This window comes from uncultured Litoreibacter sp. (genome assembly GCF_947501785.1).
GTDB lineage: Bacteria > Pseudomonadota > Alphaproteobacteria > Rhodobacterales > Rhodobacteraceae > Litoreibacter.
This window is the reverse complement of the sequence record NZ_CANMXB010000001.1, coordinates 1128491-1185871: the sequence shown is the minus strand read 5'-3', so window position 1 is coordinate 1185871 and position 57381 is coordinate 1128491. Positions and strand designations below refer to the sequence as shown.

The 57381-nt window shown below is 61.1% G+C and carries 52 protein-coding genes (1 of these 52 running past the window's edge); 23 read left to right on the top strand and 29 right to left on the bottom strand.

Translation table 11 applies throughout. The features are described from left to right. From Q0899_RS05795 to mdoH, 5 genes are all read left to right on the top strand, one after another. Nucleotides 1-259, top strand: partial view of an SGNH/GDSL hydrolase family protein gene (locus Q0899_RS05795; RefSeq protein WP_299191481.1) — the 3' portion only. Its footprint begins 509 nt before the window's first position; 259 of the gene's 768 nt are visible here — the last part of the coding sequence; the start codon falls outside the window, past its left edge; it ends in the stop codon at nucleotides 257-259. A 177-nt stretch (nucleotides 260-436) separates the two neighbouring features. Continuing rightward, nucleotides 437-1810: a tetratricopeptide repeat protein gene (locus Q0899_RS05790; RefSeq protein ID WP_298290327.1), complete on the top strand. Its 1374-nt coding sequence runs from the start codon at nucleotides 437-439 to the stop codon at nucleotides 1808-1810. A 30-nt stretch (nucleotides 1811-1840) separates the two neighbouring features. Then, entirely contained in the window at nucleotides 1841-3133 is a 1293-nt protein-coding gene (locus Q0899_RS05785) for an OpgC family protein (protein ID WP_298357053.1), read from the top strand. Next, nucleotides 3130-4662 carry a glucan biosynthesis protein gene (locus Q0899_RS05780; protein WP_299191479.1) on the top strand — a complete coding sequence of 511 codons (1533 nt, stop codon included), beginning with the start codon at nucleotides 3130-3132 and terminating at the stop codon, nucleotides 4660-4662. The genes Q0899_RS05785 and Q0899_RS05780 overlap by 4 nt, the downstream gene beginning before the upstream one ends. Next, the gene (mdoH, locus tag Q0899_RS05775; protein WP_299191477.1) at nucleotides 4659-6524 is read left to right on the top strand and encodes a glucans biosynthesis glucosyltransferase MdoH; all 1866 of its coding nucleotides are present in this window, start codon (nucleotides 4659-4661) and stop codon (nucleotides 6522-6524) included. Before Q0899_RS05780 ends, mdoH begins: the two co-directional genes overlap by 4 nt. 113 nt (nucleotides 6525-6637) lie before the next feature. On the opposite strand, the gene Q0899_RS05770 is transcribed toward mdoH, so the two are convergent. From Q0899_RS05770 to Q0899_RS05745, 6 genes are all read right to left on the bottom strand, one after another. Beyond that, complete coding sequence (locus Q0899_RS05770) at nucleotides 6638-7456, bottom strand: alpha/beta fold hydrolase (protein ID WP_299191475.1); 819 nt, start codon at nucleotides 7454-7456, stop codon at nucleotides 6638-6640. A 1-nt stretch (nucleotide 7457) separates the two neighbouring features. Further along, nucleotides 7458-7931, bottom strand: coding sequence for a rhodanese-like domain-containing protein (locus tag Q0899_RS05765; RefSeq protein ID WP_298290341.1), 474 nt, complete (start codon nucleotides 7929-7931; stop codon nucleotides 7458-7460). Next, nucleotides 7931-8515, bottom strand: coding sequence for an SCO family protein (locus tag Q0899_RS05760; protein ID WP_299191472.1), 585 nt, complete (start codon nucleotides 8513-8515; stop codon nucleotides 7931-7933). The genes Q0899_RS05765 and Q0899_RS05760 overlap by 1 nt, the downstream gene beginning before the upstream one ends. After that, on the bottom strand, nucleotides 8499-9059 hold the full coding sequence (locus tag Q0899_RS05755) for a hypothetical protein (protein WP_298357068.1): 561 nt from the start codon (nucleotides 9057-9059) through the stop codon (nucleotides 8499-8501). Before Q0899_RS05755 ends, Q0899_RS05760 begins: the two co-directional genes overlap by 17 nt. Nucleotides 9060-9062: 3 nt before the next feature. After that, on the bottom strand, nucleotides 9063-9521 hold the full coding sequence (locus Q0899_RS05750; protein ID WP_298290350.1) for a hypothetical protein: 459 nt from the start codon (nucleotides 9519-9521) through the stop codon (nucleotides 9063-9065). 77 nt (nucleotides 9522-9598) lie between these two features. Further along, nucleotides 9599-10159 (bottom strand): TIGR00730 family Rossman fold protein, encoded by a 561-nt coding sequence (locus Q0899_RS05745; protein WP_298290352.1) that lies wholly within the window; start codon nucleotides 10157-10159, stop codon nucleotides 9599-9601. Nucleotides 10160-10293: 134 nt separating this feature from the next. On the opposite strand from Q0899_RS05745, the gene Q0899_RS05740 reads away from it, so the two are divergent. Both Q0899_RS05740 and Q0899_RS05735 read left to right on the top strand, forming a co-directional pair. Beyond that, complete coding sequence (locus Q0899_RS05740) at nucleotides 10294-11748, top strand: LysM peptidoglycan-binding domain-containing protein (protein WP_299191470.1); 1455 nt, start codon at nucleotides 10294-10296, stop codon at nucleotides 11746-11748. A 122-nt stretch (nucleotides 11749-11870) separates the two neighbouring features. Further along, nucleotides 11871-13697 carry an ABC transporter ATP-binding protein/permease gene (locus Q0899_RS05735; protein ID WP_299191468.1) on the top strand — a complete coding sequence of 609 codons (1827 nt, stop codon included), beginning with the start codon at nucleotides 11871-11873 and terminating at the stop codon, nucleotides 13695-13697. 55 nt (nucleotides 13698-13752) lie between these two features. Here Q0899_RS05735 and Q0899_RS05730 read toward each other — a convergent pair whose 3' ends face one another. Genes Q0899_RS05730 through Q0899_RS05720 form a run of 3 tightly spaced genes read right to left on the bottom strand, consistent with a single transcriptional unit; the run spans nucleotide 13753 to nucleotide 15995 of the window. Continuing rightward, nucleotides 13753-14874, bottom strand: a complete 1122-nt coding sequence (locus tag Q0899_RS05730) for an aminotransferase (protein WP_298290361.1) — start codon at nucleotides 14872-14874, stop codon at nucleotides 13753-13755. 12 nt (nucleotides 14875-14886) lie between these two features. Beyond that, on the bottom strand, nucleotides 14887-15543 hold the full coding sequence (locus tag Q0899_RS05725) for an SDR family oxidoreductase (RefSeq protein WP_298290364.1): 657 nt from the start codon (nucleotides 15541-15543) through the stop codon (nucleotides 14887-14889). Beyond that, the gene (locus tag Q0899_RS05720; protein ID WP_299191465.1) at nucleotides 15540-15995 is read right to left on the bottom strand and encodes a DUF1284 domain-containing protein; all 456 of its coding nucleotides are present in this window, start codon (nucleotides 15993-15995) and stop codon (nucleotides 15540-15542) included. Before Q0899_RS05720 ends, Q0899_RS05725 begins: the two co-directional genes overlap by 4 nt. 103 nt (nucleotides 15996-16098) lie before the next feature. Between Q0899_RS05720 and Q0899_RS05715 the strand changes: the two genes are divergently transcribed. Further along, nucleotides 16099-16677 (top strand): biotin transporter BioY, encoded by a 579-nt coding sequence (locus Q0899_RS05715; RefSeq protein WP_298357080.1) that lies wholly within the window; start codon nucleotides 16099-16101, stop codon nucleotides 16675-16677. Between the two features lie 571 nt (nucleotides 16678-17248). On the opposite strand, the gene purF is transcribed toward Q0899_RS05715, so the two are convergent. After that, the gene (purF, locus tag Q0899_RS05710; RefSeq protein ID WP_298290377.1) at nucleotides 17249-18841 is read right to left on the bottom strand and encodes an amidophosphoribosyltransferase; all 1593 of its coding nucleotides are present in this window, start codon (nucleotides 18839-18841) and stop codon (nucleotides 17249-17251) included. Between the two features lie 38 nt (nucleotides 18842-18879). Here purF and Q0899_RS05705 point away from each other — a divergent pair, with 38 nt between their 5' ends. Then, nucleotides 18880-19428 (top strand): pseudouridine synthase, encoded by a 549-nt coding sequence (locus Q0899_RS05705; protein WP_299191462.1) that lies wholly within the window; start codon nucleotides 18880-18882, stop codon nucleotides 19426-19428. A gap of 94 nt (nucleotides 19429-19522) precedes the next feature. After that, a complete protein-coding gene (locus Q0899_RS05700; protein ID WP_298290383.1) occupies nucleotides 19523-20314 on the top strand; it encodes a hypothetical protein in 792 nt (263 codons plus the stop codon). On the opposite strand, the gene Q0899_RS05695 is transcribed toward Q0899_RS05700, so the two are convergent. The 12 genes from Q0899_RS05695 to Q0899_RS05640 form a co-directional block, all read right to left on the bottom strand. Beyond that, complete coding sequence (locus Q0899_RS05695; RefSeq protein WP_298290386.1) at nucleotides 20311-20907, bottom strand: CvpA family protein; 597 nt, start codon at nucleotides 20905-20907, stop codon at nucleotides 20311-20313. The two genes, Q0899_RS05700 and Q0899_RS05695, sit on opposite strands and share 4 nt — an antisense overlap. 54 nt (nucleotides 20908-20961) lie before the next feature. Next, complete coding sequence (gene radA, locus Q0899_RS05690) at nucleotides 20962-22329, bottom strand: DNA repair protein RadA (RefSeq protein WP_299191459.1); 1368 nt, start codon at nucleotides 22327-22329, stop codon at nucleotides 20962-20964. 30 nt (nucleotides 22330-22359) lie between these two features. Further along, entirely contained in the window at nucleotides 22360-22707 is a 348-nt protein-coding gene (locus tag Q0899_RS05685; protein WP_298290391.1) for a hypothetical protein, read from the bottom strand. A 20-nt stretch (nucleotides 22708-22727) separates the two neighbouring features. Further along, nucleotides 22728-23054: a hypothetical protein gene (locus Q0899_RS05680; RefSeq protein WP_299191457.1), complete on the bottom strand. Its 327-nt coding sequence runs from the start codon at nucleotides 23052-23054 to the stop codon at nucleotides 22728-22730. A 14-nt stretch (nucleotides 23055-23068) separates the two neighbouring features. Continuing rightward, complete coding sequence (locus tag Q0899_RS05675; RefSeq protein ID WP_298290394.1) at nucleotides 23069-23530, bottom strand: paraquat-inducible protein A; 462 nt, start codon at nucleotides 23528-23530, stop codon at nucleotides 23069-23071. 70 nt (nucleotides 23531-23600) lie between these two features. Then, nucleotides 23601-24431 (bottom strand): DNA repair protein, encoded by an 831-nt coding sequence (locus tag Q0899_RS05670; RefSeq protein WP_298290397.1) that lies wholly within the window; start codon nucleotides 24429-24431, stop codon nucleotides 23601-23603. A gap of 220 nt (nucleotides 24432-24651) precedes the next feature. Further along, the gene (locus Q0899_RS05665) at nucleotides 24652-25398 is read right to left on the bottom strand and encodes an ATP-binding cassette domain-containing protein (RefSeq protein WP_299191454.1); all 747 of its coding nucleotides are present in this window, start codon (nucleotides 25396-25398) and stop codon (nucleotides 24652-24654) included. After that, entirely contained in the window at nucleotides 25395-26168 is a 774-nt protein-coding gene (locus tag Q0899_RS05660) for an ABC transporter permease (RefSeq protein WP_299191452.1), read from the bottom strand. The genes Q0899_RS05665 and Q0899_RS05660 overlap by 4 nt, the downstream gene beginning before the upstream one ends. After that, nucleotides 26165-27184 (bottom strand): alanine racemase, encoded by a 1020-nt coding sequence (gene alr, locus Q0899_RS05655; RefSeq protein ID WP_299191450.1) that lies wholly within the window; start codon nucleotides 27182-27184, stop codon nucleotides 26165-26167. The genes Q0899_RS05660 and alr overlap by 4 nt, the downstream gene beginning before the upstream one ends. A gap of 151 nt (nucleotides 27185-27335) precedes the next feature. Next, nucleotides 27336-28406: an agmatine/peptidylarginine deiminase gene (locus Q0899_RS05650; RefSeq protein ID WP_299191448.1), complete on the bottom strand. Its 1071-nt coding sequence runs from the start codon at nucleotides 28404-28406 to the stop codon at nucleotides 27336-27338. Between the two features lie 76 nt (nucleotides 28407-28482). Beyond that, nucleotides 28483-32265, bottom strand: a complete 3783-nt coding sequence (locus Q0899_RS05645) for an efflux RND transporter permease subunit (RefSeq protein WP_299191446.1) — start codon at nucleotides 32263-32265, stop codon at nucleotides 28483-28485. Continuing rightward, complete coding sequence (locus Q0899_RS05640) at nucleotides 32262-33548, bottom strand: efflux RND transporter periplasmic adaptor subunit (protein WP_299191444.1); 1287 nt, start codon at nucleotides 33546-33548, stop codon at nucleotides 32262-32264. Before Q0899_RS05640 ends, Q0899_RS05645 begins: the two co-directional genes overlap by 4 nt. Before the next feature lie 260 nt (nucleotides 33549-33808). On the opposite strand from Q0899_RS05640, the gene Q0899_RS05635 reads away from it, so the two are divergent. The 3 genes from Q0899_RS05635 to der all read left to right on the top strand — a co-directional run bounded on the left by Q0899_RS05635 (nucleotide 33809) and on the right by der (nucleotide 37388). After that, nucleotides 33809-34462, top strand: a complete 654-nt coding sequence (locus Q0899_RS05635) for a hypothetical protein (RefSeq protein WP_299191443.1) — start codon at nucleotides 33809-33811, stop codon at nucleotides 34460-34462. A 79-nt stretch (nucleotides 34463-34541) separates the two neighbouring features. After that, nucleotides 34542-35876, top strand: a complete 1335-nt coding sequence (locus Q0899_RS05630) for a PQQ-binding-like beta-propeller repeat protein (protein ID WP_298290421.1) — start codon at nucleotides 34542-34544, stop codon at nucleotides 35874-35876. Nucleotides 35877-35924: 48 nt separating this feature from the next. Further along, entirely contained in the window at nucleotides 35925-37388 is a 1464-nt protein-coding gene (gene der, locus Q0899_RS05625) for a ribosome biogenesis GTPase Der (protein WP_298290424.1), read from the top strand. 228 nt (nucleotides 37389-37616) lie between these two features. Here der and Q0899_RS05620 read toward each other — a convergent pair whose 3' ends face one another. From Q0899_RS05620 to pyrC, 3 genes are all read right to left on the bottom strand, one after another. Then, the gene (locus tag Q0899_RS05620) at nucleotides 37617-39116 is read right to left on the bottom strand and encodes a replicative DNA helicase (protein WP_298357117.1); all 1500 of its coding nucleotides are present in this window, start codon (nucleotides 39114-39116) and stop codon (nucleotides 37617-37619) included. A 276-nt stretch (nucleotides 39117-39392) separates the two neighbouring features. Beyond that, a complete protein-coding gene (locus Q0899_RS05615) occupies nucleotides 39393-40082 on the bottom strand; it encodes an orotate phosphoribosyltransferase (protein ID WP_298290430.1) in 690 nt (229 codons plus the stop codon). Between the two features lie 56 nt (nucleotides 40083-40138). Continuing rightward, on the bottom strand, nucleotides 40139-41170 hold the full coding sequence (pyrC, locus tag Q0899_RS05610) for a dihydroorotase (RefSeq protein WP_299191441.1): 1032 nt from the start codon (nucleotides 41168-41170) through the stop codon (nucleotides 40139-40141). Between the two features lie 169 nt (nucleotides 41171-41339). Here pyrC and Q0899_RS05605 point away from each other — a divergent pair, with 169 nt between their 5' ends. Then, entirely contained in the window at nucleotides 41340-41636 is a 297-nt protein-coding gene (locus Q0899_RS05605; RefSeq protein WP_298290437.1) for a hypothetical protein, read from the top strand. A gap of 87 nt (nucleotides 41637-41723) precedes the next feature. Here Q0899_RS05605 and Q0899_RS05600 read toward each other — a convergent pair whose 3' ends face one another. Together Q0899_RS05600 and Q0899_RS05595 are read right to left on the bottom strand one after the other, a co-directional pair. Continuing rightward, complete coding sequence (locus tag Q0899_RS05600) at nucleotides 41724-42668, bottom strand: phosphoadenosine phosphosulfate reductase (protein WP_298290440.1); 945 nt, start codon at nucleotides 42666-42668, stop codon at nucleotides 41724-41726. A gap of 8 nt (nucleotides 42669-42676) precedes the next feature. After that, entirely contained in the window at nucleotides 42677-44236 is a 1560-nt protein-coding gene (locus tag Q0899_RS05595) for a hypothetical protein (RefSeq protein WP_299191438.1), read from the bottom strand. 158 nt (nucleotides 44237-44394) lie between these two features. Between Q0899_RS05595 and Q0899_RS05590 the strand changes: the two genes are divergently transcribed. The 3 genes from Q0899_RS05590 (at nucleotide 44395) to Q0899_RS05580 (ending at nucleotide 49608) form a co-directional block, all read left to right on the top strand. Next, nucleotides 44395-45426 (top strand): glycosyltransferase family 2 protein, encoded by a 1032-nt coding sequence (locus Q0899_RS05590; RefSeq protein WP_299191436.1) that lies wholly within the window; start codon nucleotides 44395-44397, stop codon nucleotides 45424-45426. Next, nucleotides 45413-47686, top strand: a complete 2274-nt coding sequence (locus tag Q0899_RS05585; RefSeq protein WP_299191434.1) for a glycosyltransferase family 2 protein — start codon at nucleotides 45413-45415, stop codon at nucleotides 47684-47686. The genes Q0899_RS05590 and Q0899_RS05585 overlap by 14 nt, the downstream gene beginning before the upstream one ends. Before the next feature lie 212 nt (nucleotides 47687-47898). Beyond that, a complete protein-coding gene (locus Q0899_RS05580) occupies nucleotides 47899-49608 on the top strand; it encodes a hypothetical protein (RefSeq protein WP_298290453.1) in 1710 nt (569 codons plus the stop codon). A 7-nt stretch (nucleotides 49609-49615) separates the two neighbouring features. Here Q0899_RS05580 and Q0899_RS05575 read toward each other — a convergent pair whose 3' ends face one another. Then, on the bottom strand, nucleotides 49616-50836 hold the full coding sequence (locus tag Q0899_RS05575) for an acyl-CoA dehydrogenase (RefSeq protein WP_299191432.1): 1221 nt from the start codon (nucleotides 50834-50836) through the stop codon (nucleotides 49616-49618). A 112-nt stretch (nucleotides 50837-50948) separates the two neighbouring features. Here Q0899_RS05575 and Q0899_RS05570 point away from each other — a divergent pair, with 112 nt between their 5' ends. The 5 genes from Q0899_RS05570 (at nucleotide 50949) to Q0899_RS05550 (ending at nucleotide 55679) form a co-directional block, all read left to right on the top strand. Further along, nucleotides 50949-51860 carry a MoxR family ATPase gene (locus tag Q0899_RS05570; RefSeq protein ID WP_298290459.1) on the top strand — a complete coding sequence of 304 codons (912 nt, stop codon included), beginning with the start codon at nucleotides 50949-50951 and terminating at the stop codon, nucleotides 51858-51860. A 55-nt stretch (nucleotides 51861-51915) separates the two neighbouring features. Beyond that, nucleotides 51916-53166 (top strand): VWA domain-containing protein, encoded by a 1251-nt coding sequence (locus Q0899_RS05565; RefSeq protein ID WP_299191430.1) that lies wholly within the window; start codon nucleotides 51916-51918, stop codon nucleotides 53164-53166. Between the two features lie 80 nt (nucleotides 53167-53246). Next, nucleotides 53247-53717, top strand: a complete 471-nt coding sequence (locus Q0899_RS05560; protein WP_299191428.1) for a DUF1203 domain-containing protein — start codon at nucleotides 53247-53249, stop codon at nucleotides 53715-53717. Further along, nucleotides 53701-54684 (top strand): XdhC family protein, encoded by a 984-nt coding sequence (locus tag Q0899_RS05555; protein ID WP_299191426.1) that lies wholly within the window; start codon nucleotides 53701-53703, stop codon nucleotides 54682-54684. Before Q0899_RS05560 ends, Q0899_RS05555 begins: the two co-directional genes overlap by 17 nt. 17 nt (nucleotides 54685-54701) lie before the next feature. Then, a complete protein-coding gene (locus Q0899_RS05550; RefSeq protein ID WP_366942096.1) occupies nucleotides 54702-55679 on the top strand; it encodes a molybdopterin-binding protein in 978 nt (325 codons plus the stop codon). Nucleotides 55680-55738: 59 nt separating this feature from the next. Here Q0899_RS05550 and infC read toward each other — a convergent pair whose 3' ends face one another. Beyond that, nucleotides 55739-56254, bottom strand: coding sequence for a translation initiation factor IF-3 (gene infC / locus Q0899_RS05545; RefSeq protein WP_298290472.1), 516 nt, complete (start codon nucleotides 56252-56254; stop codon nucleotides 55739-55741). 228 nt (nucleotides 56255-56482) lie between these two features. On the opposite strand from infC, the gene Q0899_RS05540 reads away from it, so the two are divergent. Then, nucleotides 56483-57352, top strand: a complete 870-nt coding sequence (locus Q0899_RS05540; RefSeq protein WP_299191422.1) for a hypothetical protein — start codon at nucleotides 56483-56485, stop codon at nucleotides 57350-57352. Nucleotides 57353-57381 lie beyond the last annotated feature (29 nt).

Here is a 57381-nt window from a genome sequence, read left to right as displayed (position 1 = left end):
CCCGCTGCTGCCGCCCACATTGCGCTGGATACTCGGCAAGCAGGGGCTGCGCTATGACGCGGGTCTGTCTGACATGGTCCAACGGCGCGACAACACATTCCATATCCCCGCCGATTTGCCGCTCGACGGGCTGATGTCCAAAGACGGGTTCCACCCCGGGCCGGTGGTCTACGCGGAATGGGCCAAGCGGCTGGCCGACCAGATATTGCACAATTTCCCGGCAGCACCGCCTGCTGAGGTGCAGGTGGTCAAAAACTGAGACCCGACCGGCGGGGAATTGCCTGTTTGCACGCCGTTTCTCATGTTCTTGTTCACTGTTTGCCCGCTTACCCTCACATGTCCGTTATTGAGGCCTCACAGACGTTTACCGGACGCGGTGCGCATAGGTATTCACTCGTAGCGGCTTCAGTCGCGGCACAGCAGAATCGGAAGACACATGTATCAGGACGTATTTGGGCAGGACACCAGCCTCAAAACCCGCGCAGCAGGCGAGAGCTGGGATCAGACGCTTAAGGCGTTCATGGCGCATGGGGCGGCGACACCGACCCATCTTGTGGCCACATTGGAGGCAGAGCCGGACTTCGCGCTGGGCTACGCCGTCAAAGGCATGTTCTATCTGCTGCTCGGCCGCTCCGAGCTGGTCCAAACCGCGCGTGAGGCGCTGGGGCTGGCAGAGGCGTCCGCAATGGCTTCGCCCGTGACCGCGCGGGAGCAATCCTTCATCTCTGCGCTGAAAGCCTTCCTGAACGGCAAACCCTCCGTGGCGGTCGACCATCTGGAAGACGTGTTGAAGGTTCACCCCGGCGACACATTGGCGATGAAGCTGAGCCACGCGATCCGTTTTGTCCTCGGCGACGGCGTCGGCATGCGCAAATCCATCGAAAACGTCATGTCCGCCTATGGCCCCGATCACGCGGGTCGCGGCTACCTGATGGGGTGCCACGCCTTCACGCTGGAGGAAACCGGCGAATATGGCCGCGCCGAAACGGTGGGCCGCATGGGGCTGGCGATTTCCCCCGATGACGCGTGGGGGCTGCACGCCGTGGCCCACGTTTATGACATGACGGCCAATGCCAGAGGCGGGGTCGACTGGCTCACAGGCCGCGAACAGGCCTGGGCGCATTGCAACAACTTCCGCTATCATGTCTGGTGGCACAAGGCGCTGATGCATCTTGATCTGGGGGAGGCGGACACGGTTCTGGCCCTCTATGACACCGAGATCCGTCAGGACAAGACGGATGATTACCGTGATATTTCTAACGCCACTTCGCTTCTGTCGCGGCTGGAACTCGACGGTTTCGACGTGGGAGACCGCTGGGAAGAGCTGGCAGAGCTATCGGCGAACCGCACTGAGGACGGCCAGCTGATTTTTGCCGACCTGCACTACCTGCTGGCCCTGATCGGCGGGGAGCGTAAAGACGCGATCGCCCAGATGATGGGTCGGATGCACCGCGATGCGAAAGCCAAGTCGCGCGAAATGGATGCGATGATGGAAACGCCGGGTCTGTCTGCGGCAGCCGGGCTTGAGGCCTTTGGCGAAAGCGACTTCAAAACCGCCTTCCTGAACCTCGCCCGCGCGCGGCGTACCATGCAACTGGCCGGCGGGTCCCACGCGCAGCGCGACGTGTTTGAGCGCTTGACGATTGACGCCGGCATTCGCGCTGGTTTCCTGGATGAGGCCGAGGGGTTCTTGCTGGAGCGCACCGCCAAACGGGCTGGCAAAGAAGACGGCTACGCCGCTGCCCGGATGAATTTGATTGCTGAAGGCCGCGACGCTGCGGGTTGCGCGGACCGCGTGCCTGCTGAATAAGCGGCACATCAGTAAGCTGCCGAGATGACCATGGCCGTCACAGATAACACCTATTCAGCCGCCCCCGTGGCGGCGAACGCGTCGGGCACATCCGGCGTGACCACGCGCGACCCGCGTCTCGATTTCTATCGCGGCATTGCGATGTTCATTATCCTGTTCGCACATACGCCCGGCAACTTCTTCACCTCGTGGATTCCGGCGCGGTGGGGCTTCTCGGATGCCACCGAGATATTTGTGTTCTGCTCCGGCATGGCCTCCGCCATTGCCTTTGGCCGCACCTTTGACCGCGCCGGTTGGGCGTTGGGCACCTCGCGTGTGGCCTACCGTGTCTGGCAGGTCTACTGGGCCCATATCGGCATGTTCTTCTTCATCGCCATGATGCTGGCCTTCTGGGACAGCTTCGGCATTTTCGAGAAGAAATACATCGGCACGCTGAACCTTGTGCCGTTTTTCGAGGGCGTCACCCGCGCAGGGGAGGTCGTGTCGACCACCGCCGACCAATTGGTTGGTATCTTCACGCTGACCTATGTGCCGAACTATTTCGACATCCTGCCGATGTATATGGTCATCCTCGTAATGATGCCGGCGGTCATGGCGCTGAGCCGGGTGAACATCTACCTGATGTTTGCGGTGATCGCCGTGGTCTGGCTTTTCGCGCAGGAGGGCGTGCTGGCGTGGTTCGGGGCGGATGCCTCGGCCATCAACTTCCCGGCAGAGCCGTGGTCCAAGCGCGAATGGTTCTTCAACCCGTTCGGCTGGCAGCTGGTCTTTTTCACCGGCTTTGCCTTCATGCGTGGCTGGATTCCGGCGCCGCCCGTCAAGATGTGGCTGATCATCCTTGCCGCCGTCATCGTCATCGCCAATATCCCGCTGTCCAATATCGGGGTGCGCGCGGTCAACCGCGAATGGTTCGGGCTGGTCTTCGACGGCAATCCGGTCATTGAAAGCCGCGTCGCGCTGAAGCCGCTGATCTCCAAATCCGACTTTGGGCTGCTGCGCTACGTGCACTTCCTGTCGGTCGCCTATCTGGCATGGGTCGCGGCGGGCGTCGGCGGGCACCGCCTGATCGCCAAAGGGGCAGGCGGCTTGTCCAAAGCATGGGACTGGATCGTCACCATCATTATGAAGGTGGGCCAGCAGTCCTTGGCCGTGTTCGTCTTCTCCATGGTCTTCGCCCGGGTGCTGGGTTTTGCCTATGACCAGCTGGAACGCTCCACCTTGAAAGTGACCATCGGCAATCTGATCGGCTGTGCTATGTTGGTCCTCGTGGCCTATTTCGTGGCCTACATCAAAAAGCAACCTTGGAGGGCGAAGCCCAAATGAGCCTGTCGCGCCGCGCCTTTCTGACGATGCTCGGGGCCGCCGCCATGGCGGGGCAGGCGGATGCGTTGCCGGTGTTCAAGGGCAAGCCGCAGCCGTTCAGCCGGGCGTGGCTGAAGGACAAGGCGCGGGAGATGGCGTCGGTGCCATATGCGCCCATGAAGGAGGTTCCGCAGGCTTGGCGCGACCTCAGCTATGACCAATACAAATCGCTGTGGTTCAACACCAAAAAGGCGCTGTGGTCCGACACCAAACGCCCGTTCCAGATGGATTTCTTCCACCCCGGCCTGTACTTCCCCCGCGCGGTGGAAATCAACGTGGTCGAGGGTGGCATCGCCAAGACGCTCGGGTTTGACCTGACGCTCTTTGACAAAACCGACCGGTTTCCCATGGACCTGCCGGTCGATGACACGATGGGCTATTCCGGCTTCCGCCTACGGGCCGAGCTGAAAACGCCGGGTATTTTCGAAGAGTTTCTGGTCTTCCAGGGCGCCTCCTACTTCCGCGCGATTGGCACGGGGCAAAACTACGGGTTGTCAGCACGTGGATTGGCGCTGAACACAGGCGACAGTGCTGGCGAAGAATTCCCCGAATTCACCCATTTCTACGTCGAAGCTGCCGACCCCGGCGAGCGGATGACCAAGGTGCATGCGCTCTTGAACAGCCCCTCTGTCACCGGGGCCTATACGTTCGAAATCACCCCGGGTCTGCCTGCGCAAATGAAGGTGGAAGCGACGCTCTTCCCGCGCGAAGACCTGCCGCATGTGGGCATCGCGCCGCTGACGTCTATGTTCCTGTTCGACCAGACCAACCGCGCCAAGTTCGACGACTTCCGCTCTGCCGTGCATGACAGCGAGGGGCTGATGGTGTGGAATGGGGCAGGGGAATTGCTGTGGCGTCCGCTCGCCAACCCGCGCGAGCTGGAAATCTCCAGCTTCGTTGATGACGGGCCACGCGGCTTTGGCTTGATGCAACGCGCCCGCGATGTGGAAGACTTCGCCGACCTTGAGGCGTTTTACCACAACCGACCCTCACTTTGGATCAAGCCCAGCGAGGATTGGGGCAAGGGCGCGGTGACGCTGGTCGAAATCCCGTCCGACAAGGAAATCTACGACAATATCGTGGCCTATTGGCGGCCGCGCGAGCCGATGGCTGCGGGCAGCGAGCAAAGTTTCAGCTACGTCATGGAATGGGGCGGGGAGCCGCCGCGCCCACGCGACGTCGCTCAAGTGCTCAACACGCGCATCGGCAAGGGCTACGACAAGAAAGTGCCCTACCAGATCGTGACGGTGGATTTTGAGGACCACCCCGATTTCGGCACCGATAAAGAGCTGGACGACATTACCCGCTTCATTTCCTCCAACCGCGGCACGGTCTCAGACGGCGTGTTGCAGCGCAATCCGGGAACCGGCGGGCTGCGCTTGGCGTTTAAGTTTGACCCGGGCGAGGCCACGGGGGCGGAGCTAAGGGTGCAACTGGTCAAAGACGGCACGTCGCTGACCGAAGTCTGGCTCTACAGGTGGACGGCATGACCCGGCTCATGCCGCCAGAGCAGCCGCTTGCCCACCCCAAGCAAGATTTGGGCCGCAAATATCATGACGGGCAGGCCCCTGATCTGGCCACGACCAAGGGTACCGGTATCTGGCGTTTGGCGACCTTCCTGCCCGCAATGCTGACGACTGCGGGGCTCATCGCCGTCTTTACCGATTTCTTCGCAATGGACGGGTTGACCTGGTTCGAGGGCGGTTTGATCGCTTTGATCGCAGTGACGTTCTTCTGGATTTCGTTGTCCGTCAGCACGGTAACCGTGGGCGTGTTCAACCTGATGCGCCGCCCCTCCAAAGCCGCGCAGGCGGCAGTCTCGCCGATGAAAACCGCGCTTCTGGTGCCAGTCTATAACGAGGACCCGGTGGACGTGTTCGGCAACGCCGCCGCCATGTTGGGGGCCTTGGCAGACGCCGATCATCCGCATTGCTACACGCTGTTCATCCTGTCGGACACCCGCGACGAGGCGATTGCCGAGCACGAGTTGGAGGCGTTCGCGAACCTGCAAGCCCGCATGGGCGACCGCGTCAAACTGCATTACCGCCGCCGGCCCGACAATATCGACCGCAAGGTCGGCAATCTGGCCGATTGGGTGGAGCGCTGGGGCGGCGGATACGCCGCGATGCTGGTGCTGGACGCCGACAGCCTGATGAGCGCGGAGGCGATCGTGGCCCTGACCGACGAGCTGTCTGCGGACCCGTCCGCCGGCCTGATCCAATCGGTGCCGCAGCTTTTTGGGGCGGACACGTTGTTTGGGCGGGTGCAGCAGTTCTCCAACACGATCTACGGTGCGGCCTTGGCCGAAGGCTTGGCCAAATGGGCCGACCGCGAGGGCAATTACTGGGGCCATAACGCCATCATCCGCACCGCCGCGTTCGCGGCCTCTGCTGGTATCCCGAAGCTCGACACCTTCCGGTCCAAAGGCGCGCTGATCCTCAGCCACGACTTTGTTGAGGCCGGGTTGCTGCGCCGCGCGGGCTGGGGTGTGCGCTTCGTGCCGCGTGTCAAAGGCAGCTATGAAGAGGTGCCGGCCAACCTCATTGACTACGTGCGCCGCGACCGGCGCTGGTGTCAGGGCAATCTGCAGCACCTCAATATTCTGGGCTCCAAAGGGTTCCACACCGTGACGCGGTTCCACCTGTTCCATGGCGCGATGAGCTACCTGCTGTCACCGGCATGGTTCGCGCTGCTCACCGTCTGGGCGGTGATGGGCGTGAATGCCGAAGAAAACGTGATCAGCTACTTCACCGGCAACAACCCGCAGGTGGCGTGGCCCGAGATGGGGCATGTGAACAACATCTTCATCCTGCTCTTCATGTACGGCATGCTTCTGGCTCCCAAATTCCTGGGCGCAACAGCCATTGGCCGCACCGGATTGTCGATGCGCGACCTTGGCGGGCCGGTGCAATTTGTGGTCAGCTTCGTGACCGAGATCATCACCTCGGTGCTCTACGCGCCGATCCTGATGGTGCAGCAAACCATTGCCGTGGCGCGGACCTATATCGGGTTCAAGGAAAAGTGGACCCCGCAGACGCGCAGCGGCGGCAAGTACGCGCTGCTGACCCACGTCAAATTCCACGCGGTCGAAACGCTGGTTGGCGCGGCTTTGGTCTTTGGCATGTATGAGGGGATCATCACGCTCTGGCTGGCCCCAATTGCGCTGAGCCTTGCAGGTGCGGTGCCGCTGTCGATGCTGTCAGGCGTCAAGCTGACCGACTACAAATGGGCCGCCCGCCAAATGGGCACGTCGGAAGTGTTCAACGCACCGCAGATCATCCGCAGCGCCAAGTTGGAGCGTCAACGGCTGCGGCAGGTGCTGGAAGAGGCCGACCGGATCGCGGCGGAGTAAGCGCTGTAGAGCGACGCGTTGTCATCCCCGCGAAAGCGGGGACCTCGAAGAATTAAGCGAGCACATCACAACATCGGGGTTCCCGCTTTCGCGGGAATGACACACTGAAAATCTCACTCCAGCCCTTCGAACCAATCCAGCGCCATATCGGTCCAGCCCCGCGGGATGCCATGCGCGCCTTGGTGCATCACGAATTCCAGCGCGCCCGCGTCGCAGGTGTCCCATTTACGGTGCCAAAAATCGCCTGACGTGTCGAACGTGTCCGCGCGCATGCCCGCGCAGCCATTGGTTTCGCGCCAGATTTGCATCGCGTAGAACACATCGCCTTGTTTGATGGTCGAGATGGAGCGCAACGGACGGCCCTCCAGCGGCACGGTTTTGTCCTTCCAGCCGTGGGTGTGCAGCAGCTTCACCGGGGCTTGGCAGGCGTCCATTTCGGGGTGGGGCCGCCAGAAGCTGCCAGCAACCGGCGCGTAGGCCGCCGCCAGATCGGGCGCGTCGCAGGCCATGTAGCTGACCATCGAGCCGCCGATGGAAAACCCACCCAGCAGCACCTTGTCGGGGTTCACCCCGTGCTTTTCCGCCGCGTCCGCGATCACTTCGCGGATGAAAGGTATCTCGTCACGTACCTTGGGGCGGTCGGGGTGGAAGGACCAGCCGGGGCCGAAGCGCGAATTGGGGCGTTTCAAACCGTTCGGGCCAATCACCGCGTAGCCGCGATCCAAGGCGGCTTTCATCCTGAGCGCACCTTTGCCGTTGCCCCCTGCGCCGTGCAAAAACAGCAGGGCAGGCGGGTTTTCGACGCCGTCTGGCAGGACAATGTGGTACTCGCCCATGTCAGTTTTGCAGGTCTCCTCAGAGCCCGCACAGCCGGCATGGGCCGCGCCGCCAAGACCGGCCGCGATAGCGGCGCTCGCAAGGATGTGCTTCATCTCAGGGGGCCTTGTTCAGCGGCAACCCGCGGTTGATCCAGCCGGGGCCTTTGGAGTTGCCCAGCATCCCTTCGGGCACGTCGATCACATTGGTAAAGCCCGCTTCGATCAGCTTGTTATTCTCCCGTGCCGAACGCACGCCGCGTGCACATATCAGCGCCAGCGGGGCGGAGCGGTCACCAGCAACCAGCTTGTCCAGCTCGGCAATGAAATCGTCGCGCCGAAGGTCGAGCCGCACGGCATGTTCCCCCGACCCGGTCTTGGCCCATTCGTCGGGGCGACGGATATCGACCAGTGTGATAGCGCCTTCAGCGGCCAGCCGATGGGCTGTCTCAGGGTCCAGAGCTTCGGCCGCAGAGGCCTCGGTGATCAGGTCGTAGAACAGAAATTGCCCGCCTGCGGCGTAGAATACGCCAGCACCCACGGCAAGAACGCCGCCGCCGATAAAGGCGCGGCGGGTCAGTTTGGAAGCCATCAGCTGAGATCCTTGGTGTATTTTGCGACGATATCAGCCGCTTGCTGCGGCGTGACGATCGGCGGCACGAGGGTCAGAAACTTGCCCTCTGCATCCAGCAGGTAGACGAAGCTGCCATGCGCGTAGACGGGGCCGAATTCGGGGTCAACGAACACCTCCTCCTTCTCGATGGAGTAGGCGTCATAGGCCACCTGCAACTCGGCTTCCGTGCCGGTCAGGCCCACGAAATCGGGATGGTGTTCCGCCAGCTTCGGCCCCATTGTGTCCACCGTGTCGCGCACTGGGTCGACGGTGATCATCACGGGCGTGATGTCCATGCCCTGGGCATCGATTTCGTTGACTACCTCAGCCATCATCGGAAACACCGCAGAGCAGATTTCCTGACAATTGACGTAGCCGAAAAACAGTAGCTGCGGTTTGCCGTCAGGGTCGGCTTGGGTGTAGCGCTCCCCATGTTGGTTGGTCAGCGTGTATGCCCCGCCCAGATCAAAGGGCAGGGGCGTCTCAGCCACGGCGGGGGTTGCCATGGCCAGCGACAGAAGGGCCGTGCGGATCATCATGGCGGGCCTAACGGGTGATCTCATAGGCTTCTTCGGGCGAGAGGCCCTGACCCAGATGCCCGGTTGCGGCAATGATCGCATTGACGCGCGGGTCGCGGCGGAACCATGGGCCTTTGCCCTTCGCCTCAGGATACAGCTTGGCCCAGTTTTTGGACCATGTGTTGGCCTTGATCCAGTCTTCCGCACCAGCCTCCTTGAGCTTTTGCACCTGATAGATGTTGGTGGCACCTGCGATGTCTTCATCCTCGATCAGCAGCCCGTCCACATCGACCATCTTGCCGCAATAGGGGTGCAGGTCGACAGCCGCGCCTTGAAAACCAGCTTGGGTGTTCTTGTTGGGGTAAACCAGCACATTGTCGGCGGTCCGTTCCAAGCCTAGCTGACGCCCCACGGCGCATTCATTGGCGCAATCGCCTGCAACGGTGCACAGGATGTCGACCACTTTGGCCTCGAACATGGCGGGGCTTTCGGCATAGAGGTTCCATGATTTGGCGGTTGAGCCCTCAGAGAAGTCCTGCGCCGCAAGCGGGGTTGCCATCAGGGCAAACAGAAATGCGAGTTTCTTCATGATTTACCCTTTCGGCTTGGGAATGGCGAAGCCGGGCACGACCCCGTAATCTTCGTGGTTCAGTTTGGTGATGCCTTTGTCCTCGACCACCTTTTCAACCACCAGGTAGTTCAGCCCGTCACGCTTGTAGAGCATGCCGTCGGCCACGATTTCGTGGCTGGCCAGCTTCAGTTGGGTGTCGCCCGATGCGGATTGGTCGTCACCCTCGATCTTCAGGACCATGTAGACCGTGCCGTCTTCGGCCAGCAGCCCCACGGGGATGCCACCTGCCGAGCACCACAGCGCGCAGGTGTGGTGCGCCGATCCGGTCACCGCGTCGGGGCCGCCCATGACGCCCGAGAAGTAGCACCATGTGTCGATGATTTCGCCGGTGACGGTGACGCGTTCGCCTTCGGCGGCGGCGGCGGGCAGGGCGGCTGACATAGCGACCCCAGCAGCCGCCAAAGCGGTTCTGATGGACATGGGAGACTCCTGTTGGTTTGATTCTTGCGGTTAAGGTAGCAAGAATCTTAGCAAACCCGGCATCACATAATGGTTAATCAGCGCCAGAGGTCTTGCAGATCGGCCGCGATGTCTTGCGGTTTGTCCACCACGCGCATGAAGTCGAGCATCGAGGCATCGGCAAACCCCTCATCCACCACATGCTGCGTCAGCGCCACCAGCTTGTCCCAGTAGCCATCCGTGTTGAGCAGATAGATGGGTTTGTCATGCAGGCCCAATTGCCGCCAGGTGAGCACCTCGAAGAACTCATCGAGCGAGCCCGCGCCGCCGGGCAGCACCACGATGGCGTCGCAATTCATGAACATCACCTTCTTACGCTCATGCATGTTCTCGGTGATGATGAAGGAACTGAGGTCGCGCTTGCCAACCTCACGCTCAAACAGATGCACGGGGATCACCCCGAACACTTCGCCGCCTGCGGCTTGGGTGGCATTGGCAACCTCGCCCATCAGCCCCACATCGCCCGCCCCGTACACCAAGCGCCAGCCGTTTTGGGCAATCGCAGTCCCCGTCTCATGCGCTGCCGCCTTGTAGGCGGGGTTGGTGCCAAAGCGTGAACCGCAGAAAACGCAGACGGATTTGGGATGTGCGGTTGTCATTTGACGCTCCGATTGAGGGAATGTGACTTGTTTTGCCTTGTGATAGAGGGCTTGATAGGGTCGTACAAGCTGACATGCCCGCGGGTATGGGATGCCCCATGGGGGATGGGGTGGCGGGGAAAAAGGACTGAACGATGGCCAACACGCCGCGTTTTCAAGGCAAAGGGTCGACGGCACTTATTGGCGCCGGCGTTTTTGCAATTGGTGCAATCATTTACGGCACGGTGTTCATCCCGCGGGATGATGCGGAGGTGACTGAAACGCCCGTCGTCGAAGCCCCGGCTGAGACCACGGCGGAGGTCACGCCAGAGCCTCAGCTTGCAGCGCCCGAACCTGCTGTGTCCGAACCCGCTGCGTCCGAAGAGGTCGCCGCAACAGACGACACGCCAGAACCGCAAGCCGAACCAGAGCCTGTTGCCGCTGATGAGGTGGCCGAACCTGAGCAGGATGACGCACCGCAATTGGCTGAAACCGCAGAGGAGCCCGCGCCCGTACCGCTGGAAGGCCCAAAATTTGACGTTGTGCGCATCGACCCGCAGGGGGCCGCCGTCATCGCGGGCTCCGCCGCGCCGGGGGCCACGGTCACTTTGCTGGCGGATGGGGAACAGGTGGCCGAGGCGCTTGCCGACAAGAACGGCAAATACGTGGCGCTGTTTCACCTGCCAGCGTCATCTGACCCGCGCAGCTTGTCGGCCGAGATGGTCACCGCGGACGGTCAGACCGTGCCCTCCGGCGGCACGGTTTTGATAGCGCCGACCAAGCCGATTGAGGTGGTGCAAGCCGCGCCAGAGCCTGACCCGGTTCCCGAGACCGAAACGGCGGCTGTTGAAACACCAGACATCACCGAAGACGCGCCTGCAGAGGTTGAACAGACACCCGCACCCGCTGACGTGGCTGAGGCCGCGCCGCAAAACCCTGCCGCGCCGGAACCGGAAGAGACCACGCTGACCGCGGCAGAAGAAACGGAGCCAGTGTCGGCTGAAGCCGTCGAGGCCACGGCCTCGTCCGAGCCTGCACCGCAACCAGCCAGCCCCGCCATCGTGCTGGCAGATGAAAGCGGTGTGACCGTGCTGCAGCCCGCCCCCCAACCGGCAGTCCCCGCGCAGGACCCGGTTTCGGATGTGGCGCCCGAGATTGTGGCCAACCTGGTGATCGACACGATCACCTATGACACGGACGGCGATGTGGCTCTGTCCGGCCGCGGGCAGGGCACTGGCTTTGCGCGGGTTTACCTCAACGACCGGGCAATCAAGACGGTGAAGATCGAACCGGACGGCACGTGGCGCACCCCGTTGCCCGACATTGATGCGGGCGTTTACCGGCTGCGCATCGACGAGATCACCAGCGCGGGCGACGTGACCAGCCGGGTGGAAACCCCGTTCCAACGCGAGGAGCCTGAAGTCGTGGCGGAAGCTGCGCAGCGGCCCAACGCGGTAACGGTGCAGGAAGGCTTCACCCTGTGGGCCATTGCGCGGGACCGGTTTGGCGACGGCACCGAATATGTGCGGGTTTACGAGGCCAATCGCGACCTGATCCGTGATCCCGACTTGATATATCCGGGGCAGATTTTCGAGCTGCCGGAGGGTTAGGGCGCGCATGTGCGGCTCCCTGATCGGATGACGTTCTCCTAAAAAGCGCGCGCTCGGCTGGCAACTTGCCCCGACGCGCACTAACTAGGGAACTGCACACAGATTTCTGGACGAAATTCCCAATGCCCACCGAAGTTTCAGACGCCCGCCTCAACCAGGATTTGCGCAAAGACGGCTGGCGGGTTGTCAAACGCGTGATCCCTTATCTTTGGCCCGATGGCGAGGCCTGGGTGAAACGCCGTGTGGTGATCGCGCTTGGCTTCTTGCTGCTGTCCAAGGTGGTGGCCGTGCTGGCCGCGCCTTTGTTCGGGGCGGCGACCGACGCTTTGGCCGGCGAAGGGGCCGGGCCGGGATGGATGCTGGGCGCGGGCGCCGTCGGGCTGACGCTGGCTTACGGCGTGTCGCGGCTGATCAATGTAGGCTTCCAGCAGATGCGCGACGTGGTCTTCGCGCTGGTGGGGCAACGCGCGCTGCGGATGCTGGCGCTGGAGACCTTCACCCATATTCACCGCTTGTCGATGCGCTATCACATTACGCGCAAGACCGGCGGGTTGAGCCGGATCATTGAGCGCGGGGTGAAGGGCGTCGAGTTCCTGCTGCGCTTCCTGCTATTCTCCATCGGGCCGCTGATCCTTGAGCTGCTGATGATCGCCGTCATTTTGGCATTTGTGTTTGATATCTGGTACTTGGTCGTCGTTCTTGTCACGCTTGTGCTTTATACGTGGTTCACCTTCGCGGTCACCGAATGGCGCGTGAAAATGCGCAAGGAAATGAACGACCAGGACACCGACGCCAATCAGAAGGCGATCGACAGCCTGCTGAATTTCGAAACGGTCAAATATTTCGGCGCGGAGAAGCGCGAGGCGGAGCGCTATGACAGCGCGATGGAGAAATACGTCGCGGCGGCGTTGAAGACCAGCTACTCGCTGGCCTTCCTGAATTTCGGGCAATCCGTGTTGATCACCGGCGGCTTGGTGGCCGTGATGGTGATGGCGGCCATGGGGGTGCAGGATGGCACCCTGACCGTGGGCGATTTCGTCATGGTCAACGCCTACATGATCCAGATCGTGACGCCTTTGAACTTCCTTGGCACCGTGTACCGCGAGATCCGTCAGGCGTTGGTCGACATGGGCGAGATGTTTGAACTGTTGGGCCAGCCGGCCGAGGTGCAGGACAAGCTAAATGCCGACGAACTGACGGTGTCACAGGGCGAGGTTGAATTGCATGACGTCTTTTTCGGCTACGACGCGGCGCGGCCCATTTTGAAGGGCGTGTCGTTGAAGGTCAAAGCCGGTGAGACGGTTGCCATTGTGGGGCCGTCGGGCTCGGGCAAATCCACCATCGGGCGGCTGCTGTTTCGGTTCTACGATGTCAGCGGCGGCGGCCTGTCGATTGATGGGCAAGACGTGCGCGACGTGACGCAAGACAGCCTGCATGCCCAGATCGGCGTGGTGCCGCAGGACACGGTGCTGTTCAACGACACCATTCTGTACAACATCGCATATGGGCGGCCAGAGGCGTCGCGCGCCGAGATCGAACAAGCCGCACGGGACGCCAAGATCCACGACTTCATCATGGACCTGCCGGACGGGTTTGAAACCACCGTGGGGGAACGTGGGCTGAAGCTGTCGGGCGGCGAAAAGCAGCGCGTGGGCATCGCGCGCACCTTGTTGAAAAACCCGCCAATTCTGTTGCTGGACGAGGCGACTTCGGCGCTGGACACCGAGACCGAGGCCGACATTCAGGACAGCCTGCACGGGCTGGGCGCGGGGCGGACTGTGATCACGATCGCGCACCGTTTGTCGACGATTGCTCATGCGGACCAGATTGTCGTGTTGGAGAACGGGCTGATCGCGGAGCGGGGCACGCATGACGATCTGTTGTCGCGCGACGGGCGCTATGCCGCGTTGTGGCATCGTCAGCTATCTGAGGAAGAACAGGCGGCTTGAGCGGGACAATTTCTCGAGGAGAAATTGTATTCAAACTTTCGATGAAAGTTTGGCGTCAGTCATAGCGACGCAGGTAGCCCCCCAAACTTGTGAGCCCTGTTTGAAGCACCTCGGTGCTGTTGGCGAAACCAATGCGTAGGTAGCCTTCCATGTCGAACGCGCTGCCGGGCGTCAGCAACACGCCGGTCTCCTTCAGGATATCGACGGCCAACGGGTGGCTACCCATGTCCATGTCGTATTTGAGAAGGCAGATCGTGGCCGCCTTGGGCCTGACATAGGTGAGGCGCGGCTCGGCCTCGATCCATGCGTCCAGCACCTCCAGATTGCGCCGCGTCAGGTCACGGCTGCGGGTCAGCAGCTTCTCCTTGGCCTCCAGCGCCATGGTGGCGAAATACTCGTCCAATTGGCTCACGCTGATCGTGTCATAGTCGCGATGGATCATCACCTGCGCGATGACATCTTGCGGGCCGGTGATCCAGCCGACGCGCAGGCCTGCCAGCGAGAAGGCCTTGGACATGCTGGCGGTCGCGATGCCCTTTTCATAGATGTCAGCCATGGACACGGTCATCCCGTCACCGTCTTGCGCCGTGCCGCGGTAGACTTCGTCACAGAGGACATAGGCCCCGCACGTGCGAGCAAGCTCGGCAATCTGCTCCAGCATCTCGCGCGCCATCAGCGCCCCCGTCGGGTTGTTGGGGTTGTTCAGCGCAATAAGCTTGGTGTCGGGGCGGATCAGGGCTTTCAGCCCATCAAGATCGGGGAGGAAGCCGTCCTCCTCGCGCAGCTGCAGGATCGACACATCCGCGCCCTGGCTTTCAGGGATCGAGTAGTGCTGCTGGTAGGTCGGCAACACCGCGACGACATGGTCGCCCGGATGCACGAGCGTTTTATAGATCAACGCATTGGCGCCAATGGTGCCATGGGTGGTGACGACGTTTTCACGTTTTTGCGTCTCGTAAAGCGTGCAGATGGCGTCGCGCAGGCGGTCGGACCCCTCGATAGCGCCGTAGGTCATCTTCATCGACATGATGTCGGACAGCACGGTGTCATTCTTGCCGGCGAGCTGGGTCAGCTGCTCCAGTGTGACCGAGGCAACGCAGGTTTCCGCCAGATTCAGCTCGCAGTCATTCTCATACGCGTTCATCCACATTTCGACGCCGAATTCGCGGATTTTCATGGGAACGCTCCTTCAGATGAGGTCGGCGAGCAGCCTGTCGGCCTCGTCCTTGCACGGGGTCAACGCATCGCGGTCCTCGCCGGGGTAGAACCGCGCGCGGGTTGCGGTTGGCATTGGCTTGGGGTCCTTGATGTGGACCGTGATGCCGGAGGCGGCGGCCTCGTCCTGCCAAGAGCGCGCGATGCGCATCTGCGCGGCCTTGGTCATGCCATAGGTGGCGTGGAAGCGGTTGGATTGCACGGCGTCGTTGAAGAAGACGGCCTGGCCCTTGCCGGCTTTCAGCAGTGGTTCGGTGTTGACGATCAGCCGCGACGTGGCGCGGATGTTGGAGGCGATGGATTTGTCCATGTCCTTCTCATCCATATGCGCCGTGGGGCAGAGGGGGGCTGCGTGGATGGCTGCGTGAACCAGCATGTCCAACTTGCCCCAGCGGTCAAATATCGAGCGGCAGATCTGGCGCATGGCGTCGTCATTGGTCAGGTCCACCGGCACGAGGGTGGCGGAGCCGCCGGCGGATTGGATGCGGTCGTCAAGCTCCTCCAGCGCGCCGGTGGTGCGGGCAAGTGCGATGACGTGAAAGCCGTTGGCGGCGAGCCATTCGGCGCAGGCCGCCCCCAGCCCGCGCGACGCGCCGGTGACCAGCGCGGTTTTGGATGTGTCTTTGCTCATGGGCGCGGTGTCTCATTGGTGGGCGCATCTTGCAAGGGGGCATCGTGAAGACGGCGCAGCGCGGCCTCGCACATGCCGTAGTCCAGCCAGGAGCAGGACTCGCAGATCACCGCCAGATCGCCGGGTTGCACATTGGCCCGGATGCGCGATTGCGCCTCGCCCCATGTCAGCACGTCGCCCGCCGCAATGTTCAACGCCTCAGCATGGGCCGCGTCGAGACGGTCAATCTTGGCCTGCGCCGTGCAGAGCTGGTCGCGGCGTTTGGGGCAGGGGGCGCAGATATCATCAGTGGCGGGGACGACTTCGATCAACGTCCGGTCACCGCCCTCGGCGCGCAGTTTTCCCATGACAATCGCCGTCATATTGGCCGCGAAATCGGGTGAGTACCCCTTCCCCTCGAACCCGAGAGAGCACAAAAAATGGTGGGGGCGATAGCGAAAAGATGGGGCCATAGCGGTGTTTTGCACCATGTTAGCGCTATTTCAAGGCGGTTCGCTTGACATCTTATGCTGCGCTGCCGAAAACGACCCCGGACACCATGTTGAGGGAACAGATATGACTTTTATGCAAGCCGCCACCGGCGCTGACACACTTCTGAAGAAAACGCTGATGGTTGTGGGGGGCTCGATGTTCATCGCCATTGCCGCGCAATTCTCGGTGCCGTTCATCCCTGTGCCGCTGACGCTGCAGACGCTGGCCATTCTGATCGTCGGATTGTCGTTCGGGTCGCGCTTGGGCGCGTTGACCGTTGTGGCCTACCTGCTGGAAGGCGCGGCAGGCCTGCCGGTCTTTGCCAATGGTGGCAGCGCCGCGGCCTTGGTCGGCCCGACTGCGGGCTTCCTGTTCGGCTTTATCGCCTTGGCCTACATCGCGGGCTTCGTGGCAGAGCGGACAACGAACGTCTTTGCCATGATCGGTGGCGCGTTGCTGGCCTCCGTTGTGCTTTACATTCCGGGCGTGGCCTGGCCGATGGCGCTGGCTGAGATGTTCGCGATTGAGGGCAAATGGGTTGCCTCCTCCGCATCGACCATCTGGACCTACTGGGTCAGCCCGTTCCTGCTGGGCGACGCTGTGAAGGCTGTCCTGGCCGTGATGGTTGTGGCCGGCGGCATGAAGGCGCTGCGCAAGGGCTAAGCCCGCTTGGCGGGGTGAACCCCGCCCTACGATAGATTGGCGCCGTCCCGGGTTGGGGCGGCGTTTTCTTTTAGGTATTTGTGAAACAGTGATGGAGCATGCGCGCATATGCGGGTCGCGGAGTGTTTCATCCGGCCTGTTGGGTCTGCTGCTCATCTTGGGTAAAGAGGCGGCGCCGCCGAGGGAAACGCGATTGCCCGTCCGCAGGGCGGATATGCCCCACGCTTTCAGTTAAATCACCGGTGATTTGCGAAATACGAGGGTCGGTTGCCAATGCGCATTGATTTGCGCCCCATCGCCCCGTTTGCAATCACTGTTGCCGTCTGTGCTAGCGATGCGGGGTATAGCGTGCGCGGGTTAGCGAGACGTAACCCAACCGTTCGGTGCCTATAGCATTGTTGCAACAATGAGGATGGCGAAGAAGATCAGCTCCAGCAAGGGCAGGGTAAATCCGAACAGACGCATAACTTCACAAGGCCCCACACTTCACCGATGGCTGAATGTGTCGGAAATGGGGCGCGGCCTCAAGGCGCAAGCATGGAAACAGTGCGTTTCTGCGGGGTGGGATTGGTTATTCCGCCGCCTTCAGCTCGAACCCTTTGGTGATCTGGTCGGATGGGGCCACCGGGTATTCGCCGGAGAAGCAGGCGTCGCAATATTGCGGGCTGTCATTGTCGCGTTTGGCTTGGCCCACAGCGCGATACAAACCGTCCAGCGAAATGAATTTCAGGCTGTCCACGCCGAGATGGTCGCGCATCTCGTCCTCGGACATGGTGGCGGCCAAAAGCTTTTCGCGTTGCGGCGTGTCGACGCCGTAGAAACACGGCCATGCCGTTGGGGGCGACGCGATGCGGAAATGCACCTCCGCCGCGCCCGCGTCGAGGATCATTTCCTTGATCTTGCGCGAGGTGGTGCCGCGCACAACGCTGTCGTCCACCAGAATGACCCGCTTGCCCTTGATCAGCGCGCGGTTGACGTTGAGCTTGAGGCGCACGCCCATGTTGCGGATCTGCTCCGTCGGCTCGATGAAGGTGCGGCCCATGTATTGGTTGCGGATGATGCCCATGGCGTAGGGGATGCCCGATTGCAGCGAGTAGCCGATGGCCGCCGGGGTGCCTGAATCCGGCACCGGGCAGACGAGGTCCGCGTCGACCGGGTTTTCCTTGGCCAGCTCCCGGCCGATGTTTTCGCGGGTCTCATAGACCGAGCGACCGCCGAGGATTGAATCGGGGCGGGAGAAATAGACATGCTCAAAAATGCAGAAGCGCGACTTTTGCGGGCGGAAGGGGAAATGCGACTGCACGCCCTTGTCGGTGATGACGACCATCTCGCCGGGTTCGATTTCGCGCACGAATTCCGCGCCGATGATGTCCAGCGCGCAGGTTTCGGACGACAGCGCGTAGCCGTCGCCGATTTTGCCAAGGACCAGCGGGCGCACGCCCAGCGGGTCGCGCACGCCGATCAGCTTGGTGCGGGTCATGGCGACCACAGAGAACGCGCCTTCGACCTTGCGCAGCGCCTCTTCCATGCGGTCGGGGATGTTGCGGCCCATGGAGCGCGCCATCAGGTGGATGATGCATTCGCTGTCGGAGGAGGATTGGAAGATGGAGCCGCGTTCGACCAGCTCTTTGCGCAGCGCATCGGCGTTGGTGATGTTGCCGTTATGCGCGATTGCCGCGCCGCCCATGGAAAATTCACCAAAGAAGGGCTGCACGTCGCGGATCGCGGTTTGCCCTTTTGACCCGGCGGTGGAGTAGCGCACATGCCCGATGGCGAGCGGGCCGGGCAGCGTTTCCATCACCTTGTGGGACGTGAAGTTGTCGCGCACATACCCGAAGCGGCGGGCGGATTGGAATCCGGCTTCTGCGTCATGGGAGACGATGCCGCCCGCTTCTTGGCCGCGGTGCTGCAGCGCGTGCAGGCCGAGGGCCACGAAATTTGCCGCGTCGGCCACGCCGACCACGCCGAATATCCCGCATTCTTCTTTGAGTTTGTCGTCATCGAACGGCGTTTCAAGCCAGTTCTCGTCGTCTACATTGGCACTGGTAACGTCGCCCGTTGAGGCGTCTGATTGCGACATGGATGGCAGCTCCGAATCCGCGTGACAGCTTTGTGACAACAGATAGGGCAGGGACCACAGAAAGTCACCCCAGAGTTGGGTCACAATTGCACCTTCGCCCCCATATGTGGCAGGTGAGGACCATGTCGCGCGTCATTCTGTTCAACAAGCCGTTCAACTGCCTGTCCCAGTTCACCGATCAGGGGAATGAGGGCGCGGATCGGCAGACCTTGTCGGACTTTATCGTCGTGCCGGGGGTCTATGCGGCGGGGCGGCTGGACCGCGACAGCGAGGGGCTGCTGGTGCTGACCGATGATGGCAAGCTGCAGGCGCGGATCGCGGAGCCGAAGAACAAGATGGCGAAGACCTATTTTGTGCAGGTTGAAGGGGAGCCCGAAATCCGCGCGGTTCAGGCGCTGCGCAATGGCGTTGTGTTGAAGGACGGCAAGACCGCGCCCGCGCGGGTGGAGCAGGTGGAGGAGCCCGATTGGCTGTGGCCGCGCACTCCGCCGGTGCGGTTTCGCAAGACGGTGCCTGATAGCTGGTTGAAGATCACCATCACCGAAGGCCGCAACCGGCAGGTGCGGCGGATGACGGCGGCGGTTGGGCACCCCACTTTGCGCCTGATCCGGCATTCCATCGGCGAATGGTCGCTTGAGGGGCTGCAAACAGGCGATTGGCGCAGCATTTAGGCGGGGCTTTGCCGGTTTTTGGGGTGGCGGCGTTTTGGCTCGCCTCGGTGCGCGTGGTAGCCATGAGGCAGAATGTCTAGCAGGAGATCCCGCAATGTTGCGTGCTATTGGTCAGGCTCACGCGGTGCGTCCCAGCGGCCAGCTTCCCCGGATCGCCACCCCGCCCACGCCGCCTTGGGACGGCTATGTCAGCCAGATTTGCGCGGCCTATCATCAGGAACTTGGGGCCGATCTGCTAAGCGTCGCGCTGCGCGGCTCGACTGTGCGGGCGACGGCGGTGATTGGTGTGTCGGATCTTGATCTGGTGGTGGTTACTGGGCGCAAGGTGATGGAACTGGACCCTCCTCACATCATCGCGGCCCCTGATCTGGAGGTCGAGAACGCTATGGCAACGGAGACCGAGTTGCTGGAAGACCCGCGCTTCGCGTGGCTGCGGTTCAACCTGGCGTTCTGCGGCCATACCGTCTGGGGGAAAGACTATGTGTCCGATCTGCCGGAGCCGGTGCTGGACCGCGCCGCTGTCGGTCATCTGAAAAGTGCGGATGCGTGGTTGGCGCAATGGCCGAAGATGATGCAGGACGCGCCGGACAAGCAGGAGCGGCAGCGGATCTGCGTTTGGCTGATGAAACGCGTGGTGCGGTCGCTGTTTGAAAGCGTGATGCTGAAAGAGGGGGCCTACACGCGCGACATCTACCCCTGCGCCGATCTGGCGGCGCGGCACTATCCGACGCAACGCGGTGCGATATTCGCAGCGGCTGAGCTGGTGGTAAGCCCGACCGCTGAAATAGGCGAGATTGAGGCTGCCTTGGCACCTTTGAAGCCGACGCTCATCGCCGCAAAGGACGCGTTTCTTGCCGAAGCACCGGCAAGCGCGATACGCGCTTAGCCGTCGGAGGCGGGGGCCGTCTCGCCGGTTGCGGGCGTGTTGCCTGCGACGCAATGCGAGGTGAGGTTGTTATAGGTGCTGCCGGCCCAGTCAGGCGCGTCTGATGGCACAACGCTGTCGATGGGGCCGGACATTTCGGCCACCACGCGGGCGGTGCGGCTGTCATCGACCATCGGGATGGCCTCATCCGCAATCACGCGGTCGTAGATGATGATCGCCACAACCACCAACAACACGCCGCGTGCGACGCCGAAGAGGAAGCCAAGACCCTGATCTAACCCGCCCAGAACGGAGCGTTGCACCGCGCCAGAGAAGATCGGGGTAAAGATCGACACGATCACCAGCACGATGGCGAAGACCACGGCGAAGGAGAAGATCGTGGCGGGCTCGCAGCCCTCCAGGAAGGTGTTTACGTAGGGGATTTCTTTGACCAGCGGCACGCCACGGGCGGCGAACATAAAGGCCACAATGGCGGCGATCACCCAGCCGAGAATGGACAGGCATTCGCGCACGAAGCCGCGCGAATAGGCGAGGATGGCCGAAATGACGATAATCAGCGCCGCCACCCCGTCTACGATTGTAAAACCTTCCATGTCCCGTCTCTCTTTCCTGTCCAACTCGCCAATACCGGCGAATCGTATATCGCCTCAATCGGCCCCAAATATGTCATTCACGACGGAAACCAAGTCATCCGTCATCCGCAGGGTCATCCCGTCTACCTTCGGTAGCTTCTTCTGAACCGGCGTTATCGCAGAGGCAAAACCAAGTTTTGACGCCTCTTTCAACCGGTTTTCGGCCTGCGTGACAGGTCTTAGCGCACCAGAGAGGCTAATTTCACCAAAAACCACGGTATCAGCGGGCAAAGCGTGGTCTTCTCGGGCGGAAAGTAGCGCACAGGCAACAGCCAGATCAGCGGCGGGTTCGTGTACGCGCATGCCCCCGGCGACGTTCAGATAGACGTCGAGGCCTGCAAAAGGGATGCCGCAGCGGGCTTCCAGGACTGCCAGAATGGTGGCCAACCGCTGCCCATCAAGGCCCACGACTGTGCGTCTTGCTTGGCTGTGCGGGGATGGGGACACCAGAGCCTGAATTTCGGTCAACATGGGGCGCGTGCCCTCGATGCCGGAGAAGACGATAGAGCCGGGGGCGGGCTTGTCGCGGTCACTGAGGAACAGGGCGGAGGGGTTTTTGACCTCCGTCAGGCCACGGCCTGTCATTTCAAAGACGCCAATCTCATCTGCGGGGCCGAAGCGGTTTTTGACGGCTCTGAGAATGCGGAACTGGTGGCCGCGCTCGCCTTCGAAATAAAGCACGGTGTCGACCATGTGCTCGACCACGCGCGGGCCCGCGATTGCGCCTTCTTTGGTGACATGGCCCACGATGATGACCGAGCAGCCGCGTTTCTTGGCGAAGGTGACCAGCTCGTGGCAGGCGGCGCGGACTTGGCTGACAGACCCTGGGGCCGACTCGATGTTGTCGACCCACATGGTCTGGATCGAGTCGATTATGACGAGGTCCGGCTCTTCCTTGTCCAAGGTGGTCAGCACGTCGCGCAGGTTGGTTTCGGCAGCTAACTTAACAGGTGAGCTTTCCAGCCCAAGCCGTTGAGCACGCATACGAATTTGCTGCGCGGCTTCCTCGCCCGAGACGTAGACGACATTCATGCCGTTACGCCCGAACCGGGCGGCGGCTTGCAGCAGAAGCGTGGATTTGCCGATACCAGGATCGCCGCCCACAAGGATGGCGGAGGCATCGACCAACCCGCCGCCTAACACACGGTCAAGTTCCCCCACACCGGAAACGGTGCGCTTGGGCGGGTTGTCCTTGGTGGACAGGTCGGTCAGCTCAATCGCCTTGCCGCGCGTGCTGCCAAGGGACTTTTTGCCCGGGCCCGCCGCTGAGAGCGGCTTTTCCTCGACAATGGAGTTCCACGCGCCGCATGCCTCGCAGCGTCCCGACCATTTGGTGTGGGACGCGGCGCATTCGGTGCAGGTTAAGGACGGTTGTTTGGCCATGCGCTCTTATGTGTCCGAGAGCGGCAGCAGTTACAAGCCGTTCTGCAGCATGGTGCTAAGTCCGCCTTGGATCAGCACGTCCGTGGCCGCGAAAAACGACAGCACGCCGAGGACCATTTGCACCAGTGGCAGGAGTTTCGACCATTTCTGATCCGCCCAGACGCCAATGGCGGCAGAGACGATCAAGCTGACCGAGGCGGCAAAAGTCAGAGCCGCGAGGTTCCACGTGATACCGGCCACCACCAGCAGGGTAGAGATGGCCATAACCGCGTAATTCACCCGCAACCTGCCCGTTGTCATGACCGCCCGATAAAGCGACCACAGAAATGCGGCAAACACGGCGGCGGCGATGATGATACCGATCAGCAGGGGAACCATTTGAACATCCTCAGTCTTCGTTAACGCGCGGCTTGAACCATCACATAGAACAACGTGCAGGCAAAGATCACATGGCCCGTTGCCAGCAATTTGAACCAACGCTGTTCCGTGAATATCGCAATCACCGCGAAAGGCAGCAGTGCGATTGCGCAGATGAAGCCTCGGTTGAAGCTTTGGTAATCGGGGTAGGGCAACAGCGACAGCGCCGTGATGGCCAGCAAGGCGAAGGCGTTGAAGCGCAGCAGCGTGGGCATTGCGGTGACCATGCGGTAGCCCTGCCACCCAAGCTGAGCCGCCATCACCGCCGCCAGCAGTCCAAGGTAGATTGGACCGAACAGGTATTGCACCAATTCCAGCAGGGCTACGTTTTCTGCGGCTTTGCCACGTCCCCGGCCGTGGCGGGTTTGGTCATGAAGGAGCAATAGAGCGATACCAGCACACATGCCGTGAATGCGTAGAGCCCCCAGCCGGTTTCCAGCCGCCCGATCCCAACGCCCTTGGCGATGACGATGTAGAGCGCGATCAGGAAGATGTCGGCCATGGCCAGCTTGCCCATCAGCGTGATCGGCGGCAGCAGTTTGGGGGAAGCCAGGTTAAAGTGGATCAACGCCAAACCGACGGTTTTCAGATAGGGCGCAACCAGCGCGAAGAAGGTCACGGCCACGGCGAGGATGATGTCCTTTTCCCAAAGCGATTGCAGGCCGGAGAGCACCGAGATTTCGGACAGTTTGAAGAAGGGCAACAGCCCCGCTTTCAGCAACGGCGCCATCCACGCGACGGGGAAAGCCACCAGCAGTGACAGGTTCAAGAGTTTCAAAAACATGGGTTAGACATAGGAACGGCTTGCCCCTCTGTGCAAGCCGTTCCTCAATCTTTACAATGTTACCAACTACTTATTCAGCAGCCATGTCCTTTTTCGGCAACGGCTTTGGCAGCGGCACGGGGCCGTCCTGCACTTTGGCCTGCGCAGGCTGCAGCGCGACAACATTCTCGGGCTCGGGCGCCCCTTCGGCCATCATCTCGTAGCCCAGGAGCGGCAGGATTTCGGCCAGATCGGCCTCCAAGCGGTTCATCTGCGCCTGCACGACGCTGTCTTCGACATGGACCTGCTGCGACCAGCGTTTCAGGTCCTTGACGGTTTGCTGCGCGAGGTTCAGGCGTTCGCGGTATTGCTCGATCTCTTCCTGACGTTGCTTGAGGAAGGTTTTGGCGCGACCAACCTTTTCGTCGGAGTAGATTTCGGCCAATTCGCGGGCCTCGCGGCCCATCTGCGCGGCGACTTCCAGAACAGACGGCTCAAGCGTCTCCAACTCGGGGTGCTCGCGCATGAACATGATGCGTTCGCGCACCGCGTCGAATTCGGACGACATCGAGAACAGCTCTTCGCGGTCGGCCTTGTGCGCGATTGCGTAGGCGCGGGCGATGTCCTCCATCGAGATGTGGAAGTTGCGATGCGACTTTTCCAGCTCCAGGATGCGGCGGTTGGAGGGCAGGTAGAAGCAAAGGCTAATAGCAAGGGCGGCAAGGAACAGCTGCGTGATCATGCCGGCATAGGGTACAACCGTTTCGCCGTAGCTGGCCGTGAAGCTGAGCCAAGGCGCGAGCCCGAGCGCTGCGGCCAAGGTGGCCCCCAAAACTACGACTGAGAAGCCGACAACAGCGACCAACGCCACTTTCTGGAAAAACTGCTGCACCTGCAGCCACGTGCGACTTGCACCCGTCATGACAATACCTACCCCAAGATCGCTAATTAACGAGTTCTTAGGATAGGCGATTAACCGCCTGTTTCAAAATCAAAATTTGGCGGAAATGTGGCAGAGGGCAAGGTTGTTCATACAAAATATGGGGTGTTTATGGGGTATTGTCGCGCGTCTGGCAACAAACGGCGCTGGGAACCTTCTTTATCTAGTGAGCGTGTACAGGGCGCTGCGTGGTGATTCTGCGTCAGCGCACGGCCTCAATCGGTCCGTCGGCGGACCCTGATACAAACTGGGTCAAATACGGATCGCCCGAGGCGTCCATTTCCTTCACCGGGCCGGTCCATTGGATCACCCCGTCATGCAGCATCGCGACCTTGTCGGCGATGGTTCTGACGCTCGACATGTCGTGGGTGATGGTCATGGTGGTCGCACCCATCTCGACCACTATTTCGCGGATCAGGTCATTGATCACGCCGGACATGATGGGGTCCAGGCCGGTTGTGGGCTCGTCAAAGAAGATGATTTCGGGCTCTGCGGCAATTGCGCGGGCGAGGCCCACGCGTTTTTGCATGCCGCCTGACAGCTCTGCCGGGAAGCGGTCGGCGACGTCGGGCTTCAGGCCCACGCGGCGGAGTTTCTCGATAGCAATCTCCCGCGCCTGATCCTTGGGGCGTTTGAGGGACCCGCGCATCAGTCGGAAGGCCACGTTTTGCCAGACGGGAAGGCTGTCGAACAGCGCGCCGCCTTGGAACAGCATGCCGAACCGCGCCAGAAACGCGTCGCGGTCGCCTTTGGTGGCATCCTTGCCGTCGACAAGGATTTCGCCTGCGTCGGGGGTCACCAGCCCGAGGACGGATTTGATCAGGATCGACTTGCCGGTCCCGGACCCGCCGATCACCACCATGCTTTCGCCTTTGGGCACATGCAGGTTGATGCCGCGCAGTACGTGGTTGGTGCCGAAAGACTTTTTGACGTCGGTGAGGCGGATCATGCTGAGAAAAACACCCCTGTCAGAATGAAGTTGGCGGCCAGGATCAAGATCGCGGCGGCTTGCACCGACGACTTGGTGGCGCCGCCCACGCCCTGCGCCCCGCGGCCGGAATTCATGCCATAGTAGCAGCCCATAAGCGCCGCGATGGTGCCAAAGACCGCGCCTTTGGCGAGTGATGACAGGATGTCGGAGGTTTGCAGGAAGTCGGCGGTGTTTTGCAGGTAGGCGGCCTCGTTAAAGCCGAGTGTTTTGGTGGCCACCAAGAAGCCGCCGAAGATGCCGATGATGTCGCCAATGCCGGTGAGGAGGGGGACGACCAACAGCGCGGCCAGCACGCGCGGGACCGTCAGGTACTTCATCGGGTGGGTGGAGAGCGTGACCAGCGCGTCGATCTGTTCGGTCACCTTCATAGTGGCGATCTCGGCCGCAATGGAGGATGTGACGCGCGCAGCGATCATCAGGCCCACGAGCACGGGGCCAAGCTCGCGCACCATGCCGATGGCGACGATCTGGGGGACTACGGCCTCGGCATTAAAGCGCGCGCCGCCAGCGTAGATTTGAAGCGCAAGCGCGCCGCCGGTGAAGATGGTGGTTAGCCCCACGACGGGCAGGGAGAAATACCCGATTTGCAGCAGCTGCTGGCCGAATTCCTTGAAATAGAAGGGCGGGCGGATCAGGTGGCTGGCGGTCTGCCCCGCAAAGATCGCGATGCGCCCGATGGAGGCCAGAAAGGCCAGTGTGGCGGCCCCGATGGCGGCAAGGATGCTCACTTGGTGACCCGTTTGTAGCGGGGGCCCAGCGAGGTCAGGATTTCGTAGCCGATGGTACCAGCGGCGTCAGCCAGCTGGTCGACGGTTTGCCGGGGCCCAAGTATTTGCAGCGTGTCCGGCACGTGGTCCAGCGCGGTGATGTCCACTGTGAGCAGGTCCATTGAAACGCGGCCCGCGAGCGGAACCGGCGTGTCGCCTGCGTAGAGCGTGGCTTTGTCGGACATGGCGCGGATCAGGCCGTCGGCGTAGCCGGCGGAGACGGTGGCGATCTTGGTTTCTTTCTCGGCCACGAAGGCGCAGCCATAGCCGGCGCTTTCACCGGCTTGCAGGGTACGCGTCTGGATCACGGGGAGATCGACAGTGGCCACTGGAGCTGCGGCTTCAAACGGGAAACCTCCATAGAGCCCGATGCCGGGGCGGGTGAGGTCGAAATGGTAGTCAGGACCCAGGAGCGTGCCGCCGGTAGCGGCGAGCGAGCGGGGGCAGCGCAGGCCTGCGGTCATGGACAGGAAGGTTTTCAGCTGGGCGTCGTTGGCGGGGTGATCCGGCGCGTCGGCGCAGGCGAGGTGGGACATCACCAACGTGGCCTCGGCGGCCATCTCAGGCGACCAATCATAGGCCTCGATCCCGAGGCGGTTCATGCCGGTGTCGATTTGCAGCCCGTAGGCGTGGCCGGGCAAGGCCGTCTTGTGGCGGGAGATTTGTTCGGGGGAATTCACCATCGGGATCAGGTTCAGATCCGCGATCATCTGGGTGTCGCCGTCCATATGGCCGGAGAAAACGTTGATCACCGGGCCGGGGCCCAGAGCAGCCCTGAGCGGCGCGGCTTCTTCGGTGACGGCGACGAAGAATTGGCGGACCCCTGCGGCGGCCAGAGCCTTGGCGACCCTGCCAGAACCAAGGCCGTACCCATCGGCTTTGACGACGGCGGCGGTCTCGGTTGCCGACATCGCGTTGAGGGCGGCCCAGTTGGATTGGAGCGCGGCGAGGTCGATTGTGAGGGTTCCGGTGGCCATGAGGTCGGTTTTGACAGGCTCATGAGTGCGGTCAAGAGGGAATTCATACCACCCAGCGGGCGGGGAAATTGGCAAATGCCCGTTTTCAAGGGAGATCGCGCAAAGAAAGGAGCAGACATAGGTTTGCGACTAAGGCGCGCCCAAGACCATGTCAGACAGCAGGCATTTGCTGCGTGGCGCAGTGAATGCCGCCCCCCAGCTCCCCCAACGGGTCGACGTTGAGCGTCACAATCTCGCGGTCAGGATAATGCCGCGACAGCGCGTCCCTGGCGATCTGGTCCGGCTCCGGGTCCCCGAATTGCGCCGCGATGATCGCGCCGTTGCACGCGTAGAAATTCGCATAAGAGGCCACGAAGTCGGGGCTGCTCACCCGCGGAGCCTCAGGTTCGGGAATGACGTCCACCGTCAGGCCGTCCGCCACGAGCGTGTCATAGGTGTCCAAGGCCGCAGTGTGGAATGGGTCGTTTGTGTTGGGCGCATCTGGCAGGTTCATCAGCACCCGCCCCGGCCCTGTAAACCGCGCGAGGCTGTCGATATGATAGTCCGTTATGTCCTCCCCCCGCACACCTGCGGACCAGATCATTCGGTCGGCGCCATAGGCCTTCAGCAAGCGCGCCTCTATCTCGTCGCGCGACAGGTCGGGGTTTCGGTTGTCGTTTGCCCAACTGCTTTCATGGGCCATCAGGAGGCCAAGCCCGTCATGCTCTACACCGCCACCTTCACCACGCAGCCCTGACGGGCGCAGCTCCAACCCCAGACGCTCAGCGACATTTGCTGCAATCCGGGCATCGCGGCGGTTCACTTGTTTTTCGCCCCAGCCATTGAACTGGATGTGGTTAACCGCCAATCCGCCTGCGCCATCGACGACAAAGATGGGGCCAGCATCCCGGCACCACAGGTCTTCGGTCGGGACGTCCCATAGCTCCACATTGGCCGATAGTCTTGACCGGGCGGACGCATGATCATCTGCCGCTGCAAGCATCGTCACCGGCTCGAACTCGGCGATTGTATTGGCAATGTCTGCAATGGCCTGCTGCGTCATGTCGAGAAACACGCGGTCGCGGTACACGCGCCGATTTACGGGCCATTGCATAAATGTCCTTTGGTGCGGGCCTTCTTCTGGTGGCACGTAAAACCCGGATGCGGCCATAGCTGCAGAACTCCCCTTCAGTCCGACAGATGCGATTGCCCCGCCACCCAGTATCATTTGCCTGCGGTCCATGGGCTTTCCTGTTTCGCTGATGCGCCGTCGCAGGCCGCTGAGGTTCGGTCTGTGCATCCTTGACCTGTGGCTGGCGTTACTCCGCAGCGCGGAGAGGTTTCGAAGGTTTCCCTTCTCCGTCATCACCGGTTGCCAGCTTCTCAAGCCTGTCCGCTACCTTTGCCAGTTTTTCCTTGGCCGCATCGAGTGTCGAATTGGCGTCCTCAAGCTCTTCTGCCGGGGTGTCTTCCTCCGGATCGTCAGGGTCGGACCACAGCAGGATGGGGTCGCGCACGCGGCCGGCCTGGCGGCGCAGGATCAGGTCCTGGCGCGACTTGGAATTGCGCCCGCCCAGCGCCATCAGGCCCTTGAGCGAGGCAAAGGCTCCCATAGAGATCCAGACCCGCAACGCCAGCAGGGCAGGGGTGAAGACCAGCGTCAGCACGGTGGCGATGCCAAGCCCGAAGACCACGGCCGTGGCCAGCTGTTTCCACCACAGCGCGGTGGGACTGTCGACCGAGTAGCCGCCGCCGAAGAAGTCGAGCGACAGGCCGAACATCATCGGCGCGAGGCCCGCCATCGTGGTGATGGTGGTCAGCAGCACGGGGCGGATACGGTCCTCCGCAGTGCGGATGATCGCCTCCAGCCGGGGCATGTATTTGGAATAGTCCTGATAGGTATCGATCAGAACAATGTTGTTGTTCACCACGATCCCCGCAAGCGCCACGATGCCGGTGCCGGTCATGATGATCGAGAATTTCTGATCCATCACCAACATGCCGATCAGCACACCTGCGGTGGACAGGACCACCGCCAGAAGGACCAGAGAGGCGTTGTAGAAGCTGTTGAACTGCGCCAGCAGGATCACGAACATCAGCCCCAATGCGGCGGCAAATGCGCTGCTGAGGAAGGCCTGCGATTCCTGCTGTTCCTCCTGGTCGCCGGCCCATTCGTAAGACAGCGAGGCGGCGAAGGGGGTTTCGGTCTCAATCCACTCGGTCAGCGTGGCGATGCGTTCATTGGCGTCGACAACAGCGACGTTGTAGCCGCCATCCTGGAACGTATCCGTCAGCGCGTCCTGGGTCAGGTCGGGTTTGAGTATTTGGACCAAAACGAAGCTGCCGCCCTGCGCGTCGGTGATCGGACCTGCGGGGTCTGCTTTCAGGATCGCAACGGGTGTTTCCCCTTCAACCAGCTTGATCAGGCCGGGGCCAACATCCGCTTTGACATCGAAATAGCGGGTCTGGTCGATGCGGTCGATCTGGCCCAGCTTTTTGACAGGGGTACGGGTAATGAAGTTGCTGAGCGGGATCAGGCCCTGCGGCGTGCGCACCTTGAGGTTGTCGAGGGTGGAGAGCACCCGCTCTTCCTCGGGCAGGCGGACGCGGATTTCGATTTCTTCGTCTGAGGAGTCCACGCGCATGGTGTCAAGCAGCAAGCCGCGGGTGACCAGTTGCACCATCGCGCCCACGGTGGCCACATCCGCGCCGTAGCGGCCAGCGGCCTCGACATCGACATCAATCTGCCAGTCGATGCCGGGCAGGGGCAGGGTGTTTTCGATGGTGATGAGGCCGGGCATGGTCTCGAAATAGTCGGTGGCTATTGCGGTAGCTTCTTGCAGTTCGGCCCAGTTGTCGCCTGTCAGGCGCAGGTTGACCGGCTTGCCGGAGGCGGGCCCCCGGTCCTGGCTGAGGATCTCGGTGCGGATGCCGGGGATGGCGTCCATCTTGGCCTGCAGCTCGTCCAGAATTTCGGTGTCGTCGCGTCGCGTGCCCCATTCGCCAAGCTCAATCTGGACCTGCCCGATCGTGTCGAGCGGACCGGACGCGCCGCCATTGTTGGTGTTCAACCCGCCGCCGCCGGCGAAGGCGAAAACCGACACAATGCCGTCAGTGGAGAGGGCGGCTTGTTCGACCCCTGCAACCATGGCGTCTTTTTCTTCAAGCGACAGGTTGCCCCGGGCCTGGACGTAGATGATGGCCTGCTCGGTCTCGGATTCCACGAAGAATTCGACGCCATTGTTGTTGGCCCCGAAAGTGGTGAAGACGGTCATGACGAATGTGATGACGCCGGCGATGACCACCAGCGGCATGATCGGATTGCCAGCGATCAGCGCGGTGAATTTGCCGAAGAACGACCGGCGGTAGCCTGCGTTGACGCGCTGTTCCTGCCTGCGCCACGCGATGGAGCCCATCATGATGGAGGCGAACATGGCGGCGAAGACGAAGCAGACCCCGGGCACGATCATCGCGGCGAGCCCGCTGAGCGGCAGGATGTAGTTGGGGTTCAAGACCTGCATGGCGGCGATGAACAGCAGCATGATGGAGCCGAGCGCGATCGGCGCGCGGATCAACCATGGCAGGACGCGGGCGGCATCGGACAGTACCCCGATGGCGCGCGAGATGCGGCCTGAAACGCCGCCCATAACGGGCAGATAGATCAGCGCCACGATCAATGAGGCCGAAAGCACGAAGATCAGCGTGACGGGCAGCATGCCCATGAATTCCCCGGGGACACCGGGCCAGAACAGCATCGGCAGGAAGGCGCACAGGGTGGTCGCCGTAGAGGAGATAACGGGCCAGAACATGCGTTTGGCGGCATCCGTGAAGGCCTCCATCGGGCCGACGCCTTGCGAGATACGCTTGTCAGCATATTCCACCACCACAATGGCGCCGTCGACCAGCATGCCCACGGCCAGGATCAGACCGAACATCACGATATTCGAGATAGAGATGCCCATCAGGCCCAGCAGGATGAAGCACAGCAGGAACGAGGTCGGGATCGCAAAACCCACCAGCAGCGCGGAGCGGATGCCGAGCGAGGCCAGCACCACGATCATCACCAGCGCAATCGCCGTCAGGACCGAGCCTTCGAGCTGTTGCACCATGTTGTTCACCGTCTTGGACTGGTCCAACGTGACGTCGACCTTGATCGCGTCGCGCAGCTCGTCTGGCCATTTCTCTTGCGCCTTTTCGACCTCCGCCCGCACCAGCGCGGAGGTGTCGATGATGTTGAAGCCTTTGCGTTTGACCACTTGCAGCGCAACGGTGTCCGACCCGTTGTAACGGGCGGTGCCTTCGCGGTCCTCGAATGTCAGTTTGATGTCCGCAAGCTCGCCCAGCGTGACAACGCGGTCGCCATTGACCTTGACGGGCAGGTCAAACACGTCGCGGGGTTCGTCAAAGGAGGACGGGATTTTGACCGCGAAAGAGCCTTGCGCGGTGTCGACCTCGCCCGCCGCAATCAGCAGGTTGTTGTTGGAGACGACCGAGATCAATTCATTCGCGGTGACGTTGTAGGCCTCCAATGCAAGGGGGTCGATGATAACCTCCAGCATTTCGTCGCGGTTGCCAGCGATGCCGGCCTCAAGGACAGGGGGCAGGGCCTCCAGAGTGTCCTGTAAGTCCTTGGTCACGCGCAGCAAAGTGCGTTCCGGCAAGTCGCCTGACAGCGAGACGATCAGGATCGGGAATTCGGAGAAGTTGACCTCGTCGACGGTGTATTGCTCAAAGCCGGAGGGGAATTCGCCCTCTGCCTGACCCATCTTGTCGCGCACATCGGCGAGGATCTGGGTTTTGTCCCAGCCAAATTCGAATTCCATGACGATGTTGGCGTAGTTTTCCGCCGCCGTGCCGTACATGACCTTTAGCCCGTCGAGGTCCTGAAGCTTGGCCTCCATCGGCTTGACCAGCAGCTTTTCGCTGTCCGCGGCCGAGATGCCGGGGAAGGGGACAGAGACCACGAGGATCGGAATTTCAATGTCAGGCTCGCCCTCTTTTGGAAGCCCGTTATAGGCGAAAGCCCCGATCACCACCGACATCATGATGAAGGCGATGATCATGCGGGCGCGTTCGCCCGCCCAGTCGACGAGGCCGGTCATCCCTTCGCCTCCCTATAGGTGACATCGATCGCAACGTTGTCGATCACATATTCCTGGCCAACCACGATGATGTCGGCCTGTTCCGCCAGGCCGTCGACCCACATGCCGTCAACCGTGTCGCGCAGGATCGTGACTGGCGCGAATTGGGCCTTGCCGTCCACGGCCAACCGCACCCCCAGCGTGCCTTCGTCGTTCAACGTCATGGCAGAGGCGGGGATCAGGTGGGCAGTTTTGCCTTCTGAGGCGATAATGATTTCCGCCGTCTGACCGTCGCGGATTTGCAGGTCGGGGTTGGGCACCTGAACCTCGACGCGGAAGGTGCGGGTTTCCGGATCAGATGAACGCGACAGGAAGGTCACGCGGCCTGCAACCTCGCGGCCCGAAACCAGCCGCGCGCCGGCCATTGCACCGGTTGTGATCTTGGCAACTTCGTTTTCGGGGACAAAGCCGACCAGTTTGATCGGGTCAAGCTGGATGATGGTGGCGCAAGGCGAGCCGGGCTGGAGCAACGCGCCAAGCTCTGCAGTGTCGGTTTCCAAAAGGCCAGAGAAGGGGGCCTTGACGTCGAGCCGGTCGATTTCCTTGCGGGCGGAGGCGACCGAGGCCTCAGCAGAGCGCACACCGGCGCGGGCGGATTCGATGCCCGCCTTGGCGGCTTCAAGCCCGGCAACCGCGGCCTGCACGCTGGCACGTGCGGCGGAAACGGTGGCGCGGGTGCCTGCGACCCGCGTCTCTGAGGCGAAGCCGTCTTCGCTAAGCTTTTGCGCGGCATTGTCGTTGATCAGCGCCTCTTCAAGCCGGGCGCGCGCTTCTGCAAGGCGGCCTTCGGCTTCGGGGACACGTGCCTGCGCCTCGGGGATGCGCGATTGGGCTTCGGGAACGCGGGCTTCGGCTTCCGCAAGTGCGGTTAGGCGGGTGCCGGGATCGATTTCGCACATCAATTGCCCCGCTTCCACATAGGAGCCTTTGCGCAGCGGCTCAGATTCAACGAGGCCGGATGTCTCTGCGCGGACTTCAATTTGTCGTGCGGCTTCGGTCCGGCCGCGGACCAGAACCGCGCTGTCGATTTGGGTTGCCTGGGATTTCAACGCGACCACCGATACCACACGAATATCGGATGCCGCGTCTTCCGCGGCGGGCTCCGCTTCGGCTTCGACCGTCTCTTGCGGCGCCACCTCTTCGGTGTCAGACGCGGCGAACGACAACAGCCGGTCACGTTCAAAGACCAGCATATAAAGGGCGCTTGCCACGATAATGGCGATAATAATTGGTGTTGGGCGCATGATCTCTTGTCCTAAATACCGCTCGCGTCGACGCTGGAGAGGCTCGGTTGAGTTCGGGCATCTCAAAAGCGTTACGCTAAACTAACCGGTTTAGATTACTTTTTTCCGCAACGCAGCGCAAGGCAAGGATTGCCCCACCGTTGTGCACCGACCCACATCGACTGTGCGATGCCTCTTGGCAAGGATTGCGGCTTCGGGGTAAGACCGCGCAAACAAAGGCGATTGCGGGCCCGAAAGCGGGTTCGGCCAAGGGGATCAGGATGAGCAACACAGACAGCTTTATCGACGAAGTCACCGAAGAGGTGCAGAAGGACAAGCTCTTTGGCCAATTGAAGCGCTGGGGCTGGGTTGGCGGTTTGGCCGTTCTGCTTCTGGTGGGTGGAGCTGCTTACAATGAATGGCGCAAAGCGAACGAGCGGCAAGTCGCGCAGGAGTTCGGCGACCAGTTAATCGCCAGCCTAGATGGTGACGATACAACAGCAGCATTGGCGGGGCTGAAGGTCGATGATGCCGCGCAATCAGCTGTGCTTGGGCATTTGTCCGCCGCCGCTGCTTTGGCGGATGGCGATACCGATGCGGGCATTGCCGCGTTGGAAGGCGTGCAAAACAACGCAAGTGTCGCGGCAGTTTACCGCGAATTGGCCGCTTTCAAAGCGGCATTGGCCCTGCCGCCGGAAACAGACAGCGCCGAGAAGATCTCGGCGTTTGAGGCGATCACCGGCCCGTTCCGCCCATTGGCGCAGGAGCAGAAGGCAATGGTGATGATCCAATCGGGCGATACCGAGGGCGCGACGGACCTGTTGCGCACGCTTTTGGAGGCCGCTGACGCGACACCAGGCTTGCAACGGCGCGCCTCAGAGATGATTGTGGCATTGGGCGCAGATATCAGCGATACTGACGCCGATGACGGCTGATCCCTGCGGGGCATGGGTCAAATAGCCGGGGCAAACCGGCAGCACCCGCAACGGGCGCAATGAGAAGGGGCTACGAGCAGTGAAAACCTCAACAAAGGCATTCCTGGGTCTGCTGCTTCTGGGCGTTGCCGCCTGCGCCGACCGCGAACTTATTCTGGACGGCGAGCGCTTCGACATTCGCGACGGCCTGCCCAAGGTCGACGAAAATGGCGACCGGATCGAGGCCGTTGATGACGCGCCCGCGGCGCGGGCCTTCGCTGCACCCGCTCAGATCAACCACGCCAGCTGGACCCATCGGGGTGGGGACAACACCCACAACGTCCAGCATCCGGCGCTAAACCGCGCGCTGACACCGGTCTTCTCGGTCGATATTGGCCAGGGGCACGGCCGCAAGTCGCGGATCACCGCGGACCCTGTCGTTGCAGGCGGGCGCATCTTCACCATGGACAGCGCCAGCCGTGTTCAGGCCACCGGCTCGGACGGGCAGGTGTTGTGGGCGCGCCAATTGGTTCCCGCCTCAGACAAGGACCGAGACGCCTCTGGCGGCGGTCTGGCATTTGGGGAAAACATCGTTTTCGCGGCCACCGGATTTGGGGAACTGATCGCGTTGGATCCTACCTCGGGGGCCACTGTTTGGCGCCAGAAGCTGGACGCGCCTGTCACATCGTCCCCAACCGTCTCGGACGGCAAGGTTTATGTCATCACCCGCGATAGCGGCGGCTGGGCGCTGGACGTCAAGAACGGCCGCATCCTGTGGCAGCTTTCCGGCGCACCCAGCGAAGCGACGCTGATTGGCGGGTCAGGCCCCGTGGTGGCGAACCGTGTTGCGATCCTGCCTTTCGGGTCTGGCGAACTGGTTGCCGCGCTGAAATCTTCAGGTCTGCGCGTTTGGGGGTCTGCTGTGGCCGGGCAACGCCGTGGCCGCGCCTATTCCAACATTTCCGACATCACCGGCGACCCTGTCTTGTCAGACGGCGTGCTTTATGCGGCCAATTCCGGTGGGCGCGTCGTTGCGCTGAAACCGGGGTCAGGTGAGCGCATCTGGACCGCCAACGAGGGCGCCTATTCTCCGGTGCTGCCGGCGGGCGATTCCGTGTTCATGCTGTCGGATCAGGGCGAGCTGCTGCGGCTGGACCGGGAAACCGGCGAACGCATCTGGGCCGAGCGCCTGCCATATTTTGTTAATCGCAAGGTAAAGCGGCGGGAAGCGGTCTATGCCCATTACGGTCCAATTCTTGCCGGCGGGCGGCTGTTGGTGGCGTCCAATGACGGGCTGATCCGCAGCTATGACCCGGCCACGGGCGCTTTGGTTGGCACCACCCCGTTAAAGGGTGGCGCGGCGTCAAACCCGGTGATCGTCAATGGCACGCTGTATATTGTCACCGAAAAGGGGCAACTCGCCGCTTTCCGTTGACGCCAATAGGCTGTAAGACCCGCCTCTTGACGCATTGAGGCTACACCCATGTCCTTTACCCTTGCCATAGTAGGCCGCCCGAATGTGGGCAAATCGACCTTGTTCAACCGGCTGGTTGGCAAGCGTCTGGCGCTGGTGGATGACCAGCCCGGCGTCACCCGCGACCTGCGCGAAGGCGCCGCGCGGCTGGGCGATCTGAAGTTCACCGTGATCGACACGGCCGGGCTTGAGATGGCCACCGACGAGTCGCTGCAGGGCCGGATGCGGATGCTGACCGAACGCGCCGTGGGCATGGCGGATGCCTGCCTGTTTCTGGTGGACGCCCGCGACGGGGTGCTGCCAGCGGACGAGATCTTCGCCGACATCCTGCGCAAGAAGAACGCGCATGTGATCCTTGGGGCCAACAAGGCCGAAGGGAAAGCCGGCGAGGCCGGGATGATGGAGGCCTATTCACTTGGCCTTGGCACGCCAATTGGGCTGTCTGCGGAGCATGGTGAAGGCATGGCCGATCTGGCCGCCGAGCTGCGCCCCTTGATGGAGGCGCATGCCGAAACCGCACCGGCGGCGGAACCTGAGGTGGAGGTGACGCTTCATGAAGAAGACGAAGAGGCGGAACATGAATATGTTGCGCCAAGTACCTCTAAACCTTTGCAAATCGCCGTGGTGGGGCGCCCAAACGCGGGCAAGTCGACGCTGATCAACCAGATCCTGGGCGAGGACCGCCTGCTAACCGGCCCAGAGGCCGGGATCACCCGCGATGCCATTTCCGTCGTGACCAATTGGGGCGGCGTGCCGACCCGCATCTTTGACACGGCGGGCATGCGCAAGAAGGCCAAGGTGCAGGAGAAGCTTGAGAAGCTCAGCGTCTCCGACGGGTTGCGCGCGGTGAAATTCGCCGAGGTCGTGGTGGTGGTGCTGGACGTGGATATCCCGTTTGAGCAACAGGACCTGCGCATCGCCGATCTGGCCGAACGTGAGGGCCGCGCAGTAGTGATCGCGGTTAACAAATGGGACATGGAGGGGGCGAAGCAGGAAAAGCTGCGCGACCTGAAGGAACAATTCACCCGGCTGCTACCGCAGTTGAAGGGCGCCCCGCTGATTACGGTCTCCGCTCTGACCGGGCGCGGCTTAGAGCGGCTGCGCGAGGCCATTCTGGAGGCGCATGAGGTATGGAACCGCCGCGTCAGCACCTCGCAGCTGAACCGCTGGCTGGTGGGCATGTTGGAGCAACACCCGCCGCCCGCACCGCAGGGCAAACGCATCAAGCTACGCTACATGACGCAGGCCAAGGCCCGCCCGCCGGGGTTCGTGGTGATGTGTTCGCATCCTGATCTGCTACCTGCGAGTTATTCGCGCTATCTGGTGAACGGCCTGCGCGAGGATTTTGACATGCCGGGCACGCCGATCCGCATGTTCCTGCGCTCTCAGGCCGACGCCAACCCATACAAGAACCGCAAGAAGGCGGCGCCGTCGAAGCTGCGCAAGCATTTGGATGGGCGCAAGCCTGACTAAAGCGAAACCGCCGCATTTGGGTGCGGCGGTTCGGGAAGCATCTCACTTGCGCATTGCTAAGAGGATATGCCTGGAAATGAAGCGCAGTAGACTGACTTCTCTCTATTAGTATAGCACATTTTTGCCTGAGTCGCGCCTGCGAAGTTCCGTTTCAAAATAGAGCGCTAACGCGCGCATGATGTTTTGCGCTCCCTGCGGTCGCGCGTGCCTCCGGCGGGGGCAAAGCCCCTAGAATTCCTCGCCGCCGCCGCCGTCGTTCTGCCATGGTTTGACGAGATTGCCGAAGCGGGTGTAGCGGCCCTCGAATGAAAGCTCGACCGTGCCAATGGGGCCGTGGCGCTGCTTGCCGATGACGACCTCGGCCTTGCCGTGCAGATTTTCCATTTCCTGCTGCCAGACGGCCATTTTCTCCAAGTCATGGTCTCCGGGTTTTTCCCGCTCTTTGTAGTATTCCTCGCGGTAGACGAACATCACGACGTCGGCGTCCTGCTCGATCGAGCCGGATTCGCGCAGGTCTGAAAGCTGCGGGCGCTTGTCTTCGCGGTTTTCGACCTGTCGCGATAGCTGCGACAGGGCAATGACGGGGATGTCGAGTTCCTTGGCAATGGCTTTCAGGCCTTGGGTGATTTCGGACACCTCGTTGACGCGGCTGTCCTTGGCGGTCGCGGGGCGGACCAGCTGCAGGTAGTCGACGATAATGACGTCGAGGCCGTGCGTGCGCTTCAGCCGACGGGCACGGGCAGCAAGCTGGCTGATCGGCAGGGCAGGTGTGTCGTCGATGAACAGAGGACAGGATTCCAGCGATTTCGCGGCTTCGACGAAGCGGCGGAATTCGGTCTCGGTCATGTCGCCTTTGCGGATTTGTTCAGAAGGGACCTCGGAAGCCTCGGACAGCACGCGGGCTGCCAGCTGTTCGGCGGACATCTCAAGCGAGAAGAACCCGACGGAGCCGCCTTCGATCGCGCCCTCGACGCCCTGATCGGTCATGCCTTTCTTGTAGGCCTTGGCGATGTTGAACGCGATGTTGGTGGCCAACGAGGTTTTGCCCATGGAGGGACGCCCGGCAAGGATCAAAAGGTCAGAGCGGTGCAGCCCGCCGAGTTTCTTGTCGAGATCGGTGAGGCCGGTAGAGGTGCCCGCCATGCCGCCTTCGCGCATATAGGCGTTGTTGGCGACCTGCACCGCGTCGGTGACGGCTTTGAGAAAGCTTTGGAACCCGCTGTCGGATTTGCCTTCCTCGCCCAGCGCGTAGAGGCGCTGTTCGGCGTCGACGATTTGGCTTTTGGGGTCGCTTTCCGTGTCGACGGTTTGTGCCTTGGCGGAGATTTCTTCGCCAAGCTCGATCAACTCGCGACGGATGGCGAGATCGTACACCATTTGCGCGTAGTCGCGGGCCGCGAAGGCAGAGATGGACGCGCCTTGCAGGCGGACGAGATAGGCGGGGCCGCCGAGTTCTTTGAGGCCCTCGTCTTCCTCGAAATAGGGTTTCAAGGTGACGGGGGAGACCAGCAGGTTTTTGTGGATGCGCGCAGCGGCGGTTTCAAAAATGCGGCGGTGCACAGGGTCGAAGAAATGTTCTGGCGAGACGATGGAGGCGACCCGGTCCATGACGTCGTTATTGGTCAGAATTGCGCCGAGGAGCTGCTGTTCAGCCTCGATGTTATGGGGTAGCGCGGCGACGGCCTCGGTACCCGCAGGTTCCCCTTGCATATTGCTCATATCATTCATGTCACGCGTCCCCTGCTCGTTAAAACTGCCCCGAGAGAGATGTGTCCTATTGGCGGTACCCAATCAATCTGGATAACCTGTGGACCGTTTGGGGAGCAAATTTTGGGCCGAATTAGGGGTGCATCTTGCGTTGAAATGGAGGGCTTGGTCAAGATGTTGTGGGTTGGGGCGGTTTGCCCTCTTTGAATTTATTTTTCATGACCCGGGTTGAATCGAGGCGCGGTTTGAGCGCCCCCGAGTCGTTTTGTAAATGCCGGCCGGCACACGTCGAATCGACTAGGCCGGATTGGCCTCCTGCCAGGCCTTCTGCCATTCGCGCGGGGCTTTGAGAAATTTCTCGACCTCTGCCAATGTCTCTGCGTCAAAGGCCTCTTGCTCTTTGGCCACGGCCAGCACGTCCCACCAAGTGCACAGGTGATGCAGGGTAACGCCGTGATCGCCGAGCTTGGAAATCGTTTCAGGGAAGATGTCATAATAGAAGATGACGGCGGTGTGGGCGCAGGTCGCACCGGTGTCACGGATAGCGTCCACGAAGGAGAGCTTGGAGCCGCCATCGGTGGTCATGTCTTCGACCAGCAGGGCGCTCTGGCCTTCTGACATTTCGCCCTCAATACGCGCGTTGCGCCCGTAGCCTTTGGGTTTCTTGCGCACATAGGTCATGGGCAGCGCCATGCGTTCGGCGACGAGGGCCGCGAAGGGGATGCCCGCCGTTTCCCCGCCGGCGATGTTGTCGAATGCCTCGAACCCTGCGTTGCGCATGATGGTGACGGTGAGGAAGTCCATCAGGGTGGAGCGGATGCGGGGGTACGAGATGAGCTTGCGGCAGTCGATATAGCTGGGGGATGGCAGGCCGGAAGCGAGGATGAAGGGGTCGCGCGTGTTGAAATTCACCGCCTTGATTTCCAGCAGCATGGCGGCGGAGAGGCGGGCGATTTCTTCTTTGCTGGGGTAGGAAGAGGGGATCATGGTGGGTCCTTCTTGGCGGGCGGCGGATATGAATTATCTTTGGAACAATGATGGGGTCAGGTCACGCGCCAATGCAGCGGCATGAGCGGGTCGAACACCGTTACGGGGCCTGCGCCGGTGTCGATCTTGGCGGGGTAGGTGACGGGGTCGCCTTTGGTCAGGGTAATCGTGTCCTGATTGGCGGGCAGCTTGTAGAAGGCGGGGCCGTTGAGGGAGGTAAATTTTTCGAGGGTGCCGAGCTTGCCCTCTTGCTCAAACACCTCGGCGAGGATGGAGAGCGTGTTGGTGGCGGTGAAGCAGCCTGCACAGCCGCAGGCGTGCTCTTTTAGGTCATCTGTGTGGGGGGCTGAGTCTGTGCCGAGGAAGAAGTGCGGATCGCCTGATGTGGCGGCCTCGACCAGTGCCAGGCGGTGCTGTTCGCGTTTGGCGACGGGAAGGCAGTAATAGTGCGGCTTGATGCCGCCAACCAGGATGTGGTTGCGGTTGATGACCAAGTGATGCGTTGTGATGGTGGCGGCTATGTCTTTGTTTTCGCGGATGTAGTCGACGCCGTCTTTGGTGGTGATATGTTCGGAGATCACGCGCAGCCCGGGAATGTCGCGGCGCAGGGGATCAAGGATCGTGTCGATGAACACGGCTTCGCGGTCGAAGATATCCACGTCAGGGTCGGTGACCTCGCCATGGATGCAAAGCGGCAGGCCGATCTGGGCCATGGTTTCCAACTGGCGGCGCACATTCTTGAAGTCCTTGACGCCCGAGGCGGAGTTGGTGGTGGCGCCAGCCGGGTAGAGTTTCACGGCTGTAATCAGCCCGATCTCATGCGCGGCGCGCAGGTCTTTGACGTTCGTGTCTTCCGTCAGATAGAGCGTCATCAGCGGCTGGAAGTCGGAATTGTCGGGCTTGGCGGCCATGATCCGGTCGCGGTATTCGGCAGCGTCTTTGGCGGTGACCACGGGCGGGACCAGATTGGGCATGATGATCGCTCGGGCGAAGTGGCGGGCGGTTTCGGGCAGCACGCCCTTCAGCATTTCGCCGTCGCGCAAGTGCAGGTGCCAATCGTCGGGGCGGCGGATGGTGAGTGTGGTCATGTGATGCGTCCCCCGATGCGGTGTTTCGGGTCGTTTAACGGGTTCGCGAGAGGGAGGCCAGAGGGGAGGGCGCGCGGGCTGGAAATTGCTGATATGGGCGGGCGTTCGGAAAGTTCTGGGCTGACGTCTTGGTGCGCGGCTAAGCTGCGCAAAAAAGAGAGCAGTTCTTATGAGAGTTTTGGGATGGAGCCTGGCCCTTTTGAGCGTCGCGGCCTGCACGCCGCCCGCGATTGCGGTGAAAACCGTGCGTGAGGCGGTGCCGTCAGAAGTGGTCAGCTGCACCGAGCTGGGGCGCGTCACCGGCGTACCCGGTGTCTACGGGCCACTGGCGAAAGTGGGCCTGAATGACGCGCGCAACGTGGCGAAGCGCACCGCATTGGAGCAGGGGGCGAACACGGTGGTGTTTGACGAAATCCCGGCAGGTGAGACGGTGTATCAGGTGGAAGGTACGGCCTACATCTGTTGAAAACTGCGACTTTTTTGGCGGTTTGGGCCGGTGTTTCGGCCTATTTCTTGTGTTTTTCGAACATTCGCGCCGTTTCAGGTCGCGTGGCTACTTCTTAGCGCCGGGCGCCGCGATGCCGCGCTTTTTGAGCAGCTCCTTGGCCGCGTTCAGCTTGCGGCGGAACACGGGGCCGTTGCCTTTGGACAGTACGAACTCAGCCAGCCGGGCGATCATCAGCGGGTGTTTCTTCTCGTCGATCCTGAGCAACATTTCGCGCAGGTAGCGGCGGAAATCGCGGCGGGCGCGTAGCAGCTTGTAGAATTCGGTCGTGGTCATGGTGCCGTCGACGCAGCCCGACACGATGGGCTGCAAGATGCCCATCTGGATTAGGCCGGACGCGATGCGGTGCCCTTGGAACCGGCATTTCAGCTTTTTGACGTTGGAGCCTTGGAACAAAGCCGCGTGCATGGCATCGGGGGGTTCCAGCGGGTCGTAGAGGATGAAGACGTTCTTCGCCTTTTCCGTCATATGAGGTGCGTAGCCATAGTCGCCGCTGAAATCTCGGATCCAGGCAACCTGGTAACGGCGTTCCCATGAGCACAGGTCGCGGTCGAGCGTGGCTTGCGGGCTGATTGCGACCACGGATGCACCGGGGCAAGCGGCCGAGAAGGCGCAGGCGCCGTAGCCGCCCATGGAGGCACCGTAGAATACGACTTTGTCAAATTGGTCGAAGAATTTCTCACGCTTGAGGCGGTCGAAGAAGGCGTAGACGTCCTCGTCGCGGTACCAGCTCCAATCATGAGCCATCATGCCGAGGATGGACCAGCCTTGTTTCTGCACGAAGCCAAAGCCCCAGGGCAGGCGGTTGCCGTGTTCGTAGACGTGGTCGAGGTTTTCAAAGGTGACGATCAGGGTCTTGCCGGATTTGACGAAAAGGGCGGAGTGGTCGTCGCCGATCTTTTCGAAGAACCCGTATTTGTCGCCCATGGCTTTGAGTTCGTTGTCCCAAGCCGCTTTGTCCATCCCGTCGGGGTTTGCCTCTAACTCGATCATGGGATCGCTTACCGCTTATGCACGACAAGCACCTGATCGCGCTTGTCATTGTGCCATTTAGCCTGATGCAAGAAGCAGCCGGAGATGTCTTGCCGCATGTCGTTCAATGCGGTCTGCAACGCGTCATCGGGGTGCTTGAACGCGCCGTCGCGCAGGTACCCCTGAAACAATGCGGCGGTTTTGGGATAGCCGCTGTTTTCGCGGTTCTTGGGTTGGAAGCGGAGATCTTCAACGATGTACAGACCGCCCGATTTGAGTGTCGGGAAAAACTCCGCGAAGGCGTTTTGTTGGTGGTGCGACAGATGGCTGGCGTCGTCGAGCACGAGGTCCACCTTGTCGAGCTTGCCGGCGATTGCGGCAAGCGGCGGGCGCGTATCAAAGCTGGCTTTGATCGTTGTGACACGCTTGTCCTTCACCTTGGAATAGGCGCGTTCGTCAATGGCCGTGATCTTGGCTTTTGTCAGGTATTTCAGCCACATAGGCAGGGTCGGGCTAATGCCGTTTTCAGCATCTTCCGCATCCCCCATGCCCAACAGCACCATGTTGAGCGCCTTCAGCCGGTTGGGTTGCAGGAGCATGTGATAAAGCTCGGTGAAGCTGTGTTTCTGGCTGCCTTGATCGAGGCTCAGCTCATCTGCGATGTCGGTCAGGTTGACACCGCCGCGGCCCTTTTTGTCGGCGTTGCTGACAACGGGGATCGCGGTGCCAGGCACCATCGTGGGTTCTTTGGGCTTATGCGGGTTCGACTTCGGCATCGGCGCGTCGGAGGGCACAATGCCGTGCTTCTTGATCAGCTTGCCGATGAGGCTGTCGGGGTGCGGCTCGCCATTCTCCCGCTCGATGATGCGCATGCGCATGCGGCGGCCCCAGAAATGGATCGAAAGCGTGTTGTCGGTGACGTAATGGCTCAGGTCGAGGTTCGGTTTCAGCATCAACCGACGCTTTTTGAAACTGATCGGGAACAGCGCCTCAATCGGCATGGCGTATTTATGCTCGCCGGTTTTGTGCAGGAAATGGGTCAGCGCCTGCGGCCCCCAGACGCCCCAGCTTTGTTCGCCGACATGAACCGGGTTCCCTGCGGCTTTCTTCTGCGCCATTTCTTCGCGTAGCTCCGGCTTGAACCAGTCGGGGATGGCGTATTCGTCAGAGGTGAAGTCGATCAGCCCCGCCAGCGTGTCGCTGTCAGCGGGCAGGCCTACAACGCCGTTGTTGATATGATGCTCGGACTCCCAACCGTGGAAATGGCCGTTGGAAGACGTGAATTTCTTGACGCAATAGGCGTCCGTGTCGGCCCAGATCTGGTCATCGGTCTTGGCCAGCATGTTGTAGCGCCATTTGTCCGCCTGCGGAGCGGGCGAGCCGGTGCGCTTATGCGCAATGACGTGGTCCATCGACATGATTTCGTTGGCGTCGCAAACCTCGATCCCGTCAGGGATATTGCCGACCTCGCCATAGGTGTACATCTTCACATGGTGACCGGCATCACGGAAGGAGACGGCGCAAAGCTGCTCCATATAGGTGAGATTGCCCCCAATCCAGAGTTGGGCGATTGCATAATCTTTGGTCACGTCACTGCCTCGCGAAGAACGGGTTAATCCCGCCTTATCACTTATGATGTTTCGATTTTCGCAAAGGGCAGGTTAGAAAGCAAGGAAAAGGTGATTCGCTTTTGGCCGAAAAGAGGATCAAAAACAGCGGACTAACACCGCAGGGTTGAGCAGTGAGTATGACCATCACAATCGTCACGACGATGCGCAACGAGGGCGCGCATTTGTTGGAGTGGATCGCCCATCACCGCGCGGCGGGGGTGAGCGGGTTTCTAGTCTATGTCAACGATTGCGACGATGACACCGAAGCGCTGTTGCGGCTCTTGCCGGGCGTTGAGGTGGTGCGGCAGGAAGCGGGTGAGAAGCCGCCGCAATGGACCGCGTTGAAGGCAGCTTGGGATCATCCGATGGTGACAGATTCCGACTGGGTTGCTTGTATTGACTGTGATGAATTTTTGAATGTTAACAGTGATTTGGGTGGAATACCTCATCTTATTGAGAAAATTGGTGGCGACGCAATCTTGTTGCCGTGGCGGCTGTTCGGCCATAACGGTCAGGCCGAAATTTCGGACGCTGCGACGACGATGCGTTTCACCAAAGCGGCCGCCGAGGACATGTTATATCCCGCGATTGGCAGCTTCTTCAAAACGCTGTTCAGGCGCGCCGGTCCGTTCCGACAATTGGGCGTGCATCGCCCACGTCAGAAAAACCCGGATCGTCACGGATTGCCCGCGTTTCACGACGGTTCTGGCGCGGAATTGAGCGGCCCGGTCGTCGCCAATGATGGCCAAATTATGCACTGGGGTCAGTCGATTGCGCGCGATCTGGTGCAATTGAACCACTACTCCTTGCGCTCGGCGGCGGAGTTCATGGTCAAACGGTCGCGCGGCCTGCCTAACCACCAATCCAAGCAGATCGACCTGACCTATTGGGTGGAGCGGAATTTCAACACCGTCGAGGACACCAGCATTGCGCATATGCGGGCAGGGACCGAACAGGTGTTGGCCGAGTTTCTGGCTATCAAAGGCGTGCGCGAGGCGCAGCGGGCCTGCCGGCAATGGCAGCGTGACCGCTTTGCGGAGCTAATGCGCGACGAGGTGTCGTTGAAGCTGTATGGTCGTCTGTTGTTGGCGGGCGGCAGTGATACGCTTCCGCGCGACATCGCGTTGCAGTTGGTGAACGCATACAGGGGGCTTGATGCCAAAAGCTGAGACATATCATGCCCGCACGTTGAACGTGACGCAGGGCAAGGGGCTTGTGGCGCTAGAGTGCATCGGCTGGGAAGACCCGGTGGGCGGCATGGGGCTGCGGGTGTTTTTCAAGTCCGGCACCGATTTCAAGCTGTTTGACCCCAAGAATCGCGACGGCTGCGCCCAGTTTTCCGAGGCGCGCAGCATTGGCGGCGGGTTGATGTTCATTGGCAAGGATCATGCGGTCAGCGACACCATCACCATGGCGCTTGCGGATGGCGAGATGGACCTGCCCGTGCAAGCCCCCGAGACTGACCTGTTTGCCGATATGAACGTCTGCATCGCAGAACGCAACGGCGAGCCCATTGAGGTGATCGAGGACTGGATCAGCTATTACACCGCGCAGTTTGGCCTACAGGGATTGATCCTGCTCGACCGCGAAAAACCTAAATCTGAGAAGGGCTTTGAGAAAAAACTTAAAGCTTTGGCCAATGGCTCGAACCTAAGCGCGCTTGTCCATCTGAAATGCGAGGTGGCGTTGGGCCGTGAGGACCTGCCGCCTGCGTCTCACCCGATGAACGCACCTGACGCGCCCGGCAAGGACCGGATGGGCGAACTTCCGACGGACCCGTGGACCGCGCCTTTGGCGGATTTGCAAATCTACGAGCTGCTGAAATGGCGGTTCCTCAGCCGCGCGTGGGCGGTGATGAACCTTGATCTGACTGACCTGTTGCAGCCCGGCGCGACGCCGTTTCAGGACGTGCATGATAGCAGCGCCGGCGTGATCCAACTGGTGGGGCAACGCATCTATCCGTGGCGCGTTCGGCCCAAGAAGAAGCCTGCATTTGGCGACCATATTTGCCGCCAATTCGACAACCCGCGCGCCAACCGGCGCTGGTGCGTGGCGCCTGCACGTGTGGGCTCGGACAAAGTCTGGCGGTTTGTACGGATTGTGGACGCCACGCCTCAGCCGGAGGAGATGGCCCCGTTCTGGCGCGCCATGGCGATCCGGCACCCCAAGAACACGGCGGCGGAGATCGTGCCGAAAACCTCGTTGATTGAAGACGAAACGCTGCTGGAGATGGCCGAAAACCTATGGCGGCACAAACCTGTGCGCCCGCCTGAAAGCAAGATGAAGGCCGCCCCTGCCAAGGCCAGCAAGGGCGGCCGCACCCTGATTGTCACCTGCATGAAGAACGAAGGGCCGTTCATTCTAGAATGGATCGCCTATCACCGCGCCATCGGGGTGGACGACTTTCTGGTCTATACAAACGACTGCAATGACGGCACCGATGAGCTGCTGAACCTGCTGATGGAACGCGGCATCGTGCAGCGGCGGGACAACAAGTTTCATGGCACCGACCTGAAGCCGCAACACTGGGCGCTTGCAGCGTCAGACCATGAACAGGTTCTTAAGGACGCGGGCTGGGTGATTTCGATGGATGTGGATGAGTTTATCAACATCCACACGGGGCAGGGCCGGCTTGAGGATCTGTATGACGCCGTGGGCGAGGCCAACATGATCTCGCTGACATGGCGGTTGTTCGGCAATGGCGACGTGCATGCCTATGAGGACAAGTTCCTGATTGACCAATTCGTCCGCTGCGCGCCAGAGCTGTGCCGCAAGCCGCATCAGGCCTGGGGCTTCAAGACACTGTTCCGCAACGTGGGCATCTACAAGAAGATGGGTGTGCATCGCCCCAAAGGGCTAAAGCCGGACCTCTGGGACCAAATCAGGTGGGTGAACGGGTCAGGCAAACCGATGCCCAAGAAGCTGATCCGCAACGGCTGGCGGTCCACGACCGACAGCTACGGCTATGATCTGGTGACGCTCAACCACTACGCGGTCCGTTCCGCCGAAAGCTTTTTGGTCAAGCGCGACCGGGGGCGGGTGAACCATGTCGACCGGGATCAAGGGCTGAGCTACTGGTTCCGCATGAATAACAACTGGGAAGAGGACCGGTCCATTCAGACCAAGCGCGATATATTGCAGGCGGAGTTTGACAAGCTGATGGCTGACCCGGAGCTGCGCGCCGCGCATGAATATTCTGTGGGCAAACACCGCGACAAGATTGATGAGCTCAAGGCCACCGAGAATTATGCGAAATTCTACGCGGAACTGACCGGCGACCGGATGGAGAACCTGGCCCGCATGCACAGCCATTTCGGAGCGAATGTGTTTCTTGCGGGACCTGAGTCGGTGCCTGACGACGTCGCCATGCAAGAGGAGGTCGCGCCGGACTTTTTCTTCACTGTGGACAGGGTCAAAACGACTCATTGACTGTTTCCGCGGCGGAAACGGTAAAGCCGATTGATCTTTATCATTCGCATTTGACGTAACTTCACCAGAATCCCTTCAATGAAATAAGGCATGCGGCCGTGCCGCAATCGTCAACTACGTTGCATTCAAATCAAACTGTATATTGCTGAAAACAAATAATTAATCGACGTCTCTGCATATCGACCTCGTGCTTATACACGGGGGTGATAGAGGTGCTGGAACTACGAGACTTATCTGCCAACGGCCCAGCGGGCGATGCGTTGGTCACGACAACACAGAGCTTCGGGACGCGCTACAACGCGTTCCGGGATTTTGAGGACTTTGCCGAGCAGGTCGAAGAGACCAGCCTTGGTATGATCATTTGGCCCGGGGGGACCCTCGCGGAGGTCAATAACGGGCTGTACGGTTTCCAGCATGAGGGGCTGTTTGACCCTAATGCTTCACTGAACCGCCCAGATTTGGAGGACATATTCTCCTTCGCGGCAGAGAATGGAATGGCGGTGTCCATCGTCTTGCCGACCGCCATTTACCAAGACGACCCGGACGCCCTTAAACAAGGGGCAACCGATTTCCTGGAGGACGTCTATTCCGGTAAGTTCGGGCCGCTTCCCGACAAACTGATCTTCGAGATTGGCAACGAATATTACGATGTCTTCGATGGCAACAGCCTCGCGCAGGCCACCGACTACGGCGAAGTCGTGAATGCATATTCAGAGGTCATATCTGACATAGAGCAGCGTTTTGAAGTCAACCCGGATCAGGTGCGGTTCAGCGTTCAGCTGGGCAAAAGTGAGGCTGCGAATGATGCGCTTTTGGATGTCCTCAGTGACGAGTCGTTGCTCATGACCGACCTGCTCAGCCACCACCGCTTTGTGTTTGAGCCGAACGGCGCAGGCAAACAGGTCGAAGATGTGGCCGAAGGGCTGAACGATTGGGAAGACGCCGTAGAAGCCTTGGGGGGGGAGGCACCCAATCTCTACTTGTCGGCCTACAACACGGCGAGCCTCACCCGCAAAGAGGCGGCGCAGCTCTATGAGAGAGAAAACCCAGGCGAGGACATAGATCATCAGTCCCGCAGCAATCTGGATTTCGAGCGGTATTACCAGTCGAAGCTCGACACCCGGGCGCATGGGTTGGAGCATGGTGAAAACATCCTGCAGATATTCTCCGAATATCAGCCGTTGGGTGTTGAGGCCGCAGGCGTCTATGGCTGGGACACGGTTCACGCTGCGCGCTCCAGCATCGAAGGGACCGACGGCGAACCCTATATCTTTGCCGGCGGTGCCACTCAGGACATGATGGCCGAAAGCCTGATCGGGACGCGGGCCTTGGATTGGTACGAAGAAAATGATCACCGGGACCCGGATGATGTTTCGCTCTTTGGCTTCGACAGTGCGGACAAATTGGTTGTTTTCATGGTTGCCCCTGAATTTGAGGGGGACAGCCTGCGCACATCGCTGTCGATCGAAGACCTGGGCGAAACCATTGCTGTTTGGGGCGAAAGTCTGACCGCAGAAACCCCGGACAACTGGCATGAGCTGTTCGACATCCCGCGAACGCCCGGTGTGGATCAGTCGCCAGAAGCCGAAACATTCGCCGTGGCCGACCGGGAAGCGTTCACGCCGGATATCAGGGGGCAAAACGTCGAGGTCGAATTCTCCCAGCCCGGCGAAATCGTGCGCCTGACATTCGCCCGGACGGAGGCAGGGCGCGCCGAGATCGAAACCTGGCAAGACGGGGCAGGGGCGGATATCAGCGCTGACGCGCCCGGACCACTCGTTCCGCCGACGGTCAGCCCGCCACCTGACGAGGTTGATCCGGATGAAGATATTGATGCGGCAGAAGCCGAGGATGACGGAAGCAGCTTCCCGTTTGAGGCATTGTTGTTGGGGCTGCTGCTGCCGTTGCTGGGGTTGGGCTAAGGGTCGCTTAGAAAAACGCCTGCAAGCCGGTGATCGCGCGGCCAAGGATGAGGGCATGCACATCGTGCGTGCCCTCATACGTGTTGACCGTCTCAAGGTTCATCATGTGCCGGATCACCTGAAATTCCTCGGAAATCCCGTTGCCGCCATGCATGTCGCGGGCGTGGCGGGCAATCTCCAACGCCTTGCCGCAGTTGTTACGCTTCATCAGCGAAATCATCTCGGGCGCGGCGTTGCCCTCATCCATCAGCCGACCCACCCGCAGCGAGCCTTGCAGGCCCAGCGTGATCTCGGTCGCCATATCGGCCAGCTTCTTCTGGAACAGCTGGGTTTGCGCCAAGGGTTTGTTGAACTGCTTGCGGTCCAGCCCGTATTGGCGCGCGGCATGCCAGCAGAACTCCGCCGCGCCCATGACGCCCCAACTGATGCCATAGCGCGCCCGGTTCAGGCAACCAAACGGGCCCTTCAGCCCTTCGACATTTGGCAGCAGCGCGTCTGCGCCGACCTCAACCCCGTCCATGACGATCTCGCCTGTGGTGGAGGCCCTCAGGGACATTTTGCCGCCAATCTTGGGGGCTGACAGCCCCGCCATGCCTTTTTCCAGTACGAAGCCGCGGATCTTGCCGCCATGCGCCTCTGATTTGGCCCAAACCACGAACACATCGGCAAACGGCGCGTTGGAAATCCACATCTTGGAGCCGGAGATCACGTAGCCATCCCCTTTGGCTTTGGCGACGGTTTTCATGCCCGCAGGGTCAGACCCCGCATCAGCTTCCGTCAGACCGAAACAACCGACCAAATCGCCCGAAGCGAGGCCCGGCAGATATTTCTGGCGCTGCTCTTCTGAGCCGTAGGCGTAGATCGGGTACATCACCAGCGAGGACTGCACCGACATCATTGAGCGGTAGCCGGAATCGACCCGTTCAATCTCCCGCGCGACCAGGCCGTAGGTGACGTAGGACGCGCCAAGGCCGCCGTATTCTTCCGGCACCGTCAGCCCAAGTAGCCCGGCTTCCCCCATTTTTTTGAAAATGGACGGGTCAGCGGCCTCGGTGCTGTAGGCCTCGATGATGCGCGGGGCCAGCTCGGATTCGGCAAACTGGCGCGCGCCGTCGCGCAACATCCGTTCGTCTTCCGAAAGCTGATCTTCCAGCCGAAACGCATCCTCCCAATCGAAACGGGCCATGTCGGGGGCATCTTTGGCTTTGATCGGTGTGGTCACGTTCATGATGGGTCTCCGCGAGAATGATGATTTTTTCTACGCCTGTTCAAGCAGCTGTGCAATCGGCTGGCTTGACCTCCCGCGCATGAGGTGCAGCTATAGGGGGCCGGAGGACTCTATGACGCAGCTGCCCCAATCCATTGACGACACAATCAAGCTGCTGGAGGGGCAGGACTATGTCTGCGGGCGTGCGCTGGGGACGGTGGTGTTTCTGTCCCTCAAGCTGGGACGCCCGTTGTTTTTGGAAGGCGAGGCGGGGACCGGAAAGACCGAGATCGCCAAGGCGATCGCTGCCGCGCTGGGGCGTCGTCTGATCCGGTTGCAATGCTACGAGGGGTTGGACGCGTCTTCTGCGGTCTATGAATGGAACTTCCCCGCCCAGATGGTGGCGATCCGCGCGGCGGAGGCTGCAGGTGGCGCAGACAAGCAATCTTTGCAGCAAGAGCTGTTTTCGGACGACTTCCTGACAGCGCGACCTTTGCTGGAGGCGATGCAGCCGCAGGAGGGCGGCGCGCCTGTCCTGCTGATCGACGAGCTGGACCGCACCGATGAGCCGTTTGAGGCGTTCCTTCTAGAAGCGCTCAGCGATTTTCAAGTGACCATCCCCGAGCTGGGCACCATCAAGGCCGCCGAGCCGCCGATTGTGATCCTGACTTCGAACCGCACGCGGGAAGTGCATGACGCGTTGAAACGCCGCTGCCTGTATCATTGGGTCGACTACCCGGATTTCGCCCGTGAGATGGAAATCCTTGCCGCCCGCGCGCCGGAGGCGCAGGAGACCCTGAGCCGTGAGATTGTGGCATTTGTCCAGAAGCTGCGCACGGAGGATTTGTTCAAAAAGCCGGGTGTTGCCGAAACCATCGACTGGGCCAAATGCCTGCTAGCGCTGGACGCTTTGACCATGAGCCCCGAGGTGATCGCCGACACAATGGGCGCGATTCTGAAATACCAGGACGACATCCAGAAAATCCAAGGCTCTGAAGCCAAGCGCATACTCGACGAGGTCCGCGCCGAGCTCGCACCGGCATGACCATCATTGTTTCAAAAATACCTTGGGGGTTTGGGGGCTAGCCCCCAAGTCGACCATGGCCAAATTCAACGCGCTCGATATCCCTGAGGACGGCAAGCTGGCCTCCAACATCACCTGGTTTGCCCGCGCGCTGCGCAGCGCCGGATTGCCGGTCGGGCCGGGTCGCATCATCGATGCCATTCGCGCAGTGGAAGCCGCTGGGTTCACCCACAAACAGGACTTTTACCACACGTTGCAGGCCTGCTTCGTGTCGCGGCCGGAACACCGCACGGTGTTTGCACAAATCTTCCGCCTCTATTGGCGCGACCCGCGCTATTTGGAGCACATGATCGCGGCGCTGACCCCCGCCATTCGTGGCGTGCAGGAAGAGCGCAAGGCCAAACCTGCCGAGAAACGTGCGGCGGAGGCGTTGTTGGAGGGTGTAAACCGCGAGGTGGAACAGCCCGAGACTGATGAAGACGGCACCGAGATTGAGATCGATGCTTCGCGCACCATGTCCGGGGAGGAGCGTTTGCGCTCGCTCGATTTTGAGCAGATGAGCAATGCGGAAATGGCCGAGGCCAAGCGCATGCTGGCCAAGCTGAGCTTGCCGGTGAGACCCTTGAAATCTCGTCGAACCGAGCTGGCTTCAAACGGCCGTATGGTAGACTGGCGCGCCACACAGCGCAGCGCGATGCGCTACGGCGGAGAGCTGCGCGATTTCGAAACAAAGTCCCGCCGAATACGATGGCCAAATCTGGTGGCGATCTGCGACATATCAGGCTCTATGTCGCATTATTCCCGCGCGATGCTGCATTTTCTGCACGCTGTTAGCAGTCACAAGGGCGCCGGCTGGTCCAAGGTGCACGCTTTCACCTTTGGCACGCGCCTGACCAATATCACTCGCCATTTGGCGACCCGCGATGTGGATGCGGCGCTAGCTGCCGCGGGGGCTGAGGCGCAGGACTGGGAAGGCGGCACGCGCATTGGCGCATGCCTGCATGATTTTAACCGCGACTGGTCGCGGCGCGTTTTGGGGCAGGGCGCGGTGGTGCTCTTGATCACCGACGGGCTGGACCGCGACAACGCTGATCAACTGGCGCGGGAGGCGGAGCGGCTACACCTGTCCGCGCGGCAGGTGATCTGGTTGAACCCGCTGCTGCGTTGGGACGGTTTTGCGCCCAAAGCCAAGGGCATCGCGGCCATGTTGCCGCATGTCGACAGCTTTCGCGCGGGGCACAATGTGGCCTCCCTCGAAGGGTTGGCGCGGGCCATTGGCCGACCCGAAGATGCCGGCGAAAAACAGCGGCTTATGGCGATGCTGTGATGGATGCGCAGGCTTCGGGTCGCATGGGGTGGCACCAGTTGGATACCTTTTGGGGACAAACCCTAAAGAGGAACGATGACATGAAATATCAATCTTACGACCAGGACTTTGTGCGCTCCATCCGTGCAGGTGGGCCGGACGCCAATGGTATGCCAGCCGAGCGCGCCTTCTCCGATGGTGAGGGCAAGCCGTGCCGGTGCTGCCTGAAGAACATACCGGAGGGCGACGCCATGCTGATCCTTGCCGCTCGGCCATTTGAGGCGCTGCACCCCTACGCTGAATCCGGGCCGGTCTTTCTGTGCGAGGCCGACTGCACCCCGTGGAATGACGACGGGCTGCCGCCGATCCTCACGACCTCGCCGGACTATCTGGTCAAGGCCTATGGGGCTGATGACCGGATCATTTACGGCACCGGGGCCATCACTGCGCAGGGCAACATTGATGGCTACGCCAATACGCTTTTCGCGCGTGACGATGTCGCCTACATTGATGTGCGTTCCGCCCGGAACAATTGCTTTCTGACAAGGACCATCCGTGACGCAGCACCCTGACGACATTCCCGCAATTGCCCTGGACTGGCACCGGTCCGGCGCCGGGGCGGCGCTTGCGACGGTGATTGAAACCTGGGGCTCTGCCCCGCGGCCCGTTGGCAGCCAGTTGGTGATCAGCGGCGCCGGCGACATCATGGGGTCAGTCTCGGGCGGCTGCGTGGAAGGCGCGGTGGTGGTTGAAGCCATTGACGCGTTGGAGGATGGCAAACCGCGCCTGCTCGAATTCGGCGTCAGCGATGACGAGGCTTTCGCCGTGGGGCTGGCTTGCGGCGGCACCATCCGCATTCTTGTGGAGCCGGTCGGAAACGCGCTTCCCGAACCGTTGCTGGCCGATTTGGTTGCGGCCCGCAAAGCCTGCAACGCTGTCGCTTACGTAGTCAATGTCGAAAGCTGGGCCCGTAGGTTGACGGCCTTGGGTGAGGGATTTGACAACCGCTTTGCCTCCGACAAATCGGGGTTTGACGGTGACGACTTCGTGGCCATCCACAACCCACCCCTGCGCATGGCCATTGTCGGCGCGGTGCATATTGCCCAGCCGCTGGTGACCATGGCGCGGCTGGCGGGGTTTGATCCAGTTGTGATCGACCCGCGCGAGGCCTTTGCCAGCGACGCGCGGTTTCCCGGCGAAACCTTGGTGCATGACTGGCCGGACGAGGCCGTTGCCGCCTTTGCGCCTGATCATCGCAGCGCGGTTGTCACCCTCAGCCATGACCCGAAGATTGATGACCCCGCGATTGAGCAGGCCCTGGCGTCCGACTGTTTCTATATCGGCTGCCTTGGGTCTACCCGAACTCACGCCAAACGGCTGGCGCGGCTTGCGGAGGCCGGAATTGGTGACGACCAGCTCGCCCGTATCAATGCGCCGGTTGGGCTGGATATCGGGGCCAAATCCCCCGCGGAAATCGCCGTGTCCATCATGGCGCAGATCGTTTTGACATTGCGTGGCCCGAAACGGCCTGCATCGTGAAGTTTGGGGCGGTCTCCTTGGCGAAAGCAGAGGGTGGCATTCTGGCCCATTCCCTACGCCAGGGCGACGTGCGGCTTAGAAAGGGCCAGATGTTATCATCGGACGACATAACCCAGTTGCAACGCGCAGGTGTGGCGGAGGTTGTTGTGGCGCTGCTGGGCGCGCAAGATGTTGAAGAAAATGCCGCCGCATTGCGGGTTGCGAGCGCCCTGGTTGACGGCAGCGGCGACGACGTCGAATTGACCAAACCGTTCACGGGCCGGGTCAACGTCATCGCGACATCCCCTGGGATCGCCCGGATCGAGGCCGAGGCCATCAATGCGCTGAATGCAGTTGACCCAATGATCACCTGCGCGACCGTCGCGCCCATGAACCGAATGGAGAAGGGTGGGTTGCTGGCGACGATCAAGATCATCTCCTACGGGGTCGACGAGGCGGCGTTGGAAAGGGCGGAGGCGGCCGCCCGACGGCCATCTGGCGCAATTGACGTGACAACTGCGCAGCTCAAATCGGCATGTTTGATTGTCACCGAAACCGGTGCTGAGCCGGACAAAGGCAAGGGGGTATCAGCCGTGGAGGCGCGCCTTACCGCGTTGGGCGCCACTTTGAGCGAGGTCATCACCGTTCCCCATCGCGGTGCGGCTCTTGCCGATGCTCTGCGAACGGCCACTGCCGATCTGGTGCTGATCCTCACGGCATCGGCCACGTCTGACCCGGTGGATGTCGCCCCGCAAGCGCTGCGCGACGTGGGCGGGCAGGTGGATCGGTTTGGCATGCCTGTGGACCCCGGCAATCTGTTGTTTGTGGGCAAGCTCAACGGCAGACCCGTCATTGGGCTGCCCGGTTGCGCCAGGTCTCCGGCGCTGAATGGCGCGGATTGGGTGCTGGAGCGGGTGGTGTGCGGAACGCCGGTCAGCTCAGACGACATCGCTGCCATGGGTGTCGGAGGGTTGTTGAAGGAAATCCCGCAACGCCCGCAGCCGCGGCGCGGCTAGCCACAAAAAGAAAAGCCCCGCAGAGGCGGGGCCATTCGTAGCTTTCAGATACTGAACGCTTAGTTCTTCAGCGGGCCGATCAGCATGATCATCTGACGGCCTTCCATTTTGGGCATGTTTTCCACTTTGCCTTTGCCCTCTACATCGGCGGCAACGCGTTCCAGCAATTCGCGGCCAAGGTTGAGGTGTGCCATCTCGCGGCCACGAAAGCGCAGGGTGACCTTCACCTTGTCGCCGTTTTCCAGAAACTTGAACACGTTGCGCATTTTGACATCGTAATCATTGGTGTCCGTGTTCGGACGGAATTTGACTTCCTTGATCTCGATGATCTTTTGCTTTTTGCGCGCTTCGGCCTCTTTTTTCTGGGTCTCGTATTTGTATTTGCCGAAATCCATGATCTTGCAGACGGGCGGCGAAGCGTTTGGCGAAATTTCGACAAGGTCGAGGCCGACCTCGTCAGCCATCTGCATGGCGCGGGACGGCGTCACGACGCCGACGTTTTCACCTTCGGCGCCAATAAGGCGAATTTCATCGGCACGGATGCGGTCGTTGACGCGGGGGCCGGTCTCACGCACCGGGGGTGCGTTATGGGGTCTGCGGGCTATGGCAAATATTCCTTGAATGGTTGGTCATCTACGAGTGTGCAAACTAGTGACCCGTCTGGCGTGGTTCAAGCGGGTTTTGGCGCAAATGGCGTAAATAGGGGACCTTTCCCCCCTTTGTGGCGTTGTCCATCGGCACGACATGACCTAAATGGGCGGCATTGGGGCAGTCAGTCCCCCAAATGTATAAGGAATTTGAAAATGCGTAAGCACGTTGTATCTGCTCTGGTTCTTGCGGCCGTTTTGGGAGCGACTTCGGTTGCGCCGGCCTCTGCGATGGGATGGTTCTCGGGCGACGATGAGGCCGCCGAAGCGATGAAGGCCGCCGAAGAAGAAGCTGCGAAAGCAGCAGCGGAAGCTGAAGCAAAAGCCGCCGAGGAAGCCAAGGCTGCCGAAGAGGCCGCCGCGAAAGCCGCCGAAGAAGCAGAGGCGAAGGCTGCCGAGGAAGCCAAGGCCGCTGAAGAAGCTGCAGCCAAAGCAGCGGAAGAAGCCGAAGCCAAGGCCGCCGAGGAAGCCGCGAAGCTGGAAGAAGAAGCCAAGGCTGCTGAAGAAGCCGCCGCCAAAGCCGCAGAAGAAGCTGAGGCTGCCGCCGCCGAAGAAGCCGCCAAGCTAGAGGAAGAAGCCAAAGCTGCCGAGGAAGCCGCTGCGAAAGCTGCAGAAGAAGCGGAAGCCAAAGCTGCGGAAGAAGCGGCCAAACTGGAAGAAGAAGCAAAAGCCGCTGAAGAAGCTGCTGCAGCCGCGACCGAGGAAGCCGCCGAGGCGACTGAGAACGCCGCCGAAGCTGTCACTGAAGAAGCCGAAACCGCGACTGAGGAAGCTGCCGAAGCCGTGACCGAAGAGGCGGAAACTGCCACAGAAGAAGCGACTACTGAGGCTGCGACGGTTGGTGAAGCCAACGAGGCGCTGACCGTTGCTGGCTTTGACTACGACACGGTCGTCACAATGATCGATGACAACGTCTCGAACCCGCTGCTCAGCACCACGCTGAAAAAGGGTCTGGATGCTGCGCGCGACAATCCTGAGCTGCTCCAAACCGCTCTGGATGCCGTCAAAGACGCCATCGGCCAATAAGTCTTAGGCCAAGAAAAAGAAAACCCGCG

Coding starts and splice junctions, on each gene's coding strand:
- Q0899_RS05790 (WP_298290327.1), top strand. CDS start 437: ATGTATCAGGACGTATTTGGGCAGGACACCAGCCTCAAAACCCGCGCA.
- Q0899_RS05770 (WP_299191475.1), bottom strand. CDS start 7,456: ATGAAGCACATCCTTGCGAGCGCCGCTATCGCGGCCGGTCTTGGCGGC.
- der (WP_298290424.1), top strand. CDS start 35,925: ATGTCCTTTACCCTTGCCATAGTAGGCCGCCCGAATGTGGGCAAATCG.
- Q0899_RS05715 (WP_298357080.1), top strand. CDS start 16,099: ATGACTTTTATGCAAGCCGCCACCGGCGCTGACACACTTCTGAAGAAA.
- Q0899_RS05730 (WP_298290361.1), bottom strand. CDS start 14,874: ATGAAAATCCGCGAATTCGGCGTCGAAATGTGGATGAACGCGTATGAG.
- mdoH (WP_299191477.1), top strand. CDS start 4,659: ATGACCCGGCTCATGCCGCCAGAGCAGCCGCTTGCCCACCCCAAGCAA.
- Q0899_RS05735 (WP_299191468.1), top strand. CDS start 11,871: ATGCCCACCGAAGTTTCAGACGCCCGCCTCAACCAGGATTTGCGCAAA.
- Q0899_RS05615 (WP_298290430.1), bottom strand. CDS start 40,082: ATGATCCCCTCTTCCTACCCCAGCAAAGAAGAAATCGCCCGCCTCTCC.
- Q0899_RS05785 (WP_298357053.1), top strand. CDS start 1,841: ATGGCCGTCACAGATAACACCTATTCAGCCGCCCCCGTGGCGGCGAAC.
- Q0899_RS05750 (WP_298290350.1), bottom strand. CDS start 9,521: ATGTCCATCAGAACCGCTTTGGCGGCTGCTGGGGTCGCTATGTCAGCC.
- pyrC (WP_299191441.1), bottom strand. CDS start 41,170: ATGACCACACTCACCATCCGCCGCCCCGACGATTGGCACCTGCACTTG.
- Q0899_RS05720 (WP_299191465.1), bottom strand. CDS start 15,995: ATGGCCCCATCTTTTCGCTATCGCCCCCACCATTTTTTGTGCTCTCTC.
- Q0899_RS05635 (WP_299191443.1), top strand. CDS start 33,809: ATGAGCAACACAGACAGCTTTATCGACGAAGTCACCGAAGAGGTGCAG.
- Q0899_RS05570 (WP_298290459.1), top strand. CDS start 50,949: ATGACGCAGCTGCCCCAATCCATTGACGACACAATCAAGCTGCTGGAG.
- Q0899_RS05665 (WP_299191454.1), bottom strand. CDS start 25,398: ATGATCCGCCTCACCGACGTCAAAAAGTCTTTCGGCACCAACCACGTA.
- Q0899_RS05650 (WP_299191448.1), bottom strand. CDS start 28,406: ATGGACCGCAGGCAAATGATACTGGGTGGCGGGGCAATCGCATCTGTC.
- Q0899_RS05700 (WP_298290383.1), top strand. CDS start 19,523: ATGTTGCGTGCTATTGGTCAGGCTCACGCGGTGCGTCCCAGCGGCCAG.
- Q0899_RS05780 (WP_299191479.1), top strand. CDS start 3,130: ATGAGCCTGTCGCGCCGCGCCTTTCTGACGATGCTCGGGGCCGCCGCC.
- Q0899_RS05695 (WP_298290386.1), bottom strand. CDS start 20,907: ATGGAAGGTTTTACAATCGTAGACGGGGTGGCGGCGCTGATTATCGTC.
- Q0899_RS05640 (WP_299191444.1), bottom strand. CDS start 33,548: ATGCGCCCAACACCAATTATTATCGCCATTATCGTGGCAAGCGCCCTT.
- Q0899_RS05620 (WP_298357117.1), bottom strand. CDS start 39,116: ATGAATGATATGAGCAATATGCAAGGGGAACCTGCGGGTACCGAGGCC.
- Q0899_RS05565 (WP_299191430.1), top strand. CDS start 51,916: ATGGCCAAATTCAACGCGCTCGATATCCCTGAGGACGGCAAGCTGGCC.
- Q0899_RS05675 (WP_298290394.1), bottom strand. CDS start 23,530: ATGTTTTTGAAACTCTTGAACCTGTCACTGCTGGTGGCTTTCCCCGTC.
- Q0899_RS05725 (WP_298290364.1), bottom strand. CDS start 15,543: ATGAGCAAAGACACATCCAAAACCGCGCTGGTCACCGGCGCGTCGCGC.
- Q0899_RS05745 (WP_298290352.1), bottom strand. CDS start 10,159: ATGACAACCGCACATCCCAAATCCGTCTGCGTTTTCTGCGGTTCACGC.
- Q0899_RS05740 (WP_299191470.1), top strand. CDS start 10,294: ATGGCCAACACGCCGCGTTTTCAAGGCAAAGGGTCGACGGCACTTATT.
- Q0899_RS05685 (WP_298290391.1), bottom strand. CDS start 22,707: ATGGTTCCCCTGCTGATCGGTATCATCATCGCCGCCGCCGTGTTTGCC.
- Q0899_RS05755 (WP_298357068.1), bottom strand. CDS start 9,059: ATGAAGAAACTCGCATTTCTGTTTGCCCTGATGGCAACCCCGCTTGCG.
- Q0899_RS05585 (WP_299191434.1), top strand. CDS start 45,413: ATGCCAAAAGCTGAGACATATCATGCCCGCACGTTGAACGTGACGCAG.
- radA (WP_299191459.1), bottom strand. CDS start 22,329: ATGGCCAAACAACCGTCCTTAACCTGCACCGAATGCGCCGCGTCCCAC.
- Q0899_RS05705 (WP_299191462.1), top strand. CDS start 18,880: ATGTCGCGCGTCATTCTGTTCAACAAGCCGTTCAACTGCCTGTCCCAG.
- Q0899_RS05600 (WP_298290440.1), bottom strand. CDS start 42,668: ATGATCGAGTTAGAGGCAAACCCCGACGGGATGGACAAAGCGGCTTGG.
- Q0899_RS05670 (WP_298290397.1), bottom strand. CDS start 24,431: ATGACGGGTGCAAGTCGCACGTGGCTGCAGGTGCAGCAGTTTTTCCAG.
- Q0899_RS05560 (WP_299191428.1), top strand. CDS start 53,247: ATGAAATATCAATCTTACGACCAGGACTTTGTGCGCTCCATCCGTGCA.
- Q0899_RS05590 (WP_299191436.1), top strand. CDS start 44,395: ATGACCATCACAATCGTCACGACGATGCGCAACGAGGGCGCGCATTTG.
- Q0899_RS05645 (WP_299191446.1), bottom strand. CDS start 32,265: ATGACCGGCCTCGTCGACTGGGCGGGCGAACGCGCCCGCATGATCATC.
- Q0899_RS05760 (WP_299191472.1), bottom strand. CDS start 8,515: ATGAGATCACCCGTTAGGCCCGCCATGATGATCCGCACGGCCCTTCTG.
- Q0899_RS05765 (WP_298290341.1), bottom strand. CDS start 7,931: ATGGCTTCCAAACTGACCCGCCGCGCCTTTATCGGCGGCGGCGTTCTT.
- Q0899_RS05575 (WP_299191432.1), bottom strand. CDS start 50,836: ATGAACGTGACCACACCGATCAAAGCCAAAGATGCCCCCGACATGGCC.
- alr (WP_299191450.1), bottom strand. CDS start 27,184: ATGGCCACCGGAACCCTCACAATCGACCTCGCCGCGCTCCAATCCAAC.
- Q0899_RS05540 (WP_299191422.1), top strand. CDS start 56,483: ATGCGTAAGCACGTTGTATCTGCTCTGGTTCTTGCGGCCGTTTTGGGA.
- Q0899_RS05605 (WP_298290437.1), top strand. CDS start 41,340: ATGAGAGTTTTGGGATGGAGCCTGGCCCTTTTGAGCGTCGCGGCCTGC.